The 57,671-nt window shown below is 73.9% G+C and carries 48 protein-coding genes and 1 riboswitch (1 of these 49 running past the window's edge); of the genes, 20 read left to right on the top strand and 28 right to left on the bottom strand.

Annotation, left to right across the window (positions count from 1 at the left end; genetic code table 11):
- From ABT122_RS09840 to cobN, 4 genes are all read right to left on the bottom strand, one after another.
- Positions 1-453: the 5' portion of a DEAD/DEAH box helicase family protein gene (locus tag ABT122_RS09840; protein ID WP_351548041.1), read on the bottom strand. Its footprint begins 3,141 nt before the window's first position; 453 of the gene's 3,594 nt are visible here — the first part of the coding sequence; it begins with the start codon at positions 451-453; the stop codon falls past the left edge of the window.
- 37 nt (positions 454-490) lie between these two features.
- On the bottom strand, positions 491-1,693 hold the full coding sequence (locus ABT122_RS09835) for a restriction endonuclease subunit S (RefSeq protein WP_351548039.1): 1,203 nt from the start codon (positions 1,691-1,693) through the stop codon (positions 491-493).
- On the bottom strand, positions 1,690-3,204 hold the full coding sequence (locus tag ABT122_RS09830; RefSeq protein ID WP_351548036.1) for a type I restriction-modification system subunit M: 1,515 nt from the start codon (positions 3,202-3,204) through the stop codon (positions 1,690-1,692). The genes ABT122_RS09835 and ABT122_RS09830 overlap by 4 nt, the downstream gene beginning before the upstream one ends.
- A gap of 145 nt (positions 3,205-3,349) precedes the next feature.
- Positions 3,350-7,006 (bottom strand): cobaltochelatase subunit CobN, encoded by a 3,657-nt coding sequence (gene cobN, locus ABT122_RS09825; protein WP_351548033.1) that lies wholly within the window; start codon positions 7,004-7,006, stop codon positions 3,350-3,352.
- A 54-nt stretch (positions 7,007-7,060) separates the two neighbouring features.
- Positions 7,061-7,157, bottom strand: a riboswitch (cobalamin riboswitch).
- 93 nt (positions 7,158-7,250) lie between these two features.
- Between cobN and cobG the strand changes: the two genes are divergently transcribed.
- The 3 genes from cobG to ABT122_RS09810 all read left to right on the top strand — a co-directional run bounded on the left by cobG (position 7,251) and on the right by ABT122_RS09810 (position 11,628).
- The gene (cobG, locus tag ABT122_RS09820) at positions 7,251-8,567 is read left to right on the top strand and encodes a precorrin-3B synthase (protein WP_351548030.1); all 1,317 of its coding nucleotides are present in this window, start codon (positions 7,251-7,253) and stop codon (positions 8,565-8,567) included.
- A 932-nt stretch (positions 8,568-9,499) separates the two neighbouring features.
- Positions 9,500-10,126, top strand: a complete 627-nt coding sequence (locus ABT122_RS09815) for a precorrin-8X methylmutase (RefSeq protein WP_351548171.1) — start codon at positions 9,500-9,502, stop codon at positions 10,124-10,126.
- Positions 10,123-11,628: a precorrin-2 C(20)-methyltransferase gene (locus ABT122_RS09810; RefSeq protein WP_351548027.1), complete on the top strand. Its 1,506-nt coding sequence runs from the start codon at positions 10,123-10,125 to the stop codon at positions 11,626-11,628. Before ABT122_RS09815 ends, ABT122_RS09810 begins: the two co-directional genes overlap by 4 nt.
- A gap of 14 nt (positions 11,629-11,642) precedes the next feature.
- On the opposite strand, the gene ABT122_RS09805 is transcribed toward ABT122_RS09810, so the two are convergent.
- Positions 11,643-12,431, bottom strand: coding sequence for a cobalt-precorrin-6A reductase (locus ABT122_RS09805; protein WP_351548024.1), 789 nt, complete (start codon positions 12,429-12,431; stop codon positions 11,643-11,645).
- 17 nt (positions 12,432-12,448) lie between these two features.
- On the opposite strand from ABT122_RS09805, the gene ABT122_RS09800 reads away from it, so the two are divergent.
- A complete protein-coding gene (locus ABT122_RS09800; RefSeq protein ID WP_351548023.1) occupies positions 12,449-13,603 on the top strand; it encodes a cobalt-precorrin-5B (C(1))-methyltransferase in 1,155 nt (384 codons plus the stop codon).
- A 317-nt stretch (positions 13,604-13,920) separates the two neighbouring features.
- On the opposite strand, the gene cobM is transcribed toward ABT122_RS09800, so the two are convergent.
- Both cobM and cbiE read right to left on the bottom strand, forming a co-directional pair.
- Positions 13,921-14,670, bottom strand: coding sequence for a precorrin-4 C(11)-methyltransferase (gene cobM / locus ABT122_RS09795; RefSeq protein WP_351548020.1), 750 nt, complete (start codon positions 14,668-14,670; stop codon positions 13,921-13,923).
- Positions 14,667-15,932, bottom strand: a complete 1,266-nt coding sequence (gene cbiE / locus ABT122_RS09790; protein WP_351548017.1) for a precorrin-6y C5,15-methyltransferase (decarboxylating) subunit CbiE — start codon at positions 15,930-15,932, stop codon at positions 14,667-14,669. The genes cobM and cbiE overlap by 4 nt, the downstream gene beginning before the upstream one ends.
- A gap of 349 nt (positions 15,933-16,281) precedes the next feature.
- Between cbiE and ABT122_RS09785 the strand changes: the two genes are divergently transcribed.
- The 3 genes from ABT122_RS09785 to ABT122_RS09775 all read left to right on the top strand — a co-directional run bounded on the left by ABT122_RS09785 (position 16,282) and on the right by ABT122_RS09775 (position 18,203).
- Positions 16,282-16,857 (top strand): TerD family protein, encoded by a 576-nt coding sequence (locus ABT122_RS09785; RefSeq protein WP_351548014.1) that lies wholly within the window; start codon positions 16,282-16,284, stop codon positions 16,855-16,857.
- 199 nt (positions 16,858-17,056) lie between these two features.
- Positions 17,057-17,830 (top strand): 4'-phosphopantetheinyl transferase family protein, encoded by a 774-nt coding sequence (locus tag ABT122_RS09780; protein WP_351548011.1) that lies wholly within the window; start codon positions 17,057-17,059, stop codon positions 17,828-17,830.
- Positions 17,831-17,900: 70 nt separating this feature from the next.
- Positions 17,901-18,203: a DUF6191 domain-containing protein gene (locus ABT122_RS09775; protein WP_351548008.1), complete on the top strand. Its 303-nt coding sequence runs from the start codon at positions 17,901-17,903 to the stop codon at positions 18,201-18,203.
- 16 nt (positions 18,204-18,219) lie between these two features.
- Here the strand turns inward: ABT122_RS09775 and ABT122_RS09770 are convergent, their stop codons facing one another.
- The gene (locus ABT122_RS09770) at positions 18,220-19,044 is read right to left on the bottom strand and encodes a class I SAM-dependent methyltransferase (RefSeq protein ID WP_351548006.1); all 825 of its coding nucleotides are present in this window, start codon (positions 19,042-19,044) and stop codon (positions 18,220-18,222) included.
- 70 nt (positions 19,045-19,114) lie between these two features.
- Between ABT122_RS09770 and ABT122_RS09765 the strand changes: the two genes are divergently transcribed.
- Positions 19,115-20,950: a S9 family peptidase gene (locus ABT122_RS09765; RefSeq protein WP_351548003.1), complete on the top strand. Its 1,836-nt coding sequence runs from the start codon at positions 19,115-19,117 to the stop codon at positions 20,948-20,950.
- Between the two features lie 27 nt (positions 20,951-20,977).
- Positions 20,978-21,733 carry an SURF1 family protein gene (locus ABT122_RS09760; RefSeq protein WP_351548000.1) on the top strand — a complete coding sequence of 252 codons (756 nt, stop codon included), beginning with the start codon at positions 20,978-20,980 and terminating at the stop codon, positions 21,731-21,733.
- Between the two features lie 205 nt (positions 21,734-21,938).
- Here the strand turns inward: ABT122_RS09760 and ABT122_RS09755 are convergent, their stop codons facing one another.
- The 7 genes from ABT122_RS09755 to ABT122_RS09725 form a co-directional block, all read right to left on the bottom strand.
- Complete coding sequence (locus ABT122_RS09755; RefSeq protein ID WP_351547997.1) at positions 21,939-23,282, bottom strand: hypothetical protein; 1,344 nt, start codon at positions 23,280-23,282, stop codon at positions 21,939-21,941.
- Positions 23,283-23,353: 71 nt separating this feature from the next.
- Entirely contained in the window at positions 23,354-23,929 is a 576-nt protein-coding gene (locus ABT122_RS09750) for a SigE family RNA polymerase sigma factor (protein ID WP_351547994.1), read from the bottom strand.
- Between the two features lie 638 nt (positions 23,930-24,567).
- Positions 24,568-25,626: an aspartate-semialdehyde dehydrogenase gene (locus ABT122_RS09745; RefSeq protein ID WP_351547992.1), complete on the bottom strand. Its 1,059-nt coding sequence runs from the start codon at positions 25,624-25,626 to the stop codon at positions 24,568-24,570.
- On the bottom strand, positions 25,623-26,894 hold the full coding sequence (locus tag ABT122_RS09740; RefSeq protein WP_351547991.1) for an aspartate kinase: 1,272 nt from the start codon (positions 26,892-26,894) through the stop codon (positions 25,623-25,625). The genes ABT122_RS09745 and ABT122_RS09740 overlap by 4 nt, the downstream gene beginning before the upstream one ends.
- Positions 26,895-27,204: 310 nt before the next feature.
- The gene (locus tag ABT122_RS09735; protein ID WP_351547989.1) at positions 27,205-27,861 is read right to left on the bottom strand and encodes a DUF5063 domain-containing protein; all 657 of its coding nucleotides are present in this window, start codon (positions 27,859-27,861) and stop codon (positions 27,205-27,207) included.
- Positions 27,854-28,453, bottom strand: a complete 600-nt coding sequence (recR, locus tag ABT122_RS09730; protein WP_351547987.1) for a recombination mediator RecR — start codon at positions 28,451-28,453, stop codon at positions 27,854-27,856. Before recR ends, ABT122_RS09735 begins: the two co-directional genes overlap by 8 nt.
- An 82-nt stretch (positions 28,454-28,535) precedes the next feature.
- Positions 28,536-28,871, bottom strand: coding sequence for a YbaB/EbfC family nucleoid-associated protein (locus ABT122_RS09725; RefSeq protein ID WP_351548168.1), 336 nt, complete (start codon positions 28,869-28,871; stop codon positions 28,536-28,538).
- Positions 28,872-29,171: 300 nt separating this feature from the next.
- Here ABT122_RS09725 and ABT122_RS09720 point away from each other — a divergent pair, with 300 nt between their 5' ends.
- The 5 genes from ABT122_RS09720 (at position 29,172) to ABT122_RS09700 (ending at position 32,317) form a co-directional block, all read left to right on the top strand.
- Entirely contained in the window at positions 29,172-29,915 is a 744-nt protein-coding gene (locus ABT122_RS09720) for an SLATT domain-containing protein (protein WP_351547985.1), read from the top strand.
- Positions 29,916-30,022: 107 nt separating this feature from the next.
- Positions 30,023-30,673 carry a HEAT repeat domain-containing protein gene (locus ABT122_RS09715; protein WP_351547982.1) on the top strand — a complete coding sequence of 217 codons (651 nt, stop codon included), beginning with the start codon at positions 30,023-30,025 and terminating at the stop codon, positions 30,671-30,673.
- Between the two features lie 6 nt (positions 30,674-30,679).
- Positions 30,680-31,684, top strand: a complete 1,005-nt coding sequence (locus tag ABT122_RS09710) for a HEAT repeat domain-containing protein (RefSeq protein WP_351547979.1) — start codon at positions 30,680-30,682, stop codon at positions 31,682-31,684.
- Positions 31,685-31,806: 122 nt separating this feature from the next.
- A complete protein-coding gene (locus ABT122_RS09705; protein ID WP_351547976.1) occupies positions 31,807-32,031 on the top strand; it encodes a hypothetical protein in 225 nt (74 codons plus the stop codon).
- On the top strand, positions 32,024-32,317 hold the full coding sequence (locus tag ABT122_RS09700; RefSeq protein WP_451067959.1) for a hypothetical protein: 294 nt from the start codon (positions 32,024-32,026) through the stop codon (positions 32,315-32,317). The genes ABT122_RS09705 and ABT122_RS09700 overlap by 8 nt, the downstream gene beginning before the upstream one ends.
- 115 nt (positions 32,318-32,432) lie before the next feature.
- Here ABT122_RS09700 and ABT122_RS09695 read toward each other — a convergent pair whose 3' ends face one another.
- From ABT122_RS09695 to ABT122_RS09685, 3 genes are all read right to left on the bottom strand, one after another.
- Positions 32,433-33,083 carry a putative DNA-mimic protein gene (locus tag ABT122_RS09695; RefSeq protein ID WP_351547970.1) on the bottom strand — a complete coding sequence of 217 codons (651 nt, stop codon included), beginning with the start codon at positions 33,081-33,083 and terminating at the stop codon, positions 32,433-32,435.
- Between the two features lie 214 nt (positions 33,084-33,297).
- Positions 33,298-35,769 (bottom strand): dolichyl-phosphate beta-glucosyltransferase, encoded by a 2,472-nt coding sequence (locus tag ABT122_RS09690; protein WP_351547967.1) that lies wholly within the window; start codon positions 35,767-35,769, stop codon positions 33,298-33,300.
- Positions 35,770-35,771: 2 nt separating this feature from the next.
- Positions 35,772-36,467: a GntR family transcriptional regulator gene (locus ABT122_RS09685; RefSeq protein ID WP_351547964.1), complete on the bottom strand. Its 696-nt coding sequence runs from the start codon at positions 36,465-36,467 to the stop codon at positions 35,772-35,774.
- 78 nt (positions 36,468-36,545) lie between these two features.
- On the opposite strand from ABT122_RS09685, the gene ABT122_RS09680 reads away from it, so the two are divergent.
- Complete coding sequence (locus ABT122_RS09680) at positions 36,546-36,971, top strand: hypothetical protein (protein WP_351547961.1); 426 nt, start codon at positions 36,546-36,548, stop codon at positions 36,969-36,971.
- 247 nt (positions 36,972-37,218) lie between these two features.
- Here ABT122_RS09680 and ABT122_RS09675 read toward each other — a convergent pair whose 3' ends face one another.
- Complete coding sequence (locus tag ABT122_RS09675) at positions 37,219-38,661, bottom strand: glycosyltransferase family 39 protein (protein ID WP_351547958.1); 1,443 nt, start codon at positions 38,659-38,661, stop codon at positions 37,219-37,221.
- 95 nt (positions 38,662-38,756) lie between these two features.
- Positions 38,757-40,151: an aspartate aminotransferase family protein gene (locus ABT122_RS09670; protein ID WP_351547955.1), complete on the bottom strand. Its 1,395-nt coding sequence runs from the start codon at positions 40,149-40,151 to the stop codon at positions 38,757-38,759.
- Between the two features lie 165 nt (positions 40,152-40,316).
- Here ABT122_RS09670 and ABT122_RS09665 point away from each other — a divergent pair, with 165 nt between their 5' ends.
- From ABT122_RS09665 to dapF, 4 genes are all read left to right on the top strand, one after another.
- Entirely contained in the window at positions 40,317-40,916 is a 600-nt protein-coding gene (locus ABT122_RS09665; RefSeq protein ID WP_351547952.1) for a DJ-1/PfpI family protein, read from the top strand.
- Positions 40,913-41,545: a MarR family winged helix-turn-helix transcriptional regulator gene (locus ABT122_RS09660; protein ID WP_502976124.1), complete on the top strand. Its 633-nt coding sequence runs from the start codon at positions 40,913-40,915 to the stop codon at positions 41,543-41,545. Before ABT122_RS09665 ends, ABT122_RS09660 begins: the two co-directional genes overlap by 4 nt.
- 59 nt (positions 41,546-41,604) lie before the next feature.
- On the top strand, positions 41,605-43,266 hold the full coding sequence (locus ABT122_RS09655; RefSeq protein ID WP_351547949.1) for a serine/threonine protein kinase: 1,662 nt from the start codon (positions 41,605-41,607) through the stop codon (positions 43,264-43,266).
- A 157-nt stretch (positions 43,267-43,423) separates the two neighbouring features.
- A complete protein-coding gene (gene dapF / locus ABT122_RS09650) occupies positions 43,424-44,458 on the top strand; it encodes a diaminopimelate epimerase (protein WP_351547946.1) in 1,035 nt (344 codons plus the stop codon).
- 76 nt (positions 44,459-44,534) lie between these two features.
- Here the strand turns inward: dapF and ABT122_RS09645 are convergent, their stop codons facing one another.
- The 4 genes from ABT122_RS09645 to ABT122_RS09630 form a co-directional block, all read right to left on the bottom strand.
- Complete coding sequence (locus tag ABT122_RS09645) at positions 44,535-46,826, bottom strand: DUF11 domain-containing protein (protein WP_351547944.1); 2,292 nt, start codon at positions 46,824-46,826, stop codon at positions 44,535-44,537.
- Positions 46,827-46,906: 80 nt separating this feature from the next.
- Positions 46,907-49,039 carry a hypothetical protein gene (locus ABT122_RS09640; protein WP_351547942.1) on the bottom strand — a complete coding sequence of 711 codons (2,133 nt, stop codon included), beginning with the start codon at positions 49,037-49,039 and terminating at the stop codon, positions 46,907-46,909.
- A gap of 14 nt (positions 49,040-49,053) precedes the next feature.
- Complete coding sequence (locus ABT122_RS09635) at positions 49,054-50,472, bottom strand: DUF11 domain-containing protein (RefSeq protein ID WP_351547940.1); 1,419 nt, start codon at positions 50,470-50,472, stop codon at positions 49,054-49,056.
- A 196-nt stretch (positions 50,473-50,668) separates the two neighbouring features.
- On the bottom strand, positions 50,669-51,952 hold the full coding sequence (locus ABT122_RS09630; protein WP_351547937.1) for an adenylosuccinate synthase: 1,284 nt from the start codon (positions 51,950-51,952) through the stop codon (positions 50,669-50,671).
- Between the two features lie 153 nt (positions 51,953-52,105).
- On the opposite strand from ABT122_RS09630, the gene ABT122_RS09625 reads away from it, so the two are divergent.
- Positions 52,106-52,903: a diacylglycerol kinase gene (locus ABT122_RS09625; RefSeq protein ID WP_351547934.1), complete on the top strand. Its 798-nt coding sequence runs from the start codon at positions 52,106-52,108 to the stop codon at positions 52,901-52,903.
- A 165-nt stretch (positions 52,904-53,068) separates the two neighbouring features.
- Here ABT122_RS09625 and ABT122_RS09620 read toward each other — a convergent pair whose 3' ends face one another.
- The 4 genes from ABT122_RS09620 to ABT122_RS09605 form a co-directional block, all read right to left on the bottom strand.
- Positions 53,069-54,274, bottom strand: coding sequence for a cytochrome P450 (locus ABT122_RS09620; protein WP_351547931.1), 1,206 nt, complete (start codon positions 54,272-54,274; stop codon positions 53,069-53,071).
- 90 nt (positions 54,275-54,364) lie between these two features.
- On the bottom strand, positions 54,365-55,024 hold the full coding sequence (locus tag ABT122_RS09615; protein ID WP_351547928.1) for a response regulator: 660 nt from the start codon (positions 55,022-55,024) through the stop codon (positions 54,365-54,367).
- Complete coding sequence (locus ABT122_RS09610; protein WP_351547925.1) at positions 55,021-56,364, bottom strand: sensor histidine kinase; 1,344 nt, start codon at positions 56,362-56,364, stop codon at positions 55,021-55,023. Before ABT122_RS09610 ends, ABT122_RS09615 begins: the two co-directional genes overlap by 4 nt.
- A 92-nt stretch (positions 56,365-56,456) precedes the next feature.
- The gene (locus ABT122_RS09605; protein ID WP_351547922.1) at positions 56,457-57,293 is read right to left on the bottom strand and encodes an NAD(P)H-binding protein; all 837 of its coding nucleotides are present in this window, start codon (positions 57,291-57,293) and stop codon (positions 56,457-56,459) included.
- Between the last annotated feature and the right edge of the window lie 378 nt (positions 57,294-57,671).

Genomic DNA, 57,671 nt, shown 5'->3' with positions numbered 1-57,671 from the left:
CACCGCGTCCCGGGCGGGGACGGGTGCCGCCCGGTGCACGGCGTTGTTGCCCTGGCGGCGGACGAGGTCCATCTTCGCGGTGACCGCGGGGCCGGCGAGGGCGCGCAGCCCCGGGTCGTGGAGGAGCGCGCCGAGGTCGCTCCGGTGCGGGGGTGTGAGGGCCGCGTCGTGCTCGTACATCCAGTGGACGGCCAGTTCGAGGGCGCGGCGGGCGTAGAAGCAGGAGGCGCGCGGGTCGGCGTGGGCGAGGCGCTCGGCGCGCAGGGCCTCGCCGTGGAGGGCGGGCCAGGGGGCGAGGAGGAAGGCGAAGTTGCTCGCGGGGGGCTGTGGGCGGGGCGGGCGGGGTGCGGCGGGCGCGGGCGCGCCCGGGGCGGCGCCGGGGCCGCCGGGGAGACCGGTGGGGCCGCCGGGGAGACCGGCGGGCAAGCCCGGAGCGCCTGCTGCTGCTGACATTTCCGCTGACATGTCGGTGGTTCCCCCCGTGGTCGTGCTAGGCAGTCGGCTCCAGGAGGGCGCCGGCGAAGGCACGGTGCTGGAGCGAGATGAAGAGGTCATCGAGCGCGGTGAGCTGCTCCTCGTGGATCTTCCGTTCGGCCTCGATCCCGGCGACCCTGCGGGCGAACTCCCGCTGGAGCCCCGGTGGCGGCAGCAGCACCTTGAGCCGGGCGAGCCCGTCCCCGTCGAGCCGGGTGGTGCCGTGCGCGGCCTGGGAGACCTGGCTCAGGGCGTGGGCCTTCTGCGCGCGCAGGCAGTGGGCGAGGAACTGCGGGTCGAGACCGGCTCCGGCGCCCTTGGGGATGAGTGCCTTGAGGTCCTGGTTGACCGTGGCGGGGACCCTGAGCACACAGACGGGGAAGGAGTGCGCCAGGATCATGCCGCGCACCACGATCGCGACGGTGTCCGCCGGCAGCAGCCGCAGCGCGGTCAGCTCGGGGACCTCGGGGCTGATGGTGTCGCGGGAGGTGAAGAGATCGGGCCTCTTCATGTCCTTGGCGCTGAACCACGGGAGGTCCCCCTCCCAGTGGGAGGGGACGGACTTGGAGGGCGTACCCCCGCTGTGGCTGTGGCAGACCTCCGTCAGCGCGTGCTGCGGGAACCCCTTCGGGTTTCCCACCGGGTCGCCGAAGAGGTCGAGGAAGACGGAGCCGGGCAGCTCGCCGAGGAGCGCGATGGCCTCCCGGCGCGCGGCCCGCAGCGCCTCCGCCTCGTCCAGCAGGGCGGCGATGTACCGCTGCTCGGCGAGGGGCGGCAGCGGCACCTCGAAGGCGGCGAGCTTCTTCTTGTTGAGGTTCTTGCCCATGGCGGCGTCGTCCGCCTCCCGCAGCAGGTCGGCGCAGCGCAGGGCCCAGTAGAGGAAGTCGCCGTGGACCCGGGAGGCGTCCTTGACCGGGAGTGCGGCGATGGCCTCGTTGGTGTACATCGGGACGCGGGCGAACCCCACCTTGCCGACGCTGAGCTTGAAGCTCAGCAGCAGGGTGCCGGGGGCGACCAGCCGGCCCGCCGGGCCCTCGGCTGCCAGGGCGGTGACCCCCTCCTTGGTGCGGGAGAGGTCGCGGCCGTCGTTCATGTCGGCAATGGAGAGCCAGGGCAGATCGCCGCCCCAGTAGCGCCGCTCGGCCCGGGGGGGCGTACGCCCGATGGAGATGTCGCAGAGCTCGCCGAGGGGCACACCGGGCCAGCCGCCCGCGCTCACGACAGCATCTCCTTGAGCCTCGCGGTGCCCGCCTCGATCTCCTTGTTGAGCCGCTCCAGGCCGGTCAGCAGCTCCAGCGGGGGCCTGGTCACGACCTCCGCGTGGACCACTTCGCGGTAGCGGTTGAGGGAGAGGTCGTACCCCTGGGCGACGATGTCGGCGCGGGGGACGCAGAAGCTCTGCTCGGTGCGGGCGCGGGCCCGCTCGTCGCCCTCGCGGCGGCGCCAGCGGGCGAGGACGTCCGGGAGGTTGTTCCGGCGGTGCCCGTCGGCGCCGAGATCCGTGGCGCGGACGCCGAGCCGGTCGTCGGCGAGGAGCGGGGTCCGCTTGTCGTCGAGGCTGTAGCCGTCGGCCTGGACGTCGTAGAACCAGACGTCGTCGGTGCCGCCGGAGTCGGTCTTGGTGAAGAGGAGGATCGCGGTGGAGACGCCCGCGTACGGCTTGAAGACGCCGGAGGGGAGTTTGACGACCGCGTCGAGCTTCTGCTCCTCGACCAGGGTGCGGCGCAGCTCCCGGTGGGCGTTGGTGGAGCCGAAGAGGACTCCGTCGGGGACGATCACCGCGGCCCGGCCGCCCGGCTTGAGCAGCTTGAGGAAGAGCGCGAGGAAGAGCAGCTCGGTCTTCTTGGTCTTGACGGCCTTGCGCAGGTCGGATGCGGTGGTCTCGTAGTCCAGGCTGCCCGCGAAGGGCGGGTTGGCGAGGATCAGGGAGTACCGGTCGGTCTCCTCGCCCGCGCTCTGGGAGAGGGAGTCGCGGTAGCGGATGTCCGGGCTCTCGACATCGTGCATCAGCATGTTCATGGAGCCGATGCGCAGCATGGTCGAGTCGAAGTCGAAGCCGTGGAACATGTCGTGGTTGAAGTGGTGCAGCAGCCGCGCGTCGAGCAGGGCGTCCTCGTGCTGGTGCTTGACGTACTCAGCGGCGCCGACGAGATAGCCGGCCGTGCCGCAGGCCGGGTCGCAGATGGTGTCCCGGAGGTTGGGCTCGGTCATCTCGACCATCAGCTGGATGATGTGCCGGGGGGTGCGGAACTGGCCGTTCTGCCCCGCTGTGGCGATCTTGCCGAGCATGTACTCGTAGAGATCGCCGTTGGTGTCCTTGTCGTGCATGGGGATGTCCCCCAGCAGCAGGACCACCCGGGCGAGCAGATTGGGCGTGGGGATGGTGAAGCGGGCGTCCTTCATGTGGTGCGAGTAGGTGGAGCCCTCGCCGCCCAGGGTGCGCAGGTAGGGGAAGACGCCATCGGCGACCGTGGCGAACATCTCCGCCGGGTCGATGTCCTTGAAGTTCTTCCAGCGGTACGCCTGCTGCCCGGTGTCGAAGAACGGGCTGCTGTCGGGCTCGATGCCGCGCCGGGCGAGGCTGTCCTTCGTGGTCTGGAGCTCGTCGAGGCGGCGGATGAACAGCAGGTAGGTGATCTGCTCCATGACCTCGACGGGGTTGGAGATACCACCCGACCAGAACGCGTCCCAGACGCGGTCCACCTTGCTCTTCAGCTCACCGGTAATCACAGCAGGAATCGTACTGCCCGGCACTGACAGGACCCGGCGCCGCGGCAGGACCCGGCGCCCCGACAGAGCCCGGTACGGCCGAGGACCGCGCGGCGCCGCGACAGGACCCCGTACCGAATCCGGGGTCCTGCCGCGGCGGGGCCGGTCAGTCGTCGGCGCCGGCCTCCAGATCGCCCTCGGTCTCCAGATAGACCTGCCGCAGCGCTTCGAGCACCGCCGGGTCGGGCTTGGCCCACATCCCCCGCGACTCCGCCTCCAGGAGCCGTTCGGCGATGCCGTGCAGGGCCCAGGGATTCGCCTCCTGGAGGAAGGCCCGGTTCTCCGGGTCCAGGACGTAGGTCTGGGTGAGCTTGTCGTACATCCAGTCCGCGATCACGCCGGTCGTGGCGTCGTAGCCGAAGAGGTAGTCCACGGTCGCGGCCAGCTCGAAGGCGCCCTTGTAGCCGTGGCGGCGCATCGCCTCGATCCACTTGGGGTTGACCACCCGGGCCCGGAAGACCCGGGAGGTCTCCTCCACCAGGGTGCGGGTGCGGACCGTCTCCGGGCGGGTGGAGTCGCCGATGTACGCCTCCGGGGCGGTGCCCCGCAGCGCGCGCACCGTGGCGACCATGCCCCCGTGGTACTGGAAGTAGTCGTCCGAGTCCGCGATGTCGTGCTCGCGGGTGTCCGTGTTCTTGGCGGCCACCGCGATGCGCTTGTACGCGGTCTCCATCTCGCTCCGCGCGGGCCTGCCGTCCAGCTCACGGCCGTACGCGTAGCCGCCCCACACCGTGTACACCTCCGCCAGATCGGCGTCGGTGCGCCAGTCGCGGGAGTCGATGAGCTGGAGCAGCCCCGCGCCGTAGGTGCCGGGGCGGGAGCCGAAGATACGGGTGGTGGCGCGCCGCTCGTCGCCGTGCTCGGCCAGGTCGGCCCGGGTGTGGGCGCGGACGTAGTTGGACTCGGCGGGCTCCTCCAGACGGGCGGCCAGCCGTACGGCGTCGTCCAGCAGCCCGATGGTGTGCGGGAAGGCGTCCCGGAAGAAGCCGGAGATCCGCAGGGTGACATCGACCCGGGGGCGGCCCAGCTCGGCGAGCGGGACGGCCTCCAGACCGGTGACCCGGCGGGAGGCGTCGTCCCAGACCGGGCGGACGCCCAGCAGGGCGAGCGCCTCGGCGACGTCGTCGCCGGCCGTGCGCATCGCGCTCGTGCCCCACAGGGAGAGGCCGACGGAGGTGGGCCACTCCCCGTTGTCGGTGCGGTAGCGCTCCAGGAGGGAGTCCGCCAGCGCCTGGCCGGTCTCCCAGGCGAGCCGGGAGGGGACGGCCTTGGGGTCGACGGAGTAGAAGTTGCGGCCGGTCGGCAGGACGTTGACCAGACCGCGCAACGGGGAGCCGGAGGGGCCGGCCGGGACGAAGCCCCCGTTGAGGGCGTGGACGGTGTGGTCCAGCTCGGCGGTGGTGGCGGCGAGGCGCGGCACGACCTCGCGGGCCGCGAAGAGGAGGATGTCGCGGATCTCCCCGCTCTGGTCCGCCGGGACGGCGGCGGGGTCCCAGCCCGCGTCGTCCATCGCCTGGACCAGGGCGCGGGCCCGCTCCTCCGCCTCGTCGGCGGTGGTGCGGGTGGCGGCCGACTCGTCGAGGCCCAGCGCCTCGCGCAGGCCCCGCAGCGCCGTCGTGCCGCCCCAGATCTGGCGGGCGCGCAGGATCGCGAGCACGAGGTTGACCCGGTCGGCGCCGGCGGGCGCCGCGCCCAGGACGTGCAGGCCGTCGCGGATCTGGGCGTCCTTGATCTCGCAGAGCCAGCCGTCGACGTGGAGCAGGAAGTCGTCGAAGCCGTCGTCCTCGGGCCGGTCCTCCAGACCCAGGTCGTGGTCGAGCTTCGCGGCCTGGATCAGGGTCCAGATCTGGGCGCGGATAGCGGGGAGCTTCGCCGGGTCCATGGCGGAGATCTGGGCGTACTCGTCCAGCAACTGTTCCAGCCGGGCGATGTCGCCGTAGGAGTCCGCCCGCGCCATCGGCGGCACCAGGTGGTCGATGAGGGTGGCGTGGACCCGGCGCTTGGCCTGGGTGCCCTCGCCGGGGTCGTTGACGAGGAAGGGGTAGACCAGCGGGAGGTCGCCGAGCGCGGCGTCGGGGCCGCAGGCGGCGGAGAGGCCGGCGTTCTTGCCGGGCAGCCACTCCAGGTTGCCGTGCTTGCCGAGGTGGATCATCGCGTCGGCGCCGAAGCCGCCGTCCGCGCGGCCGGCGGCTATCCAGCGGTAGGCGGCGAGGTAGTGGTGCGAGGGCGGCAGATCGGGGTCGTGGTAGATCGCGATCGGGTTCTCGCCGAAGCCGCGCGGCGGCTGGATGAGGATGAGCAGATTGCCCCGGCGCAGGGCCGCGAGGACGATGTCGCCCTCGGGGTTGGCGCCGCGGTCGACGAACATCTCGCCGGGCGGCGGGCCCCAGTGCTCCTCGACCTGTTCGCGCAGGGCGGCCGGCAGGCCCGCGTACCAGCGCCGGTAGTCGGCGGCGGGGATGCGGACGGGGTTGCGGGCGAGCTGCTCGTCGGTGAGCCACTCCCGGTCGTGGCCGCCCGCCTCGATCAGGGCCCGGATCAGCTCGTCGCCGTCGCCGGAGACCAGTCCCGGAATCTCCTCCTCCGGCCCGAAGTCGTACCCCTCGGCGCGCAGCCGGCGCAGCAGGGCGACGGCGCTGGCGGGGGTGTCGAGACCGACGGCGTTGCCGATGCGGGAGTGCTTGGTCGGGTACGCGGAGAGCACCAGCGCGATCCGCTTCTCCCCGGCGGGGATGTGGCGCAGCCGGGCGTGGCGCACGGCGATGCCCGCGACGCGGGCGGCGCGCTCGGGGTCGGCGACATAGGCGGGCAGCCCGTCCTCGTCGATCTCCTTGAAGGAGAACGGGACGGTGATCAGCCGGCCGTCGAACTCGGGGACGGCGATCTGGCTGGCGGCGTCCAGCGGGGAGACGCCCTCGTCGTTCTCCTCCCAGGCGGTGCGCGAGCCGGTCAGGCAGAGCGCCTGGAGGATGGGGACGTCGAGGCCGGTGAGGGCGCCCGCGTCCCAGGACTCGTCGTCGCCGCCCGCCGACGCCTCGGCCGGGCGGGTGCCGCCGGCCGCGAGCACGGTGGTGACGATCGCGTCGACCGGGCGCAGGGCCTCGATCAGCTCGGGCTCGGGGGCCCGCAGGGAGGCGACGTACAGCGGCAGGGCGCGCGCGCCCGCGTCCTCGACGGCCGAGCAGAGGGCGTCGATGAAGGCGGTGTTCCCGCTCATGTGGTGGGCGCGGTAGTAGAGGACGGCGACCGTGGGGGCGCCGTCCCCGCCCTGCCGGGCGGTGCGCTCCAGGGGGCCCCAGGTGGGGGCGGGGGCGGGGGGTTCGAAGCCGTGGCCGGTGAGGAGCACGGTGTCGGAGAGGAAGCGGGCGAGCTGTTCCAGGTTGGCCGGGCCGCCGTGGGCGAGATAGGCGTGGGCCTCGGCGGCGAGGCCGACGGGGACCGTGGACGCCTCCATCAACTGGGCGTCGGGGGCCTGCTCACCGGTGAGGACGACCACCGGGAGGCCGCTGGCGAGGAGCTGGTCGAGCCCGTCCTGCCAGGCGCGTATCCCGCCGAGCAGGCGCACGACGACGAGGCCCGCGCCGTCGAGCAGCGCGGGGAGGTCCTCCAGGGGGAGCCGGGAGGGGTTGGCGAAACGGTACGGCACCGGGCCGGCGGCGGCCCGGGCGCTGAGCAGATCGGTGTCGGACGTCGACAGGAGGAGGATCTCGGGGGCGTACGGGGCGGGGGTGGGCTCCCCGGTCCCCCCGGCGGACTGATGCATGCGGCGTCTGGCCTTCCTCGGGGTTTCCGCGCCCCGGGCGGTGTCGGACGGCGGGAGTTCCTGACTCGCCCGACCTGGTGGGCCGGGCTCACAGTGGCGGGACCGCGCCGGAATCGCACCGGGCTTCCTCCCCTGTCGCCGTCGCCGGCGATGACGGACCGGGTGATCCGCTCCTCCGTATCGTAAGGGTCACGCATTCCGTGTGGGACATACGATTTGCGTGATTATCGGTATGCTCGCGGCCATGTCGACGGCCCCCGCCCCCCAACGGGGCCCCCTGGAACGCACCGCCCGGGAGGGCGACGACGCCTGCCCGGGCGCCCTGCGGCTGCACCCGGCGGACGACGGGGCGCTCGCCCGTGTCCGAGTGCCCGGGGGCGTACTGACGGACCGGCAGGCGGACGCGCTGGGCGAGGCGGCCTCCCGGCTCGGCGACGGAGTGCTGCATCTCACGTCCCGGGGGAATGTGCAGCTGCGCGGAGTCGGAGAGGGGTGCGGGCGCGAACTCGCCGCGCTGCTCGACGCCGCCGGGCTGCTGCCCTCGTTCGCGCACGAGCGGGTGCGCAATGTCGTCGCCTCCCCGTTGTCGGGGCTGGACGGGCGGGGCGCGGCCGATGTGCGGCCCTGGCTGACGGAGCTGGACGCGCTGCTGTGCGCGAGCGGCGCGGCGCGCGGGCTGTCGGGGCGGTTCCTGTTCGCGCTGGACGACGGGCGCGGGGATGTGGCGGCGCTCGGCGCCGATGTGACGCTCACGGCGGTGGCCGGGGGCGGGGCGCTGCTGCGCCTGGGGGCGGGGGGCCTCGCGGACGGGGTGCTGCGGCTGCCGGGCGGCGCGGCGGCCCGGGGCGCGCTGCTGGCGGCGGAGTCCTTCCTCGACGCGGCGCGGGGCGCGGCGTGGCGGATGAGCGACCTCCCTGGGCCGGTGGGGGAGCTGGCGGCCGAGGTGGGGAGGCGGCTGGCGGCGGAGGGCGTGGAGGCGGTACGGGAACGGGGCGCGGCTCCCGGGGGCGGCGGGGGGCCCGCGCCCGGGGTGGTCCCGGGCGCGGTGGACGGGCGGGCAGCGCTGTCGGTGCTCGCCCCGTTGGGCCGGATCAGTGCCGCGCAGTGGGAGCTGCTGGCCGGGTGCGCCCGCGCGGACGGCTCCGGGGAGCTGCGGCTGACGCCGTGGCGCGGGGTGGTCGTCCCCGGGGTCGCCGGGGGCCGGGCGCCCGGGCGCCTCGCGGACCTGGCGGCGTCCGGCCTGGTCACCGACCCCGCCTCGCCCTGGGTGGGGGTGGGGGCCTGCATCGGGCGGCCCGGGTGCGCGAAGTCGCTGGCGGATGTGCGGGGGGACGCGGGGGAGGCGGTGGCGGCGGTGGAGGCGGTGCGGGGGCCGGCCGGGGGCGGGCTGCCCGTGTACTGGTCGGGCTGCGAGCGGCGCTGTGGGCGGCCAGCCGCGGATCACGTGGATGTGGTGGCGGGGGTGGGGGGTTATCGGGTGGGGGTCAGGGGGGTGGCGGCCGCGGTGGGGCGGCGCGATCTCCCCACGGCCGTGGAAAGGGCCCGCGCCACGGCCCCCTGATCCCCACCGGCCGCCCGTACCGCCCGGCCCCTCGGGGGCTCGCACCGTGCGGGGTCCTGGTGGCATGGGGGTCTGGCCCGCGGCTGCGGCCCGCAGGATGCGGGTCTCCCGTGGCGCGGGGTCCGTCCTCAAACGCCGGACGGGCTGGGATTGCGCGGGTCTCCCGTCGCACAGGGTCCGTCCTCAAACGCCGGACGGGCTGACATTGCTCGGGCAGCCCGTGGCGCGCGGTCCGCCCTCAAGCTCCCCCGGAGCTGCCCCCGGGAGCTGCCCCCGGACAGGCTGGGATGGCGCGGATCTCCCGTCGCACAGGGTCCGTCCTCAAACGCCGGACGGGCTGACAATGCTCAGGCAGCCCGTGGCGCGCGGTCCGCCCTCAAGCTCCCCCGGAGCTGCCCCCGGGAGCTGCCCCGGGAGCTGCCCCCGGACAGGCTGGGATGGCGCGGATCTCCCGTCGCACAGGGTCCGTCCTCAAACGCCGGACGGGCTGACAATGCTCGGGCAGCCCGTGGCGCGCGGTCCGCCCTCAAGCTCCCCCGGAGCTGCCCCCGGACGGGCTGGAAAACACTGGCCCGGGGCAGGCACCACACCCAGCCCCGCCGGCGACCTGAGCAACCCCCAGCCCCGCCGGCGATTGAGGCGCGGGGGCTCGGGGGCAGGCCCCCGACCGCGGCCCGCAGCATGCGGGGCTCCCCTGGCGCGGGGGCCGTTCTCACGCGACGGGCGGGCCGGGATGCACCGGCCCGGGCCAAGCACCACACCCAGCCCCGCCGGCGACCTGAGCAACCCCAGCCCCGCCGGCGATTGAGGCGCGGGGGCCCGGGGTGGTCCCCGGGCGTGAGGGGCACCCCCCTCGCGTGGCGCGCGGAAGGGACCGCCACCATGGCGGTGGCAGAAACACCCGACCCATGAGCGAGAGCGGCGAGAGCGAAGTGTTCGACTACGAGAAGGACGGCGCGTCCATCTACCGCCAGTCCTTTGCCACCATCCGCGCGGAAGCCGACCTCTCCGCCCTCCCCGCCGACATCAGCCAGGTCGCCGTCCGGATGATCCACGCCTGCGGGATGGTCGACCTCGTGCGCGATCTCTCCTACAGCCCGCTGGTGGTGGCCCGGGCCCGGGCCGCGCTGCGGGCCGGGGCGCCCATCCTCTGCGATGTGGCGATGGTCGCCAGCGGGGTGACCCGCAAGCGCCTGCCCGCCGGCAACGACGTGGTCTGCACCCTCTCCGACCCCTCCGTCCCCGCCCTCGCCGCCGAGTTGGGCACGACCCGCAGCGCCGCCGCCCTGGAGCTGTGGCGCGACCGCCTCGACGGCGCGGTCGTCGCCGTCGGCAACGCCCCCACCGCCCTCTTCCGCCTCCTGGAGATGATCGCCGAAGGCGCCCCTCGCCCGGCCGCCGTCATCGGCGTCCCCGTAGGCTTCATCGGCGCCGCCGAGTCCAAGGACGCCCTCGCCGGGCACCCGCTCGGCCTCGACCACCTGGTCGTCCGGGGGCGGCGCGGTGGCAGCGCCATGGCGGCCGCCGCCCTGAACGCGATCGCGAGCGAGGAAGAATGAGCGGCACCACCCCCGGCCGGCTGTACGGAGTCGGACTCGGCCCCGGCGACCCGTCGCTGATGACCCTGCGCGCCGTGGAGATCATCGCCGCGGCCGATGTGATCGCGTACCACAGCGCCCGGCACGGGCGCTCCATCGCCCGCTCCATCGCCGAGCGCCACATCCGCGCCGACCACATCGAGGAGGCACTGGTCTACCCGGTCACCACCGAGACCACCGACCACCCGGGCGGCTACCGGGGCGCGATGGAGGAGTTCTACACCGAGGCCGCGGCCCGGCTCGCCGTCCATCTCGACGCGGGCCGCACGGTCGCGGTGCTCGCGGAGGGCGACCCGCTCTTCTACGGCTCGTACATGCATATGCACAAGCGGCTCGCGGGCCGCTACGACACCGAGGTCGTCCCGGGTGTCACCTCGGTGAGCGCGGCGGCGGCCCGGCTCGGGGCCCCGCTCGCGGAGGCCGGGGAGGTGCTGACGATCCTCCCGGGCACGCTGCCCGAGGAGGAGCTGACGGCCCGGCTGGCCGCCACCGACTCGGCGGTCGTGATGAAGCTGGGGCGCACGTTCCCGAAGGTGCGCCGGGCGCTGGAGCGCGCGGGCCGGCTCGACGACGCCCGTTACGTGGAGCGCGCGACCATGGCCGGGGAGCGCACCGCCGAGCTGGCCGGGGTGGACCCGGACTCGGTCCCGTACTTCTCGGTGGCCGTGCTGCCGAGCCGGGTGGACGCCGCGCCTCCGGTACGGGAGCGGGGCGAGGTCGTCGTCGTCGGCACCGGTCCCGCCGGGCCGCTGTGGCTGACCCCGCAGTCGCGGGGCGCGCTCGCCGGGGCCGACGACCTGGTGGGCTACACGACCTATCTGGACCGGGTGCCGGAGCGGAGCGGCCAGCGGCGGCACGGCTCGGACAACAAGGTCGAGGCGGAGCGCGCCGAGTTCGCGCTCGATCTGGCGCGGCGCGGCCGGCGGGTGGCGGTGGTGTCCGGCGGGGACCCGGGGGTCTTCGCGATGGCGACGGCGGTGCTGGAGGCCGCGGCCCGGCCGGAGTACGCCGAGGTGCCGGTGCGGGTGCTGCCCGGGGTGACCGCGGCGAACGCCGCCGCCGCCGCAGCGGGCGCCCCTCTCGGCCACGACTACGCCACGATCTCGCTCTCCGACCGGCTCAAGCCGTGGGAGGTCATCGCCGGACGGCTGCGCGCCGCCGCGGCGGCGGACCTGGTCCTGGCCCTGTACAACCCGGGCTCGCGCAGCCGGAACTGGCAGGTGGGCAAGGCCCGCGAGCTGCTGCTGGAGTTCCGGTCACCGGACACCCCGGTGGTGGTCGGGCGCGATGTCGGCGGCCCGGAGGAGAGCGTGCGGACGGTGCCGCTGGGCGAGCTGGACCCGGCCGAGGTGGATATGCGGACCATCCTGCTGATCGGGTCGTCGCAGACCCGGACCGCGCGGCGCGGCGACGGCGACGGCGAGCGGATCGTCTGGACGCCCAGGCGGTACCCGGAGAAGTGACCGGGGTCCGCCGTTCACCCGGCCAGGTGCGCCAGGACCCAGCGGGCCGCCCCCTCGGGGTCCGGCACCACGGGGACCCCGGCCGGGACGGGCGGGCGGCGGACGACGACCACCGGCATCCCCGCCTCCCGGGCGGCGGTGAGCTTGGGCGCGGTGGCCGCTCCCCCGCTGTCCTTGGTCACCAGCACGTCCGGGCGGTGCCGGGCGAGCAGCTCGCGCTCCCCCTCCAGGGTGAACGGACCCCGGTCGAGCAGCACCTCCATCCGCGCCGGACGCGGCCCTTCCGGAGGGTCGACGGAGCGTACGAGGAACCAGAGGCCGTCGCAGCCCGCGAAGGCCCCGAGCCCCATGCGCCCGGTGGTCAGAAAGACCCGCCGCCCGAGGGCGGGAAGCAGGCCGGCGGCCTCCTCCAGGGAGTCCGCGAGATGCCAGAGCCCGCCGGATGAGGCCCCCGCCGTCCCGCCGTCCGCGCTCCCACCGGCGGTTTCGTCGGGGACCCAGCCGGGCCGCCGCAGCGCGAGCAGGGGAACATGGGCGATGGCGGCGGCCTCGGCCGCGTGGAAACCGATGGTGCGGGCGAAGGGATGGGTGGCGTCGATGAGGAGCTGTACGCCGTGCTCCCGCAGCCATTCCGCGAGCCCTCCCGCTCCCCCGAAACCGCCGATCCGGACCTCGCCCACCGGCAGCCGGGGGGTGGCCACGCGGCCCGCCAGCGAGCTGGTGACGCGGAGCCCCGGGGTGCCGTGGAGCAGCCCGGCCAGCCGGCGGGCCTCGGTGGTCCCGCCGAGTATCAGTACGTGCACGGAGTACGGACCCCTTCATGAGTGAGGCGCGGGACGGCGGGACGGACGGCGCCGGGGCGGCGGAGGGCGGACGGAGTGCTCAACTCAAGCACACCGGGCTGCGGCCCGGGTGGACGACCGGCGCCTGCGCGACGGCGGCGGCCACGGCCGCGTACACCGCGCTGCTGACCGGGAGCTTCCCCGACCCGGTGACGATCACCCTGCCCAAGGGGCAGACCCCGGCCTTCGCGCTGGCGGTGGAGGAGCTGACGCCCGGCGGACGGGCCATGGCGGGGGTCGTCAAGGACGCGGGGGACGATCCGGACGTCACCCACGGCGCGCTGGTGCGCGCGACGGTACGGGCGCTGCCGCCGGGCTCCGGGGTGGTGTTCCGGGCCGGCGCGGGGGTGGGGACGGTCACCAAACCGGGGCTGCCGCTGGAGGTCGGGGAACCCGCGATCAACCCGGTGCCCCGGCAGCTGATGCGGGAGCACATCGCCCGGGTCGCGGAGCGGCACCGCGCGGGCGGCGATGTGGAGATCACGGTCTCCGTCGACCACGGCGAGGAGATCGCCCGCTCGACCTGGAACCCCCGGCTGGGCATCCTGGGCGGGCTGTCGATCCTGGGGACGACCGGGGTGGTCGTGCCGTACTCCTGCTCGGCGTGGATCGACTCGATCCGGCGCGGCGTCGATGTGGCGCTGGCGGCCGGACACACCCATGTGGCGGCGTGCACCGGTTCGACCTCGGAGAGGACGGTGGTGGGCGAGTACGGGCTGCCGGAGGACGCCCTGCTGGACATGGGGGACTTCGCGGGCGCGGTGCTCAAGTACGTACGCCGTCATCCGGTGCCCCGGCTCACGGTCTGCGGGGGCTTCGCCAAGCTGTCGAAGCTGGCCGCCGGACACCTGGATCTGCACTCCGCCCGCTCCCAGGTCGACAAGGGGTTTCTGGCGGCCCTGGCCCGGCGCGGCGGGGCGGGCCCCGGGCTGGCGGCGGAGATCGCCGCCGCGAACACCGGGCTAGCGGCGCTCCGGCTCTGCGCGGACGCGGGGGTTCCGCTCGGTGATCTGGTGGCGCTGGCGGCGCGGGACGAGGCGCTGGGGGTGTTGCGCGGGGCGCCGGTGGTGGTGGATGTGATCTGTGTGGACCGGGCGGGGGTGGTGGTGGGGCGCAGCGCCCCCAAGGGGTGAGCCTCCCCCTTGCCCGGGGCCCGTCGCCCCGGGCACTTGAGGACGACCCCCGCCCCCGCGCCACGGGCAACCCGCGCAAACCCAGCCCGTCCGGGGGCACCTCCCCGAGGCAGCTCCGGGGCAGCTTGAGGACGGCCCCCACGCCACGGGGTAGCCCGAGCAAACCCAGCCCGTCCGGCGATTGAGGACGGACCCCGCGCCACAGGAGACCCGCACCCCGCGGGCCACGGTCGGGGGCCAGCCCCCGAACCCCCGCTCCTCAACGCCGGAGAGGCTGGAGTGGTGCGGCACCGGCGCCCGAGGAGCCGGGGGTGGCGTCAGCAGGTGTGGCGGGGGCGTTCCGGGGAGTACAGGTGGCTGTCGCGGAACCCCTCGGCCCCCAGCGTGCGGCCGACAATGATGACCGCGGTCCTGATGACCCCCGCCTCCCTCACCTGCCCGGCGATGTCGTCGAGCGTCCCGCGCAGAATCAGTTCGTCGGGGCGGCTGGCGAAGGCGACCACGGCGGCCGGGCAGTCCGCGCCGTAGTGGGGCAGCAGCTCGTCCACGACCCGGTCGGCGTAACGCGCGGCCAGGTGGAGCACGATCAGGGCGCCGCTGCGGCCCAGGGTGGCGAGATCCTCGCCGTCGGGCATCGCCGTGGCGCGGTGGGCGATCCGGGTGAGGATGACCGTCTGGCCGACGGTGGGCACGGTCAGCTCCCGCTTGAGGGCAGCGGCGGCGGCGGCGAAGGCGGGCACGCCGGGCACCACCTCGTACGGCACCCCGGCCGCGTCGAGCCGGCGCATCTGCTCGGCGACGGCGCTGAAGACGGACGGGTCGCCGGAGTGCAGCCGGGCCACGTCGAGGCCGGCCTCGTGGGCGCGGACCAGTTCGGCGGTGATCTCGTCGAGGGTGAGGTGGGCGGTGTCCACGAGACGGGCGTCCGGCGGGCACTCGTCGAGCAGTTCGCGCGGGACCAGGCTGCCGGCGTACAGACAGACCCGGCAGGCGGCGAGCGTCCGGGCGCCCCGGACGGTGATCAGGTCGGCGGCGCCGGGGCCCGCCCCGATGAAGTACACGGTCATCTGTCGTCTCCTGCGTCCGTTGGTGCGTGCCCGGGGGCCTTCACGACCGCCCACTGGGTGACCGGCATCGCCTGCCGCCAGCCGGTGAAACCGCCGACGGGCACCGCGTGCGCCACCGCGAGCCGCACCAGTTCGCCCCCGTACCGGCGGTAGCGGTCCGCGAGCAGCGCCTCGGACTCCAGCGTCACGGTGTTGGCGACCAGGCGTCCCCCGGGCGGCAGCGCCTCCCAGCAGGTGTCGAGGAGCCCGGGGGCGGTGAGGCCGCCGCCGATGAAGACCGCGTCGGGGACGGGCAGCCCGGCCGTCGCGGCGGGGGCCGCGCCGGTGACGACGCGCAGGCCGGGGACGCCGAGCCGGTCGGCGTTGGCGGTGATGCGGGCGGCGCGCGCCGGGTCGCGCTCGACCGAGACGGCCCGGCAGGAGGGGTGCGTACGCATCCACTCGACCGCGATGGACCCCGAGCCGCCGCCGATGTCCCACAGCAGTTCGCCGGGGGCGGGCGCGAGCGCGCCGAGGGTCGCGGCGCGGACATGGCGCTTGGTGAGCTGGCCGTCGTGGGCGAAGGCCGCGTCGGGCAGCCCCGGCACGGCACCCAGCCGCAGGGCGTCCGGGGCCCGGCGGCACTCCACGGCGACGAGGTTGAGCGGGTCCCCCGGCGGGTGCGGCCACTCCTCGGCGGTGCCCTCGCTGATACGTTCCGCCGGGCCGCCGAGCTGCTCCAGCACCCGCATCCGGCTGGGCCCGAAGCCGTCCGACACCAGCCGGGCCGCGACCAGCGCCGGGGTGTCGGCGCCCGCGCTGAGCACCAGCAGCCGGCGGCCGTCGTGCAGGGCCGCCGCCAGCCGGGCGGCGGGGCGGCCGACGAGCGAGACGGTGGTGGTCTCCTCCAGCGGCCAGCCCAGCCGGGCGGCGGCCAGCGAGACGGACGAGGGATGCGGCAGCACGCGCAGGGCCCCGGGGCCGAGGATCTCGCTCAGCGCGCGGCCGATGCCGTGGTGCATGGGGTCGCCACTGGCCAGGACGGCGATCCCGCGGCCGGCGTGCGCGGCGAGCAGCGCGGGCACGGCGGGGCGCAGGGGCGAGGGCCAGGGGACCCGTTCGCCCGCGCAGCCGGCGGGGAGCAGGGCGAGCTGGCGCGCGCCCCCGATCAGCACCTGCGCCCCGGTGAGCGCCGCGCGGGAGGCGTCGGGGAGGCCGGCCCATCCGTCGGCTCCGATGCCGACCACAGTGACGGCCGGTGCGGCGGGAGGTGCGGGGGTCACGGCCTGGTACCTCGGTGGTTGTGCTCGGGGCGCGGAGAGGGGACGGAGGCGCACTTTACTTGGCCGCGCGCCCCCCGGCGCCCGGCAGGTCCGCCCCCGGCGCCCGGCAGGCCCGCCCCCGGCGCCCGGCAGGCCCGCTCCCCCGCGCCCCGCCGGGTCCGTCCGTCCCGGCCCGCCGGAACCGGCCGTCCGCGACCCCCGCGACCCCGCGCGGCGGAGGGAAACTCGTCCGATGGAGAGTTCCGTCGCCGGAGACGGGAACTGGGACGGGGGTCCGCTCGTTGGCTCGGTTGGGCACAGCAAACGTCAAGAAAGGCGCGGCCCGCGCCGGATTGCGCAGGGGATTTCCATGGGTGTCAGCCTGTCCAAGGGCGGCAATGTCTCGCTCAGCAAGGAGGCCCCGGGCCTGTCTGCGGTTGTCGTGGGCCTGGGCTGGGATGTACGCAGCACCACCGGCACCGACTTCGACCTGGACGCCAGCGCCCTGCTGGTGGACGGCAGCGGCAAGGTGCTCTCCGACCAGCACTTCATCTTCTTCAACAACCTGAAGAGCCCCGACGGCTCCGTCGAGCACACCGGTGACAACCTCACCGGTGAGGGCGAGGGCGACGACGAGCAGATCAAGGTCAACCTCGCGGGCGTGCCCGCCGAGGCGCAGAAGATCGTCTTCCCCGTCTCGATCCACGAGGGCGAGAGCCGCGGCCAGTCCTTCGGCCAGGTCCGCAACGCGTTCATCCGCGTGGTCAACCAGGCCGACAACAACGAGCTGGCCCGCTACGACCTGAGCGAGGACGCCTCGACCGAGACCGCCATGGTCTTCGGCGAGCTGTACCGCAACGGCGCGGAGTGGAAGTTCCGCGCCGTCGGCCAGGGGTACGCCTCGGGCCTGCGCGGCATCGCGCAGGACTTCGGCGTCAACATCTGAGCCGGCACGATCGAGCGATGACGCCGCCCGGTGCCCGGCGCGCAGGCCCTTGCGCTCCGGGCACCGGCGGCTGTTCCGTGGGTACGGCGGGGCCTGAAGGCCCCGCCGTACCCACAGGCGTACACGGAGCCGAGCGGGACCGGAGCAGGGGCACCCGTGGGACCGGAGCGGTCCGGGGAGCCCGGGGAGAAGGCTGACCATGGCGACGACCGAACCCTTCGCGGACGCGGCCGACGCGGCCAGCGCGTCCGCCGCGCCGGGCGCCCCCGCCCCCGGCACCCCGGCGGCCGGCACCTCCGGCCCCCCGGCCGTCGACACCCCGGCGCACGCGCTGCCGCCCGGTGTGGAGCGGCTCTGGTCCGGCCGGGTCCCCGGCCTCGCGGCCGCCGCCCTCGCCGACCGCCGGCTGCTCGACGCGGAGGAGTCGGCGCGGCTCGACGCCTTCCGCCGCCCCGTCGACCGGGACGCCTACGCGGTCGCCCATGTGACCCTCCGGCGGCTGCTCGGCGAGCGGCTCGGGCGCTCCCCCGAGTCGGTCGAGCTGGCCCGGCGGCCGTGCAGCCAGTGCGGCGGTCCGCACGGCAGGCCCGTGGTCCCCGGTGACCCGGTGCACTTCTCGCTCTCCCACACCGAGGGCATGGTGGTGATCGCGCTGGCCCCGGCCCCGGTCGGTGTGGACACGGAGACCCTGCCCGCCCCCGGCACGGTCGCCGAGATCATGGACCAGCTCCACCCGAGGGAGCACTCGGAGCTGGCCGCGCTCCCCGCCGCCGAGCGGCCGCTGGCCTTCGCCCGCTGCTGGACCCGGAAGGAGGCCGTGCTGAAGGCCTCGGGGGTCGGGCTGAACGAACGGCTGTCGCGGACCTATGTCGGCGCGGGACCCCGTCCGGCCACCGACACCGGCTGGCTGCTCACCGACGTACCGACCGACCCCGGCTGGGCGGCGGCCGTCGCCGTGCGCGCGCCCGGCTGACACCCCGTACCGCCGCCACTGCTCCCGTGTCCCGGGTATCCCCGGGGCCGCCGAACTGGAGAGCGACACCATGGAGTTCGTTGTCTTCGCGACCCTTCCGGGACTGGTGATCCTGCTGCTGGTCATCGCCTTCACCGACCAGGTGATGCGGGCCACCGGCCGGGGCAGACGGCGGGGCCAGGTCTCCGCGACCGGGTTCGAGCAGCTGCACGCCACCTTCTCGGCGGGGAAGCAGAACGAGCTGCGCGAGCGGCAGAGCGCCCTGCTGCTGAAGGACGACGAGGAGGACGGCGCCCCGCCGCACCGCTCCACCGTCGACCTCGACGGCGGGCGTGCGGTGGTCCGGCTGCCGAGGGCCCCGGGAACTCCCTGACCCGGAGCCGCTCCGGTCAGGCGGGGCGGGTCGCCTTCAGCGAGTACATCTGCGGCACCCGGGGCAGCCCCTGGGGGCGGCGGTAGTAGCCGTCGGCGTCCCTGACGAAGTTCTCGAAGCGCGGGAAGAGCGAGACCTCGCGCTCGTGCAGGAACTCCAGGCGCAGTCCGGCGGCGCAGAGCGCGGAGACCACCTCGCCGAGCGGATGCTGCCACTCGACGGTCCGGGCACTGACCAGTTCGTCACCGGTCCCGGTGTAGGTCCCGGGGGTCTCCTCCACCCACGCGTCGCGGGAGAAGTAGTCGTGGACGATCCGCGAGCCGGTCTCGTCGTCGAGGGTGTCGGTGATCGGATGGAACTCGGCGAGATACAGGAACCCGCCGGGCGCGACGAGCGCGGCGGCGGTCTCGGCCCAGCGGCGGATGTCGGGAAGCCAGCAGAGGGCACCGCTGCCGGTGTAGACGATGTCGTACGCGTCGTCGGGTACGGCCGCCACCGCGTCGTACACATCGGCGGCGACGAACGCCGCGCGGTCCGGCCCCATCCCGAGGTCGGCGGCCAGCCCGCGCGCCGCCTCGACGGCGGGCTCCGAGAAGTCGAGACCGACGACCCGAGCCGCCCCGCGCCGGGCCCAGGAGAGGGTGTCCTGGCCGAAGTGGCACTGGAGGTGGAGCAGCGTCCGCCCGGTGACGTCGCCGACCTCCGCTATCTCGAAGTCGCGGAGCGCCTCCTTGCCCGCGCGGAAGGCGTCCAGTTCGTAGAAGTCGCTGGCCAGGTGGATGGGGACGCGCTCGTTCCAGTTGGCACGGTTGGCCTCTCGCCAGTCGGTGGGGATCTTCATACGGCCGACGTTATCCACAGGCCGGGGACGGTGCGAGCGAATTGTCCGGGGCGCGGCGCAGAATGGGGTCATGACTGAGATCACCGACTCGATGCCCGACTGGGAGAAGCGCTTCCGGGCGCCCCGTGTCTCCCTGCCCGACTGGGCGGTGGATGCCCCCGACCGCTCGCTCTTCGTGTCCAATGCCACCGGCACCCACGAGCTGTACGCGTGGGACCGGACGACCGGCGCGCAGCGCCAGGTCACGGACCGGGCGAACGGGACGACGGACGGGCTGCTGTCGCCGGACGGCGCCTCGGTGTGGTGGTTCTCCGACAGCGACGGCGACGAGTTCGGCATATGGCTCCGGCAGCCCTTCGGCGGCGGTGAGGATGTGCCGGCCGCGCCCGGTCTGGCCCCGTCGTACTCGGCTGGGCTGGCCATCGGGCGCCACGGGGCCTCGGTGATCGGGCGGTCCACGGATGAGGACGGCACCACGGTCCATGTGGTGCGGGAGGGAGCCGAGCCGGTCGAGATCTACCGGCACCGGGAGTCCGCCGGGGTCGGCGATCTCTCGCACGACGGGACACTGATCGCCCTGGAGCACACCGAGCACGGGGACGCGATGCACGCCGCGCTCCGGGTGGTGCGGCTCGACGGCAGCCCGGTGGCGGAGCTGGACGACACCAGGGGCGGCACGCGGGAGCTGGGGCTTGAGGTCCTCGGCTTCGCCCCGGTGGAGGGGGACACCCGGCTCCTGGTCGGGCACCAGCGGCGGGGCCGCTGGGAGCCGATGATCTGGGATGTGGCGACGGGCGAGGAGACCGCCCTCGCCATCGATCTGCCGGGCGATATGAACGCCGAATGGTATCCGGACGGGTCGGGGCTGCTGATCGCGCACAGCTTCGAGGCGCGCGGCGAGCTGTGGCGCCACGACCTCGCGACGGGCGGGCTGGAGCGGATCGACACCCCGGCCGGCTCGGTCTCCGGCGCGACCGCCCGGCCCGGTGGCGCGGTGGAGTATCTGTGGTCGTCGGCCGCGCTGCCGCCGCAGGTGCGCTCGACCTCGGGCGAGCCGGTGCTCGATCCGCCCGGGATGAGGGCCCCGGCGTCGGTTCCGGTGGAGGATGTGTGGGTGGAGGGCCCCGGCGGCCGGGTCCACGCCCTGGTGCAGCGCCCGGCGGGCGCCCCGGGACCACTGCCCACGGTCTTCGACATCCACGGCGGCCCGACCTGGCACGACAGCGACTCCTTCGCGGCGGGCCCGGCGGCCTGGGTCGATCACGGCTATGCGGTGGTGCGGGTCAACTACCGGGGCTCGACGGGGTACGGCCGGGAGTGGACGGACGCCCTGAAGCACCGGGTCGGCCTGATCGAGCTGGAGGACATCGCGGCGGTCCGGGAGTGGGCGGTGACCTCCGGTCTCGCGGACCCGGAGCGGCTGATCCTGACCGGCGGCTCCTGGGGCGGCTATCTCACCCTGCTCGGGCTCGGCACCCAGCCGGAGGCCTGGGCGCTGGGCATCGCCGCCGTGCCGGTCGCCGACTACGTCACCGCCTACCACGACGAGATGGAGGCCCTCAAGGCCATGGACCGCACGCTGCTGGGCGGCACCCCGGAGCAGGTCCCCGAGCGGTTCGCGGCCTCGTCGCCGCTGACGTATGTGGACGCGGTGCGGGCGCCGGTGTACATCTCGGCGGGCGTCAACGACCCGCGCTGCCCGATCCGGCAGGTGGAGAACTATGTGGACCGGCTGGCGGCGCGCGGCGCGCCCCACGAGGTCTACCGGTACGACGCGGGACACGGCTCGCTGGTGGTGGAGGAGCGGATCAAGCAGCTCGGTATGGAGATCGCCTTCGCCTCGGCCCGGCTGGGCGGGTCAACGGGGCCGGGGCGGGCCCCGGGAGAGGGGGGCGGGACACGGTAGCCCGAGCGCGTTCCGTACCGTGGAGGGGTGTACCGCTTCCTGCTGACGCCCCGGTGGTGGGGCATCAATGTCTTCGTCGTGCTGGCGATCCCCTTCTGCATCTTCATGGGGACCTGGCAGCTCGGGAAGTTCGAGGACCGGGTCGACACCCATCAGGACGCCCAGCGGGAGCCCGAGCCCGGTGAGCGGCGGCCGGCGCCGCTGGAGAAGCTGCTGCCGGTCGACACGGAGACCTCGGGCCGGCCGGCCACGGCCAGCGGCGTCTACGGCACCCAGTTCCTGGTGCCCGACCGCGATGTGGACGGGGAGCGCGGCGACTATGTGCTGACGCTGCTGAGGACCGACGGCGGCAGGACCCTTCCCGTGGTCCGGGGCTGGGTCGCCAAGGGCGGCCCGGTCCCCGCCGCGCCCACCGGCCGGGTCACCGTGACCGGCGCCCTCCAGGCATCGGAGAACGCGGGCACGGACGGGGCGCACACGGCGGGCGGGCTGCCCGCCGGCCAGCTGGGGATGATCAGTGCCGCCTCGCTGGTGAATCTGGTCCCGGACGATGTGTACGACGCCTGGATCACGCTGACGGAGGCGGACAGCGGGATGGTCGCCGTGCCGGCGGCCGTCGCGGAGGGCAGCGGGCTGGACATGAAGGCGTTCCAGAACCTGGGGTACACCGGCGAGTGGTTCGTCTTCGCGGCGTTCGTGCTGTTCATGTGGTTCCGCCTGGCCCGCCGTGAGGCGGAGGCGGCCCGGGACCGCTCACTGGGCCTGGAGCCCGAGCAGGTCTGAGCCGGTCCGGCACCCCGCCCCGGCCGTGGCCGTCCCCGCCGTCCCGACCCGGCGGACCGGGTCGGGACGGCGCGGGGAGAGCGCGAGGACGACAGGGACAGCGGGGCGGCGGAGGCCGGTGTCCGGGTCGTCTCCTTCGGAGCCTGCCGGGCTCGTGAGCCCTGGCACGCGCCTCGCCGATCCGGCCCGATCCGAGAGAGACGACCTAGCCCGCGTTCAGCAGGCCCGTCTGGTAGAGCGTGCCCGCGCAGGCGTTGGGGATCACGGCCTGGGCCGTGGGTGCTCCCGGCTCCGCGACATGGCTCACGGCGACACTGCCGTCCTGGAGCCCGCCGTCCTCGGTGATCAGCTGCGGCACGGTCTCCTCGGGCACGGTGCCTCCCCCGCCACCGGTCTCCCCGTCGGTGCCGTCCTCCGAGGGGCTGGGAGCGGGGGACTCGCCCTCGCCGCCCTCGGTGGGACAGGTCTCGCTCGGCACCCAGGCGAACCGCACCTCGTAGGCGGCACCGGAGGCGAGGGTGAGCGACTCGACCTCCAGCGACGGATCGGGCAGACCGCTCGCGGGGCCTCCCGCCGTGTGCCGGGCCAGGACCACCTTCGCGGGGTCGGCCGCGCCCAGCGTCTCCAGACCGAGCTGACCGCCGCCGACGACGCACGAGCCGTCGGAGACATTGGCGATCCGGAACACTCCGTACACCTTGCCCTCGGTGTCGGGGGCGCCCGCCTCCTGCACGGAGACGCTGAGCCGCTCGGCGTCGCAGACGGACGAGGCGGAGGCGACCCGGCCCGGCGGCTGGTCCGGCTCGTCGCCGCCGCCACCGGTGGTGGCGGCGCCGGAGCTGTACTCGTCGGGCCGGTCGTCCGGGCCCTTGCTGGCCTCGCCCTTCTCCCGGTCCTTCGGCCTGCCCGAAGCCCCGCTGGTGGGGCCGCCGGTCGAACCGGTCTTCTGCCGGTCCTTCGCGGTCTCGCTGCCGGGGTCGCCGAGGGGGTCGGGGTTGTGCCCGATGCTGACGGAGCCGGTCCGGTCGCCGTTGCCGGAGCCCGCGACATGGACGAAGGCGGGGATCGCGGTGCCGATCAGCAGCGCGGCGGCGGCCATGCCGACCATGCCCTGCCGCTTGCGGGCCCGCCGCGCGGGCACGGCCCTGCGCAGGTGGTCGAGGGCGCCGTCCGAGGGTTCGAGGTCGCCGACCGCGCCCTGGAGGAGCCGGCGCAGCTCCGCCTCGCCCCCCGGTCCGGCCGTCCTGCCGAGGCCCGCGGCCCCCGGGATCTCCGCCGCTCCGGGGGTGACCCCGGTGTCCCGGGTCCCGCCGGTATCCCGGGCCTCCGCCGTGTCCGACGTGTCAGCGGTCTCTCCGGTATCACCGGTCTCCCCGGTCCCCGCCGCCGCGGCGGGTGCGGTCCCGGAGGTGCCGGAGGTGCCGGAGGTGCCGGAGGTGCCGGAGGCGTCGGAGGTGGCCCCCGAGGGGCCGGAGGCGTCGGAGGCACCGGGAGTCCCCGTGCTGTGATCGCGTCGATCGTCGCGACCGCTGTCCGGCCCGTTGTTCACAATTCCGTTCCCAGTCCGGTCGTCGAACGGTCCGTCCGGTCCTTGCTGATCAGGGTTCTGGCGGTCCCCGCTCATGTGGCCGCCTCCATGACGACCCGCAGCGCCGCTATGCCCCGGGAGCCGTACGCCTTCACCGAGCCGAGCGATATGCCGAGCGTCTCGGCGACCTGGGCCTCGGTCATATCGGCGAAGTACCGCAGCACGAGCACCTCGCGCTGCCGCCGCTGGAGTCCGCGCATCGCCTTGATCAGGGCGTCCCGCTCCAACTGGTCGTAGGCGCCCTCCTCGGCGCTCGCCATGTCGGGCATGGGCTTGGAGAGCAGCTTGAGGCCGAGGATGCGGCGGCGCAGCGCGGACCGGGAGAGGTTGACGACGGTCTGCCGCAGATAGGCGAGGGTCTTCTCCGGGTCGCGGACCCGCTTGCGCGCGGAGTGGACGCGGATGAACGCCTCCTGCACCACGTCCTCGCAGGAGGCGGTGTCGTCGAGGAGGAGTGCCGCGAGGCCGAGCAGCGAGCGGTAGTGGGCGCGGTAGGTCTCGGTGAGGTGGTCGACGGTGGTGCCCGCGGTCATCGTCGTGTCAGCGCCCTCGCGCTGGGCGGGCAGCCGGGTGGCGCCGGGCGTGGGCATGGGGGCGATCACCGGCATGCCGCCCGTCGAGCGGGGTCTGCGCCCGGGGCGCACCAGAGCGCCGGGCGCTCCCGCCGCCGGTCCGCCGCCGTCCGCCGTCGCGGTGTCCCCGCGGGCCGGGGCCGCCGCACCGCCGCGCGCCGGACCTCCGCGTACGGGAACGACTGAACCGCTCCGGAGCAGGCGCAACGGCGCGCTGCGGACCGGGGCCACTCCTGCGATATCGAGAACCTCTGCCACGCCTGTTGGACACGTTTCCCCCCGTCAGGGTTGTACGCGTACGCCACCGTCTTTGACGGTGTTTTATTTGCCCTCATGCGTACTCGCTCTTCCCCAATGCCCCATTTTTCGCGGCACCGTATAGAGGTGAACGCGAAGACGCCTCCGGCCCGGCCGCCGGTTGCGGTACCGAGGGAGCGAATTCTCGGCCGTCCCTCCACCTCGGGCCAAATGGTACAGACCTTCATCCCCGTCACACTCTGCCCATGGGACGTTCACAGATCCTACAAACCGGAACCGGTCCCTTGTCCAGACTTAACGGGGAATCACCCTGGTCAGAGGCGATCTGACCAGAGGTCAGCACCCGTAAATGAGGGACAAGACATCAGACAGCGGACATCAAGGGCAGCGAAAGCGGACCCGAGGGCACCGGGAGATCACCGCGCGAATTCGGCGCCGACCGCCTCGGCGATCTGCGCGCAATTCAGCGCGGACCCCTTGCGGAGATTGTCGCCGCAGACGAACAGCTCCAGCGCGCACTCGTCGTCCGGCGCCCGCCGGACCCGTCCCACCCAGGTGGGATCGGTGCCGACGACATCGGCGGGCGTGGGGAAACCGCCCGAGGCCGGATCGTCGTAGAGCACCACCCCGGGGGAGGTCGCGAGGATCTCGTGCGCCCGCGCCACCGTGACCTCGCGCTCGAAGCGGGCGTGGACCGCGAGGGAGTGGGCGGTGAGCACCGGCACCCGTACACAGGTCGCCGCGACCTTCAGCGCCGGCAGATCCAGGACCTTGCGGGTCTCCTCGCGCAGCCCGCGCTCCTCGGACGACCAGCCGCCGTCCTCCAGCGTGCCCGCCCAGGGCATCACATTGAGCGCGAGCGGGGCGGCGAAGGGCCCGAGCCCGGTGTCCCCGACGGCCCGCCGCACATCGCCGGGTGTCTCGCCCAGCTCCGTACCCGCGACCAGGGCGAGCTGGGAGCGCAGCGCGGCCACCGCGTCGCGGCCCTCGCCGCTGACGGCCTGGTAGGAGGCGACGACCAGCTCGCGCAGCCCGAACTCGGCGTGCAGCGCGCCCACCGCCGGAATCATGGCGAGAGTGGTGTCGTGGGGGCTCGCGACGATGCCGCGCGGACGCATCCGCACGGCATGGGGGTTGACCTCCGGCACGACCAGCGGCACATCCGGATCGAGCCGGAAGGCGGCGGAGGTGTCCACGACCACCGCGCCCCCGGCGGCGGCGACCGGCGCCCACCGCGCCGAGACCTCGGCGGGGACCAGGAAGAGCGCCACCTCGACCCCGTCGAGCGCCTCTTCGGTCAGCGGGAGCACTTCGCACTCCTGCCCGCGCACGGCCAGCTTGCGGCCGGCCGAGCGCGGGGAGGCGATCAGGCGTATCTCGCCCCAGATGTCCTCGTGCTGGGAGAGGATCTGGAGCATCACCGCACCGACGGCTCCGGTCGCTCCGACGACCGCGAGCGCCGGCTTGCGGTTCATCGTCCGGTGCCCCCGTAGACGACCGCCTCGTCGGAGTCGCTGTCCAGGCCGAAGGCGGAGTGCACGGCGCGCACGGCCTCGTTCACATCGTCGGCGCGGGTGACCACCGAGATACGGATCTCGGATGTCGAGATCAGCTCGATGTTCACCCCCGCGTCCGAGAGCGCCTCGAAGAAGGAGGCGGTGACGCCGGGGTTGGTCTTCATCCCCGCGCCGACCAGGGAGATCTTGCCGATCTGGTCGTCGTAGCGGAGCGAGTCGAAGCCGATGGACGCCCGCGCCTTCTCCAGCGCGTCGATCGCCTTGGCACCGTCCGTCTTCGGGAGGGTGAAGGAGATATCGGTGAGGGCGGTGGTGGCCGCCGACACGTTCTGGACGACCATGTCGATGTTGATCTCGGCATTGGCGATGGTACGGAAGATCGCCGCGGCCTCGCCCGGCTTGTCGGGGACGCCGACGACCGTGACCTTGGCCTCGGAGACGTCGTGGGCGACTCCGGAGATGATGGCGTGCTCCACCTGCTGGTCTCCCTGCGGCTCGTTGCTGACCCAGGTGCCGCGCAGTCCGGAGAAGGACGAGCGGACATGGATCGGAATGTTGTATCGGCGGGCGTACTCGACGCAGCGGTGCAGCAGCACCTTGGACCCGGACGAGGCCAGCTCCAGCATGTCCTCGAAGGAGATCCAGTCCATCTTCCGGGCCTTGGGGACCACCCGGGGGTCGGCGGTGAAGACGCCGTCCACATCGGTGTAGATCTCACAGACCTCGGCGTCCAGCGCGGCGGCGAGGGCGACGGCGGTGGTGTCGGAGCCGCCCCGGCCGAGGGTGGTGATGTCCTTCTTGTCCTGGGACACACCCTGGAAGCCGGCGACGATGGCGATATTGCCCTCGTCCAGCGCGGTGCGAATCCGCCCCGGCGTCACATCGATGATGCGCGCCTTGTTGTGGACCGAGTCGGTGATGACGCCCGCCTGGCTGCCCGTGAAGGACTGGGCCTCGTGGCCCAGGTTTTTGATCGCCATGGCCAGCAGCGCCATGGAGATGCGCTCCCCCGCGGTCAGCAGCATGTCGAACTCGCGCCCGGCAGGGATGGGTGACACCTGCCCGGCGAGATCGATCAGCTCGTCCGTCGTGTCGCCCATCGCGGATACCACGACGACCACCTGGTGGCCGTTCTTCTTGGCATCGACGATCCTCTTGGCGACGCGCTTGATGCCCTCGGCATCGGCAACGGAGGAACCCCCGTACTTCTGCACGACAAGGCCCACGTGCGCTCCTCGCTCGGTCTCTCCACCACAGCCATGTACTGCGGTCGGCTCAGTCTAACGAGCGCCCCGCCGGGCTCCAGGGGCAGTCACATCGTGAGATGCGCTGCTCAGGGAGTGATCCGGTGGGCGCTCCGAGCGACTTCTGCCCGGGGAGCGGCGGTGTACGCGGAGTGTGGGGCGGTTCACACGGGGTCCCGCCACCCGGCCGGACCAGGGCCGCCGGGGAGCGCGCGGCCGGCCCCGCCACCCGGCCGGGCCGGCCGTCACCTCCGGGCCGTTCCGCCGGTCTCCGCCGGTCTCTCCGCCCGTCTCAGCCGGTACGCAGTCCCAGCGGGGCCGCGATCTCCTCGGCCATCACCTTGCCGGCCTCCTCGGCCAGCGCGTCGTCGGCGAGGTCCTCGTCCGTGTCCAGACCGTCCAGCTCCTGGAGCGGCTGGTCGAGGCGGACATGGGAGACCAGCGACTGAAGGGCCCGCAGGGTGGCGGAGGCCGTGGGCCCCCAGTTGGAGAAGTACGAGAACTGCCACCACCACAGCGCCTCCGTCGTCCGGCCCGCCCGGTAGTGGGCGAGACCATGACGGAGATCGGTCACGATATCGGCGAGGTTGTCCGAGATCCGGTACGCGACCGGCGCCTTGCGCGGCTCGTACGGGTCGAAGACCTCGGAGAACACATCCACCGGGTCGAGCAGCACGGCGAACCGCTCGCGCAGATCGTCGAGATCCGGCTCCGGGCCGGTGTCCGGCTCGTACCGCTCGTCCGGGAGGATGTCCTCGTGCGCGCCGAGCCGGCCGCCGGTGAGCAGCAGCTGGGAGACCTCCAGCAGCAGGAAGGGCACCGCGCTGTCGGGCTCGTCGCCCTTCGCGACCTCGGTGGTCGCGACAATGAAGGACTCGATCGAATCCGCGATCTGGACCGCGAAATCGGCGGGGTCCTGATGCGTCGCATGCAGCATGACGTCAGACATCGAGAAGTCGTCTCCCCTCGAAGGCACGCCCCAGCGTGACCTCGTCGGCGTATTCCAAGTCTCCCCCCACGGGCAGACCGCTGGCCAGCCGAGTGACCCGCAGGCCCATCGGCTTGATCATGCGCGCCAGATACGTGGCGGTGGCCTCGCCCTCCAGATTGGGGTCCGTGGCGAGGATCAACTCGGTGACCGTGCCGTCGGCGAGGCGGGCCAGCAGCTCACGAATCCGCAGATCGTCGGGCCCGACGCCCTCGATGGGGCTGATCGCCCCGCCGAGTACGTGGTAGCGGCCCCGGAACTCCCGGGTCCGCTCGATGGCGACCACGTCCTTGGACTCCTCCACCACGCAGATGACGGAGAGGTCCCGGCGCGGGTCGCGGCAGATGTTGCACAGCTCCTGCTGGGCGACATTGCCGCAGACCGCACAGAAGCGGACCTTGTCCTTCACCTCCAGCAGGGCGTGGGCGAGGCGCCGGACATCGGTCGGCTCGGCCTGAAGGATGTGGAAGGCGATCCGCTGCGCGCTCTTGGGACCGACGCCGGGCAGCCTGCCCAGTTCGTCGATGAGGTCCTGAACCACGCCTTCGTACAACGGATTGCCTCTCCTTCGCTTCCTTCGCGCCCTGCGTCCGCACAGCCCCTACGGCTCGTACGGTAGTTGGTCCGCCGCCGCCTTAGAAGGGCAGACCCGGCATCCCGCCCAGTCCCTGGGCCAGCGGGCCGAGCTTCTGCTGCTGGAGCTGCTGCGCGTTCTCGTTGGCGGCCTGGACGGCGGCGACGACGAGATCCGCGAGGGTCTCGGTGTCCTCCGGGTCGACCGCCCTGGGGTCGATGACCAGGCCGCGCAGTTCACCGGAGCCGTTCACGGTCGCGGTCACCAGACCACCGCCCGCCTGCCCCTCGACCTCGGTCCGCGCCAGCTCCTCCTGGGCCGCGGCGAGGTCCTGCTGCATCTTCTGGGCCTGCTGGAGGAGCTGCTGCATATTGGGCTGGCCACCACCGGGGATCACGGTCACTCCTGGCACTTTCGACGACAGATGTTCGGTATGCCGAGCCTACGTGGTACCCGGGCAGCTCGCCGAACCCCGCGACGGGGACTCTTTCGAGTGAGTATCGTGCGGGTCCTCTACCTGATCACCGCCCGAGTGTGGTCGGACAAACCCGGATTTCCCGCACGAGGACCACCATTCGGCGGTAGGAAGGGCTCACGCGTCAGCATGCGTGCGCGAGCCAAGCACACCGTTCGGAACGCAGCGTCACACCGCCGTTACCCGTTACGCAGGACACACGTTACGCAGAGGAGTGCCCCGGTGAGCCAGCCGGAGATGCAGCCCGGGGGGCCGGCCCGGGAGGAGCGCGGTGAGGTGCCGCGCGGGGATCTGACCGGCAGGCCCTTTCCGCTCGGCGACTGGGGGGAGCCCGCGGAGCGGCTGGACGAGCTGTTCCGGTGGGTGGAGGCGGGAGCGCTGCGGACCACCGAGTGGTATCTGAGGGACCGCGTCTGGAAGCGCCGCACCGGGCGGGTGCTGCGCTCCGCCGCCGCCCTCGGCTTCGTGGCCGGCGCCGCGCTCCCCCTCCTGGATCTCACCGGCGCCCTGCCGACCGCCGCGGGCTGGGGCTATCTCGCCCTGCTGCTGGGGGCCGCGTGCCTCGCCTGCGACCGGTACTTCGGGGTGACCTCCGGCTGGATGCGGAATGTCGCGACCGCGCAGGCGGTGCAGCGCAGGCTCCAGGTGCTCCAGTTCGACTGGGCGTCGGAGAGCGTACGGGAGGTGCTGGGCCCGGCGGAGGGGACGGCGGGCGAGGCGGCGGAGCGGTGCCTCGGGGTGCTGCGGCGGTTCTCGGAGGATGTGACCGAGCTGGTCCGCGCGGAGACCGCCGACTGGATGCGCGAGTTCGCCGGCGCGCCGGCGCCCCTGCTCCTCCAGTCCACCCCGCTCCCTCTGTCCTCGGCCCTCCGCCCCCCGGACCCGCCGGCTCCGGCCCGCGCCCCGCTCCCTCCGGGGACCCGTCCGAACATGCCCCGGCAGCGCCCGCCGGAGTCGCCGCGCTGAGAACCGCGTACCGGACCCGCGTACCGGCCGCGTACCGGACCCGCGTGCCGCACGGGTTGACCTTGCCACGGTGACAAGCTCTTCACTGTGCCGAGGAGGTGGTCCCGATGACCGATGCGCAGCAGGTTCTCCACGCGCTGGAGGACAACCGTCCGTCCGTGCGGCTGCGGGCCGCGCTGGCGGCCGGCACCAACCCCGACACCCGGTTGGTCGGCGGGCTCGTCGAACGGTGCGCGGTGGAGCCCGACTTCTCCGTACGGGAGATGCTGACCTGGGCGCTCACCCGCCATCCGGCGGCGTCGACCGTCCCGGAGCTGCTGGACGAGGTCCGCTCGGAGCGGACCCAGGCGCGGAGCCAGGCACTGCACACCCTCTCCAAGATCGGGGACCGGCGGGCCTGGCCGGCGATCACCCCGGAGCTGCTCTCCGACGCCGACGACGAGGTGGCGCGGAGCGCTTGGCGGGCGGCGGTGGCACTCGTGCCCGAGGGCGCGGAGCCCGGGCTGGCCGCGCGGCTGTCGACCCAGCTCGGGCGCGGTGGACGCGAGACGCGGCTGAGCCTCAGCCGGGCGCTGATCGCGCTCGGCGAGGTGATCCTGCCGGTGCTGCGCGCCGCTGCGCAGGCCCCCGACCCCGAGGCGCGCGCCCACGCGGCGGCCACGGAGCGGCTGCTGCGCGACCCGGACGCGGGGTTCGAGTTCGCGATCGAGGAGGCGAAGCGTGTGGTGGCGCTCGGTGGAGCGGGCCAGGAGGGGTGAGGCGCCGTGCTGATCGGTGAGGTGGCACGGCGGTCCGGGGTCAGCGCCCGCATGCTCAGGCACTACGAATCGCTCGGCCTGGTGCGGGCCTCGGGCCGTACCGGCGGGGGCTACCGGGAGTACTCCACCGAGGACATCCGGCGGATCTTCCACATCGAGAGCCTGCGGTCGCTGGGGCTGTCGCTGAGCGACATCGGGCGGGCGCTGGACGAACCGGACTTCGCACCCTCGGAGCTGGTCGACGACCTCATCCGCCGGACGCGGGAGCGCATCGCGAACGATACGGAGCTGCTCACCCGGCTCCGTCGGATCGGCGCCAACGAACCCGCCGACTGGGAGGAGGTCCTCGGAACCGTCTCGCTCCTGCGGGCGCTGGGGTCGGCGAACCCGGGGAGGCGCCAGCGCGCGGCGCTGTCCTCGGCCGAGGAGGTCCCGGTGCCGGTTCAGGCCCTGGTGGAGGCGGCTCTGAGCGAGCCGGACCCGTATGTCGCCGGGGCCCTGCGCTGGGCGCTGGCGCAATCGGGCCCGGGTGGAGCGGCGCTGCTGGCGGAGGGCCTCGGCTCCCCCTCGGCCGAGGTGCGCGAACGCGCCGTCCGGTCCCTCGCCGAGATCCCCGGCGACGAGTCCACCGCGCTGCTGCGGTCCGCCCTCGCCGGCCCCGATTCCGCGCTCCGCGGACACGCGGCTCTGGAGCTGGGGGCGCGCGGGGTGGCCGAGGCGGTCCCGCAGCTTGTCGGCATGGTCGCCGAGGGAACGAACGACGTCGCCTCGGCGGACGCGCTGAGCGCCCTGGCGAGCGACCCCGGGCGGGCGGACCGGATCGCCGCCGCCCTCGTCGGCCGCCTCGCCCACGGCGCCACCGGTCCCCCCGCCCGCCGCCGGCTGACCCAGGCCCTCGCCGAGATCCCGGGGGACGGGGCCTCACGCGCGCTCACGGAGCTGTCCCGGGACGGGGACCGGGTGGTGGCGCTCACGGCGGCGTACGTTCTGGGGTTGAGGGAGGAGCGGTAGGGGGTGTCGCAGGCGGCGGGGCGGCGGGGGTCGCGGCCCGGCTCCTCCCCGGTGGGACTCGTCCGGGTGAGGCACCCGTCGATACCGGCCCTGGGGCAGTGCGGGGGCGGTAGTCCTCTGCCATGGGAATCGGGGACCGGCACCAGAAGAAGGATGTCGAGGCGGCGCTGAGAAGGGCCGAGGCATGTGGTCTCAAGGTGACGCACGACAAGAACCGGCACCGCTGGGGATACGTCATCTGCTGCCCGTGCGACGACAGCGTGCGGGTGTACTGCACCCCCAGAAACGCGGGAGAAGAGGCGAAGAAGATCAATGGCTTCATCAGAAACCACCAGAACTGTGCGTAGCTGGCACTTCAACCTGTGCCTGCGGGACGCCCTCACCCCGGAGCAGTCGGACACGCTGGACGGGCTCGACCGCTTCAACGACGGACGCATCGGACTGGCCGAGGCACCCGGCTACTCCCGGTTCATCTGCTGCTTCGAGGCCGGGACCCTGACGGAGGCCATCGCGGAGGCGCTCTCCTTCTTCGACGACTTCCCCGGTGTCCTCATCCGCGGTGTCGAACTCGACCCCCTGGCACTTGAGTACAACGAGATGGCCACCGCGGCCGTCGTGCGTCTGCCGGAGTGACCGGACCCCGGAGCGCCCCGGAGCACCGGTCCGCCGCGCCGGAGGGCGGGGCGGGCCGGGGCTCCGGCCGGCCGGGGCGGGCTCGGGGGCTGCGGGCGCCGGGCGCGCGGGGCGGTCAGCTGAAGACGATCATCGAGCCCTGGCCCAGGCTCCGGGTCGCCGCCGCGTGCAGGCCCAGCCAGACGTGGCGCTCCCGGGCGAAGGGGCTCTCGTCGGGGGCGATCGGGGTCGCCGGTTCCTCCAGGGTGGTGGGCCGGTCCGGGGGACGAGGGGGTGAAGGCGGGTTGGCCGGGTCGATGCCGATCGCGGGGGCCACGAACTCCAGCTCCCGCAGCAGGCCCTGGGTGGAGCCCAGCGGGCCGCCGCCCGCGAGGAGTTCGTCGTTGGAGAGCGGCGCCGGGAAGTCGACGGGGACGTACGCGCCGGCGTGGTCGTAGTGCCAGACCAGGTGGGACTGCTGGGCCGTCGGCTCGAACATCTCCAGGAGCTGTTCGTAGTCCCCGCCCAGCTCGTCGACCGGGGTCACCGCCAGCCCGCACAGCTGGAGCAGATACGCCCGCCGCAGAAAGTGCAGCGCGTCGTAGTCGAACCCGGCGACCGGGGCCACGTCCCCGGAGAGTCCCGGCATGTACGCGAAGACCGGGACCGTCGGCAGTCCCGTCTCGGTCAGCGCCTTGTCATAGGCGGCCAGTTCTTCGGCGAAGGGGTTGTCGGGGCTGTGACACAGCACGTCGACAAGGGGGACCAGCCACAGGTCACAGGCCAAGGGAGGGCTCGCTCTCAGGCGGGATCGGGCACTGTCGTAGAACGGTCGGGACAGAGTACGGGGAAGGAGGCCCGGTCGGCGATGCCGTCGCGGGACCCCCGCCCCGCACACCGGAACCACCGTCGCACACCCGGACCCGCCCGCCGCCCGCCGGTCCGGACCCGCTCGCCCCGGCCGGCGGAAGCAGCCCACCGCCCGCCGGTCCGGACCCCGTTCAGCTCCCGGCGGTCCGGCCCACGTCCCACACCCACACACCGCCGACCTTCTCCCCGGCCCGGCCGAGCAGCTTCTCCACCGTCGTGTACAGCGCCTCCTCGTGGTGCTGTGCCGGCAGCACCACGACACCGGCCCGCCAGGCGGCCAGATCCTCGCGGGCCTGCCGCTGCCAGTCGGGGCCGATCTCGGGGACCTTGCCCGAACCCCGGACCTCGCCGAGGAGGTTGGAGGTGTGGCGCGGTGTGGAGCCGTAGATGCCCACCCGGTCCGGGCCCCACGGTCCGTTGAAGTAGCCGCCGGCCACGGGGAAGCCCATCCCGGTGGAGGACTGCCAGTACAGGGCGTCCGCGTTGGACGGGTCCGGCAGCGGCACCGTGACCACCGATTCCCCCTCGGCGAGATACGGGCGGTACATGCCCTCGGTGATGAACTCCGGCACCGGCGTCCGCTCCCGCACCGGATACGGCGTCGGCAGTACGGGCAGCAGCGCGGCGGCCACCGTCACCACGCCGGCCGCCCGCAGCGACCGGTCCCCGGCGACGGCGATCCGGTCCACCGCGAGCGCCAGCAGCATCCCGAAGACCGGGGCGCAGATCATCGCGACCCGGGACTCGATCACCGACTCCAGCAGCGGCAGCTCCGCCAGCAGCGACCACGGGCCGGGCAGCACGACGTCCGTCCCCGGAAGGCGGAAGTTCACCCCCAGCGACAGGAAGGCCGCCACCAGCGCCGTGAACGCGAGCGCCTTGACCAGCGCGAGCCGCCACAGCCAGACGGTGATCGCCGCGACCAGCGCCAGCACCGGCCAGCCGAAGAAGGCGTTCTGCTCGGTGCGGTTCATCGCCAGCGGATCGGCCTGCGCGTCCGAGCCCATCAGCGAGCGGCCCGCGAACTCCACGAACGCCAGCGGACTGTTGTGGGTGTTCGCGCCGTGCATCACATGCGTATAGCTCTGCGGGCCGAAGAACTGCCAGCCCAGCGGGAACGCCACCAGCGGCAGACAGACCGCGAGACCGATCAGCACGCCCCGGGCCAGCGGGCGCCGGACCGCCCGCGCCACATCCCTGCGCACCACCGCGTACCCGAGGGCGAAGAACACCATCCCCATGGCGGCGAGCAGCAGCGGCTCCTCGCCGAGGAAGATCTGGTACGTCGCGAAGAGGCCGAGCAGCACTCCGTCCCGTACGACATGGCGGCCCTCGCAGAGCCGCAGCGCCCGGTCCACGATCACCGGGATCATGAACAGCACCAGGAAGTTGGGGTGGGCGTTGCCGTGCGAGATCATCGGGGGCGCGAAGGCGGCGAAGGCCGCGCCGGTGGCCGCCGCCCAGCGGCTGGTCACCAGATGGCGCCCGATCAGCCGGAACCAGCAGATCGCGGTCGCGGCGAGTCCGAGGGTCAGCACCAGCGCCCAGGTGACGGTGGGGCCGAAGAGCAGGGTCACCGGGGTCAGCGGCACGGAGAGCCCGAGCATCACCGTGTTCGCCATCAGATTGACGCCCTCGGGATAGCCCTGGAACGTCGTGAACAGCGGGTTGCGGAGATGGGTCACATTCTCGGCGGTGACCCGGAAGAACCACTCCCACTGGTTCTGGTCCTGGCCCGCGTCGCCGAGATAGCCCCGGTCGAGATCCGCCCACAGATCCTTGTAGAGGAGGAAGGAGGCGAGGACGAAGAGGAACGCGATCAGCAGATCGGTGCGGCGGGCCGTCCGGGCCCGCAGCCGCAGCAGCTCCAGCAGCACCCGGCCGTAGTCCAGCGGTCTGACCTTGGAGCCCTCCTGGTGCGACCAGCGCACCGGGACCTCGGTCACCGGCCAGTCCGCGCGCCGGAAGTGCCGCAGTATCTCGACATCGATGCCCCATCCGTCCAGCCGGGAGTCGGCGAACGCCGTGCGGGCCCGCTCCCCGTCGAAGAGCTTGAACCCGCACTGGGTGTCGTGGATGCCGGGGACCGCGACCGCGCGTATCAGCCCGTTGCCCATCCGGCCGAGCCACTCGCGCACCCGCCACTGGTGGACCGCGATCTCGGAGTCGGGGTGGGCTCGCGAGCCGATCGCCGCCGCCGTCTCCCCGTCCGCGAGCCGCCGGTCCAGCCGGTCCAGATCCTCTATCGGGGTCGCGAGATCGGCGTCCGTGACCAGGACCCGGTGGCCGTACGAGGCGAGGACTCCGCGCCGGAGCGCGTCCCCCTTGCCCCGGTTCGCCCCGCCCTCGGCCGCGATCACGTGGATACGCGGCTCCTCGGCCGCCGCCTCCCGGGCGACCTTCGCGGTGGCGTCGGTGGAGCCGTCGTCCACCACGATCAGTTCCCACTCGCCCCAGCGCTCCGGGTCCGCGCGCAGATACGCGCGGATCGCGTCCAGGGTGGGGCGCAGCCGGCTCTCCTCGTTGTACGCGGGGATGACCACGCTCAGATCGGTGCCGCCGCTCCGGCTGCCGGCCGTCAGTGGTCCGGAGACCCGTTCCATCTTCAACGCTCCAGCCGATCCGCCCAGGCGAGCGCCCGGTCATTGCAGAGAGAGACGACGGACCGCGCCGCGTCGAGGTCGCCGAGTGACACCGCGTCGACCAGCTCCTCGTGGCCGCTCCACAGCCACCGGCGCCGGTCGGCGTCGGCGCGCAGGTGGGGGACGGAGAAGACCCAGCTCTGCACCCTCAACTGGTGCAGGAAGCTGGAGATGTAGGTGTTGGCGACGATGGAGCCGAGCTCGTGCCAGAACCGGAGGTCGTACGCGATGTGAATGTCCAGGTCCCCGCCGCGGGCCGCGCGGGCGGCCTCCTCCGCCCGGCGGCGCACCGGCACCACGGCCTTGATCTGCACCCGGGTGCGGCCGATGCGCTCGGCGTGCCGGAGCACACCGTCGATGACCAGGGAGCGGGACTCGATCATGGCGCGGTAGTCGTCGACGGAGAACTGGTGGACCCTGAAGCCCCGGTGCTGGTCGGAGTCGAGCAGTCCTTGGGCGGACAGGTCCACCAGGGCCTCGCGGACCGGGGTCGCGGAGACCCCGTACTGCTCGGCGATCTGCTTGACCGTGAATTCCTGTCCGGGCAGCAGTCGCCCGGCCAGTACCTCGTCACGCAGCGCGTCCGCGATCTGCTGCCGCAGGGTACTGCGGGTGACAGCGGTACTCGCTGCGCGCGGGCCTGGGCCGGGGCCGGGCATCGATGGCTTCTCCTTCGCCGGGGGTCCCGGACACGATAGGCCAGACGGTACGGAACGGGTGAGGTGCAGGTGCGGGACATGGATGCGGACGGGACGTTCGAGGCGGCGACGGGGGACGGCCCGGCGGGGGCGGCCGGGGGCGAGGAGCGGGCGGCGGAGGTGCGGGCGGCGTGGGCGGGGCTGCTCCAGATCCGCGCGCTCACGGGGACCGGGGGGATGCCCGCGGCGTGGGAGCGGGGGCGGATGGTGTGGGCGGTGGGGCTGGCGCTGGAGGCCGGTGGGGTGGCGCCTGCGGCGGGCGGGGTGGGGTATCGGGTGCGGGGGGAGGGGGAGGGGGGGCTTGTGGTGGTGGAGTGGGTGGGGGTGGAGGAGGAGGAGGTGGGGTTGCGGGAGTGTGTGCGGGTGCTGCGGGAGGCGGGCTGGGAGGCCCTCCTCTACCGCGGCCCGCGCCGCAAGCGCTTCCTCGAGGTCGAACCGCCCACCCCGCCCCCGCCCGGCGCCTGAGGACGGCCCCTGTGCCACAGGACCCCGCATCCCGCGGGCCACGGTCGGGGGCCAGCCCCCGAACCCCCGCGCCTCAATCGCCGGCGGGGCTGGGTGGTGCTGCTCAATCGCCGGCGGGGCTGGGTGGTGCTGCTCAAGCGCCGGAGGGGCTGGGGGGTGCTGCTCAAGCGCCGGAGGGGCTTGGGGTGCTCAGGTCACCAGCGGGACTGGGGTGGTGCCGCTCAGTCTCCGGCGGGGCTGGGGCTGATCAGCCCGTCCGGCGGTTGAGGACCGGTCCCCGGGCGCAGGAGCCCGGGGTGTAGAGGCCCACGCGGGCGCGGCTCACCACGCGTTCCTCGCAGAGGGTGAAGCGGGACCGCAGCACCTCCCGCTTGACCTCCTCCCCGCGCACCGCGTCCAGCGGCTCCCCCTCCAGGTCCTGGACCACCACCACCCTCCCCTCGTGCCGCGCCAGCCGCTCGCGGATCACCCCGGGGGGCGCGTCGGTGCCGTACAGCGTGTGGGAGGCGCGCGGAGGGCTCCCCAGCGACAGGTCCGTCAGGCCGCGGAAGGCCCCCGGGTGGACCAGGGTCCAGGCGCGGCGGCGCATCGGGGTGAAGAGCAGCCCGTCCCCCGGCCGGGCCATCTCCGCCACCGCCCCCGCCACCGCCCCCACATCGTTCTTGCGGCTCTGCGGCGACCGCAGATACGGCCCGAACACCACCAGCGTCACCACCGCCGCCCCGGCGGTCGCCAGCGCGGCGGCCGGGGACCAGTGGCGGTCCAGTACCGCGCCCAGAAGCAGGGCGAGACCGATGACATGGAACAGCACATAGCGGTCCACGAAGAGCGGATGGACGCAGGAGACCGCGAGCAGCAGCCCCATCGGCAGCGCCAGCAGCGGCAGGGCCACCGCCCGCACCGCCGCGCCGCCCGGGGTGCGGGCGCAGCCCCACCCCACCAGCACCAGCGCGGCGTACGCCGCCACCTCGGCCGGGCCCGGCGGGCCGATCCAGTCGACCTGGGCGGCCTGGGTCGTGCTGAACAGCGCCAGCGGCGCCAGCACCACCACCACGGCCAGCGCGGCCGTCACCCAGCCGCGCGGCGGCCTGTGCCGCACCGTCACCGCGTGCGCCGGCAGCGCCAGCACCGCGAACTCGTGCAGCAGACAGGCCGCGAGCATCAGCGCCGCGTACGCCCCCCAGCGCCGCTCCAGCAGCCGCAGCGTCGCGAACGTCACCAGCGCGCACACCATCGCGTACGAGCGCCCCTCCTGCGCGTACCGCTGGACGACCGGCAGCAGCGGCAGGACGAGGCCGGCGAGCAGCCCCGCGCGCGGGCCCGCGAGGCGCCGGCCGAGCAGGGCGACCCCGGCGGCCGTCGCGCACATCGCCAGCACGGACGGCAGCCGCAGCGGCACGAGCCCGGGGTCCCGGACGGCGAAGACGGCGCGCATCAGGAGGTAGTACAGACCGTGCACGGCGTCCGCCGACCCGAGCGTCCGCCAGATGCCCGGCACGGTCCGCCGGGCCATCTCGTAGGTGACCGCCTCGTCCCCCCACAGGGTCCCCTCGCGCCCGATCCCCCAGACCCCGAGCACCAGCATCAGCGCGGCCGGGGCGAGGGCGACCGTACGGGCGGAGAGGCGCGGCGCCCGGAGCGGGGCACGGACACCGGGGGCGGGGGAGGGCCGGGGCGCGGTATCGATCACCAGGCGAGTCCATCGGCCGCCGGGCCGACGGGCGGGCCCCCACGCCGTGCCCGTCGATTCCTTTGCGGCCGATCACCCGGTGATCCGAACGCCTCTCAGACGGTGAAGCCGTCCGCCACCGTGAGGGCCGCGTCCAGGACCGCCAGTCCCTCCTCCGCCTCCGCCTCGCTGACGTTGCACGGCGGCACGGCGTGCGTACGGTTCATGTTGACGAAGGGCCAGAGCCCCCGCGCCCTGCACTCGGCGGCGAAGGCGGCCATCGGCGCGTTCGCCTCGCCCGTGGCGTTGTACGGGACCAGGGGCTCCCTGGTCTCCCGGTCGCGGACCAGGTCGAGCGCCCAGAAGACGCCCAGGCCGCGCACCTCGCCCACGCTCGGGTGCCGCTCGGCCAGTTCGCGCAGGCCCGGCCCGAGCACGGTCTCGCCGATGCGGGCGGCCTGCTCCACCACCCGCTCCTCGGCCATCACCCGGATCGTGGCCACGGCCGCGGCGCACGCCAGCGGGTGGCCGGAGTAGGTGAGCCCGCCGGGGTAGGGCCGGGTCTCGAAGGTCGCCGCGATCTCCGCCGAGATGGCGACCCCGCCGAGCGGCACATAGCCGGAGTTGACGCCCTTGGCGAAGGTGAGCAGATCGGGTACGACGCCGAAGTGCTCGGCCGCGAACCACTTCCCGGTGCGGCCGAAGCCGGCCATGACCTCGTCCAGCACGAAGACGATCCCGTACCGGTCGCACAGCTCCCGCACCCCGGCGAGGTATCCGGGCGGCGGGACCATGATCCCCGCCGTCCCCGGGATCGTCTCCAGCACGATCGCGGCGATGGTTCCCGGCCCCTCGAAGACGATGGTGTCCTCCAGGTGCTTCAGGGCGCGCTGCGCCTCCTCCGCCCCGGTTGTGGCGTGGAAGGGCGAGCGGTAGAGGAAGGGCGCCCAGAAGTGGACGACCCCGGAGGTGCCGTTGTCGGAGGGCCAGCGCCGGGGGTCGCCGGTGACATTGATCGCGGTGGCGGTTCCGCCGTGGTACGAGCGGTAGGCGGAGAGCACCTTGGGGCGGCCGGTGTGCAGCCGGGCCATCCGCACGGCGTTCTCGACGGCCTCGGCCCCGCCGTTGGTGAAGAAGATCTTGTCCAGGTCGCCGGGGGTGCGTTCGGCGATCAGCCGGGCCGCCTCGGAGCGGGCCTCCACGGCGAAGGCGGGCGCGAAGGTGGTGAGCCGCGCGGCCTGTTCCTGGACGGCGGCGACGACCTTCGGGTGCTGGTAGCCGATGTTGGTGAAGACGAGCCCGCTGGTGAAGTCGAGATAGCGGTTGCCCTCGTAGTCCCAGAAGTACGAGCCGTCGGCGCCCGCGACGGCGAGCGGGTCGATCAGCCCCTGGGCGGACCAGGAGTGGAAGACATGGGCGCGGTCCATGGCCTTCACGGCGGCACCGGCGGCCGGATCGGCGGTGGCGGCGGCGAGCGGGGTGGCGGCGGGCGGCTGCGCTGATGAGGTCATGCGGCCCAGCGTAGGGAGGCGCGGCGGGGGCCCGGCATCACCACCCTGTCTGCCGTACCCGGTCCCGCTGCGGCGTTCTGTCGCGCCGTCCGGGAATCGAACATTGACAGCCTACTGTCGTCATGACAGGCTGCTGTCATATTGGCGCCGGCGGAGGAGTACCCCATGAGCACCCCGAGGACCGTTCATCTCGCCGTCTACGACACCCTCGCCGACTGGGAGACCGGTTACGCCACCGCGCACCTCGCCCGGCACGGCTGGACCGTGCGCGCCGTGGGCCTCACCACCGACCCCGTCACCACCATGGGCGGGCTGCGCGTCCAGCCCGATGCCGCGCTCGACGGGCTGCGGCCCGAGGAGAGCGCGCTGCTGATCCTCCCCGGCGCGAGCGCCTGGGACACGGGCGACACCCTCGCCCCCTTCGCCGCCGCGGCCGGCGCCTTCCTCGGCGCGGGCACGCCCGTCGCCGCGATCTGCGGGGCCACCGCCGGACTGGCGCGCGCGGGGCTGCTCGACCGGCGCGACCACACCGGCGCCGTCTCCTCCTACCTCGCCGCCACCGGCTACGCGGGCGGCGACCGCTACCGCGAGGCCGACGCGGTCACCGACGGCGGGCTGATCACCGCGGGCCCCACCGAGCCCGTCGCCTTCGCCCGCGAGATCCTCGCCGCGCTGGGGGTGTACGAGGGCGAGAAGCTGGACGCCTGGTACCGCCTGTTCCACGACTCCGACGCCTCCGCGTTCGCGGTCCTCGAAGAAGCGTGAGCGGGCCCCTCATGGACAGCGCCGGACCTCCCGTGGACCGCGCCGGGCCCTCCGCGCACGGCGACGGACCTCCCGTGGACGGCGACGGACCGCCCCTGGACCGCGCCGGACCCTCCGCGCACGGCGACGGACCGCCCCTGGACCGCACCGGGCCCTCCGCGCACGGCGACGGACCGCCCCTGGACCGGCGGCGGCAGCAGGATCTCCTCACCCGCGCCGCCCTCGGCGTCTTCCGGCTGAACGGCCACTTCATCGCGGTCTCCGACCGGCTGGCGAAGGAGGCCGGGCTGACGGCGGCCTGGTGGCAGGTGCTCGGCGCGGTCAACCGCGCTCCCCAGCCGGTCGCCGCGATCGCCCGGACCATGGGCATCACCCGGCAGAGCGTCCAGCGGATCGCCGATCTGCTGGTCGAGCGGGGTCTCGCGGCCTACGAGCCCAACCCGGCGCACCGGCGCGCCAAACTCCTCCGCGCCACCGAGGAGGGAAGCGCCGCCATCCAGCGCCTCGACCCCGGCCACGCGGAGCTGGCCGCCCGGCTCGCCGGAGTGCTCGGCCCCGAGCGGTTCGCCGAGACCGTCCGCTTGCTGGAACAGCTCTCCCGGGCCCTGGCCACCGTCCAGGAGGAGTGAGAAGCGCACTATCCTCGACTCCCGTCCGCAGTGCTCGCGATCGGGGGAGGTACGCGGCGATGGATCAGCTCACATCCGGCGATCCACAGCGCATCGGCGGCTACCACCTGCTGGCCCGGCTCGGCGCCGGCGGGATGGGCCAGGTCTATCTGGCCCGCAGCGACCGGGGGCGCACGGTCGCGGTGAAGCTGATCCGGCGGGAGCTGGCCGGACAGGAGGAGTTCCGGGAGCGCTTCCGCCGGGAGGTGCGGGCGGCCCGGCGGGTGGGCGGCCGGTGGACCGCGCCGGTCCTGGACGCCGACACCGAGGCGCCCGTGCCCTGGGTCGCCACCGGCTATGTCGCCGGCCCCGCGCTGAACACCGTGGTCGCCCGGGGCCCGCTCCCCGAGCACTCGGTGCGCGTCCTCGGCTCGGGTCTGGCCCACGCGCTGGGCGAGATCCACGCCGCCGGACTCGTCCACCGCGATCTGAAGCCCTCCAATGTGCTGATCACCATCGACGGGCCGCGCGTCATCGACTTCGGCATCGCCCGCGCCCTGGACACCGACACCACCGGGGGACCCACCCGCGCGGGGTCGGTGATCGGCTCCCCCGGCTTCATGGCCCCGGAACAGGTGCTCGGCGATCCGGTCACGGCGGCCTGCGACATCTTCTGTCTGGGCGCGGTCCTGGTGTACGCGGCGACCGGACGGCACCCGTTCGGCCCGGGGGACAGCGGCCGGCACGCGGTGATGTACCGGATCGTGGAGCGGGAACCGGATCTGTCGGGGGTGCCCGAGGGGCTGACGGCGCTGGTACGGGAGTGTCTGCGCAAGGACCCGGGCCGGCGGCCGGCCCCGGCGGAGGTGCTGGAGCGCACCGGCGCCGGGGCCGCGGCCTCCGGGAGGTTCGACGAGCCGTGGCTGCCCGGTCCCCTCCTCGCCCAGCTGGGCCGGCACGCGGTGCGCCTGCTGGACACCGAGCAGCCCCCGCCGGAGGGCCGGGACGCCCGCACGGGCCCGCCGGAGGGCCGGAACGCGGACACGGCCCCGCCGGAGGGCTGGTACGCGCTCCCGGCCGAGCCGCCAGACCCCGCCCCGACCCGGCCCTATGCCCCGGGCCCCCCGATGCCGCCCCCGCCGGTACCGGCCGGCGAGCCCGGCTTCTGGGAGAACGGGCCCGGGTACGGCGGCACCCCGCCCTTCCCCGGCTCCGTCCCGGCCGCCCCGCGGCCCACCCGGCGCCGGGCCGCCGTGCTCGGCGCGTCCGCGCTGCTGACCGCCCTGGCCGTGAGCGCGGCCGTCTGGTACACCGCGCCCGGGGACCCGCCCCCGGCCTCCCCCGGGCCGGACCCCACCGCGTCCGCGTCCTCCGCCCCGCCCCGCGAGTCGCCGAAGCCGCCCAGCGCCGTACCGGAGGCGTATCTCGGCACCTGGCGGGCGACCTTCGACAACGCCGAGGGCACCCACACCCGCACCATGACCCTCGTCCAGGGCGCCCGGGGCAGCCGGGTCATGACGCTGACCGGCACCGGACCCTCGTACGAGTGCGGCTGGACCGCCACGCTCCGGGCGCCGGGGCCACCGCTGGAGCTGGGGCCGACCCGGGTGACATCGGGCGACGCCGCCACCTGCTCCCCCGGGCAGTGGAGCCGGCTGACGATGCCGGACGACAGCACGGTCGTCCGCGAGCTGGTGGGCTCGGCCGGCGACCCGCTCACCTACACCAGAACCGACTACTGAGCGGTGGGGCGGCCGCGGACCGGCTCGGTGTCCGGCCCGCCGGCGAGGGGTGCCCGGGGCGCTCGGCACGGGCGGCACCGCCGCCCGGAACCGTCCTAGACTGGCCGGACGGGCCGGCGCCGGACGGGAGAGCCGGCCGGAGAGCGGACGGAGCACCATGGCGCTGAGGATCACCAAGACACACGGCAGTCTGAACGACATCTTCGTCATCGACGGAGCCCCGTCCGACCACTTCGCGGAGGCGGACGTCGCCCGCGCCGTGCGACTGCTCTGCGACCGCCGGCTGGGCCTGGGCGGCGACGGTGTGTACTTCATCGCCGACAACGGCGACGGCAGCGCCGAGGCGTACTTCTTCAACCCCGACGGCTCCGCCTCCCTGCTCTGCGGCAATGGCATGCGCGGCGCCGGGCGGCTGCTGCTCGACCGGTACCAGGCCGAGACGGTGGAGCTGCGCACCGGGCCGCACACCTTCACCGTGCGCGCGGCCGAGACGACCCCGCACGGCGTGCGGCAGGTCTCCGTCGAGCTGCCCCCGGTGGACTTCGCCCCCGAGGAGCCGATCGTGGCGGGGTCCGCCGGAGCGCCGTTCGTGGACCGGTCGCTGCCCGCGTACCACCCGTCCCGGCGGTTCTCGGCGGTCGCCGTGCCCAACTCGCATCTGATCACGGTGCTCGGCGACGGCGGCGACGACGGCAGGGGCGGGGGCGGTGACGGCGACCGGTACGACGAGTCGGAGCTGATCGCCACCGGCAGCCGGGTCGCGGAGACCCCGGCCGCCTTCCCGATCGGGGCGAATGTCTCCTTCGTCCGGCCGCTGGGCGGCGGTGAGGTCTTCGTCCGCACCTTCGAGCGGGGCGCCGGGCTGACCCCGTCCTGCGGTTCGGGTGTCGCGGCCTCGCGCGCGGTGCTCTCCCGGCTGGGCCTGGTGGACCCCGGTGAGCCGGTCGTGGTGCGCAACCCGGGCGGGATCGCCCGCAGCTGGCTGCGGACCGACGGCCCGCGCTGGCAGCCGGTGCTGGAGGGCAACGGCACCATCGTCCACACCACCGAACTGGACCCGGCGGCGCTGCTCGGCGAGGGGCCCGTGGTGTACGAGACGCGGCTCGCGCCCGGTGAGGCGGCGGCCTTCGACGCGCTGAGCGGCGACAACCTCAAGGTGCTCCGGGAGGCCGGCGTCGAGACGGCGCTCTGACCCGGCGACCGCTCGCGGGAACCCGAGGGGCGGGCCGTCCTCCTGCGACGGCCCGCCCCTGGTTCCCCCGCCCCGGTCAGGGGGTCTTCTTGGTCACCTCCAGATCGGCGGTCGGCTCCTCGACCGTGCCGCCGGGAGTGCCGGTGGTGGACTCGTTGTTGGCGTCGACCGGGTCGCGGGTGGCGGAGTCGACGACGGCGGTGTTGCGGATGTCGGAGCCGTCCCCGGTGTAGTCCGGGTCGAGCTTCACCCGGAACACCCAGGTCACCGAGGCACCCGGCGCCAGAGTGGCCTGCGGGCCGCATTCGACCTGGTCGCCCGAGACGCACTCGTCGTCGGACGCGACAAAGGTCAGCGCGGACGGCAGGGTGTCGGTCACCCTGACCTCCTCGGCCTGCGAGGGGCCCCGGTTGGTGACGGTCACCCGGTAGTCGAAGGTCTCACCGGGGGCGACCGGAACGCTGGTCACCGGCCGCTTGACGACCGCCAGGTCGGCGGAGGGCGCGGCGACCTGGCCGCCGGGGACCGTCGCCGTGTCGGTGTCGTTCCCGCCGGCCGGGTCGATGTTGTCGGCGGTGACGCGGGCGGTGTTCAGCAGATCGCTGCCGTCGCCCTTGTACGCCGGGTCGATCCGGACCGTGAGGGTGTACTCGATGGTCTCGCCGACCCCGAGCGGGGCGGCCCGCCGGCAGGTGATCGCGAGGCCCGAGACCGTGCATCCGGCGGGTGACGAGGAGACATACGTCAGTCCGGGCGGCAGTTCGTCGGAGAGCCGCACATTGAGCGCGTCCGCCGACGGGCCGTTGTTGGTGACGCGGATGCGGTAGTCGAAGCTCTGGCCGGGGACCGGCGGGGTGGTGCCCACGGCCTCCTTGGTGACCGCGAGGTCCGCGTACGGCTGGTTGACCGCGCTGCCGGGCAGCCCGGCGGGCGGGCTGGTGTTGTTGCCGGGCACGGGGTCGGTGGTGTCCGATGCCGCGGTGGCCGTGTTGGCGATGTCGGAGCCGTCACCCCGGTAGTTCGGGTCGAGCCGGACCGTGAACCGCCAGGTCCTGGTGGCTCCGGGGGCGAGCACCGCCTGCGGCCCGCAGGAGACGTTCTGGCCGGTCGCCGTGCACCCGTCGGGCGAGGCGACAAAGGCCAGCGGGGTGGGCAGCGTGTCGGTGAGCCGGACCGCGAGGGCCTGCGAGGGGCCGTCGTTGGTGACGGTGACGGTGTACTCGAAGGTCTGGCCGGGGGAGATCGGTGTGGTGGTCGTCGGCCGCTTGATGGTCCAGATGTCGGCCTGCGGCCGGGTCACACCGCCGGGCGGCAGCACGGGCGGCGAGGTGTTGTCGGTGGGGTCGGGGTCCTCGGAGTCCGATGTGGAGGTCGCGGTGTTGCGGAGATCGGTGCCGTCGCCGCTGTAGGTCTCGCTGAGCCTCACCTTGAACGTCCAGGAGACCCGGGCGTCCGGCGGGAGCACCCCGAGCGGGCCGCAGGTGACCCGCTGGCCCGAGGCCACACAGGGGTCGGCGGAGGAGACGAAGGTGATCCCGGGCGGCAGATTGTCCGTCACCGAGACGTTCCGGGCGTCGGACGGTCCGGTGTTCCGGGTGGTGATCCGGTACTCGAACTCCTCGCCGGGCACGATGGGTCCGCTGCCGAGCGCGGCCTTCACGGTGTTCAGATCGGAGACCGGGTCGAAGGGCCCGTCCGGCGGCACCGGGTCGGTCTTGTTGTTGTCCGGGTCCGGGTCGACGGCCTCCGACGTGCCGGTGGCGGTGTTCCCGAGGTCGGTGCCGTCACCCCGGTAGGAGGGGGAGAGCTGGACCACGAAGGTCCAGGTCTTGACCTCGCCCACGCTGAGCTGCGGCTCGGGGCCGCAGGTCACGGTCCGCCCGGCGGCGGTGCAGCCGTCCACCGACGACACGAACTCCATGCCCTCCGGCAGGGTGTCCGTCGCGGTGACATCGCGCGCCACCGAGGGGCCGTTGTTCCGGGCGGTCAGGGTGTAGGTGACCAGACCGCCGGGCGGGACGGCGGCCCCGGAGCCCGGGGCGCGGGCGAGCCGGGTCACCACCCCGGCGGCGGAGGCGGAGGCGGCGGATGCCCAGGAGCCCGCGGAGGCGGAGAGCGGCACCGCGGCGGCCGGTCCGGCGTGTCCGGCGGCCTGCCGGGCGTGCCCGGCGGCCTGTCCCGCGTGCCCGGCGGCCTGTCCCGCGAGCCCGGCGGCCTGCCGGGCCTGTACGGCAGCCGGCCCCGCGAGCCCGGCGGACGGTCCGGCGTGTCCGGCGGCCCGTACCGTGCCGGAGCACAGCGACACCGCGCAGACCAGGGCGGCGACCACCGCCCCGGCCCCCGGGAGCCGGCGTCTTCTCGATCTCATCTCGCATCGATTCCGTTCGTGAATCCGGAGCCGTCCATCCGCTGTGCGGCTCACGAGCCCTTCGGATGGACGGCCGTGGGTCAGCCGGTCCGCTTGGTGAGGACCAGATCGGCGGTGGGTGCGGTCACCCGCCCGCCGGGCGGCCCCGACGTACCGCTGTTGTTCGCCTCGTTGGGGTCGTCGGTGTCCGAGGCGGCCACGGCGGTGTTGCGGAGCGTGGTGCCGTCCCCGGAGTACGCCGGGTCGAGCCGCACCCGGAAGGTCCAGGTGGCCGAGGAGCGGACGGCCAGGGCCGCGACGGGGCCGCAGCTCACGGTCCGGCCGGAGGCCGTGCAGCCGTCCGGCGACGAGACCAGGGCCAGCGCGGTCGGCAGCACATCGGTGATCCTGACCCCGCGGGCCGTGGACGGGCCGTCGTTGGTCACGGTGACCCGGTAGTCGAAGGTCTGGCCGGGTGCCACGGGGGTGGCGGTCACGGTCTGTTTGGCGGTGCGCACATCCGCCACCGGCCGGGTCACCCCGCCGGGTGGCGGGGCGGCGGCGCTGGTGTTGTTGGCGGGCACGGGGTCGGTGACGTCGTGGGTGACGGTGGCGACATTGCGCAGATCGCCGCCGTCGCCGGTGTAGCCCGGGTCGAGCCGGACCCGGAAGGTCCAGGAGAGGGACTGGTTCGCGGCGAGGGTGCGGGCCGCCGGACAGCTCACGGCCGCGCCGCTCGCCGTGCAGCCGTCGGCCGATGAGACAAAGGTGAGACCGGCCGGGAGGGTGTCGGTCATCCGCACATTGGCGGTGTCCGACGGCCCGTTGTTCCGCGCCGTGATCCGGTAGTCGAAGGTCTGCCCCGGGCTGACCGGGCCGCTGCCGACACCGCTCTTGAGCGCGGCCACATCCGCCCGCGCGGTCACCGTGGTGGTGGCGCTCGCGGTGTTGTTGGTGGTGTCGGTGTCGGAGCGGTCGGCGGGCGCGGTGACGGTCGCGGTGTTGGTGAGGGTGGCGGGCTGGGCGGGCGCGGTGCCGGTGATGGTGTAGGTCGCGGAGCCGCTCCGCAGCAGATCGACCGTGGTGATGAGGGTGTTGCCGCTGCCCGACGGCTGTCCGCAGGCGCTGCCCGCGGTGGCCGTGCAGGTCCAGGTCACCCCCGTGAGCCCGGGGACGGTGTCCTGCACATACGCGCCCATGACGTCGTTGTCGTCGCTGTTGGAGACCCTGACGGTGTACGTCACCCGGCCGCCGGCCGCCGGGACGGTGGCGGGGCTGCCGGTCTTGGTGACCGAGAGATCGGCCGGGACATTGATCTTCAGATCGCCGATCTCGTGGATATTGGTGGCGCCTCCGGTGCCGCCGGAGAAACCGACCTTGAGGGTGGCGGGCAGGGCCGGCTGACCGGCGATGGTGGTCACGTCGTAGTCGGTGACGATCTCGTTCAGCGCGGTGCCGGGCCCGGTGTCCGACCAGATCGACACCAGCAGCCGGCCGCCGCGGGGCACCACGGTGACCCGTACGGTGCGGTAGTCGCCGCGCCCCCGGGTCTCCACGGTGCCGCCGGGGCCGTCGACGGAGGTGCCGAAGCGGTAGCCGGTGGTGCCGCTGCCGCCGCCGCGCAGCACGATCTTGTTGGCCTGGGTGCCGGGCCCGCCGTTGCCGACGGCGGTGGAGGAGAAGTTGCCGAACTCGTCGATCCCGATGCCCAGGAAGGCGCCGGGCACCCCGGACCGGTTGCAGGGCGGGCCGCCGCCGCAGGCGTAGCCGAGGCTGCCGCCGGGGGCGCCGGTGCCGTTCGGCGCGGCGCCGTTGGCCAGGAAGAAGGCGAGGCCGTCACCGCGCTTGCCGTCGAAGGGGGTGCCGCCGTAGGTGGCGTAGGTGAACTCGGCGACGATGCCGAGCCCGGTGGAGAAGGAGTCGTTCATCTCCCAGCCGCCGGCCTGGCCGCCCGCCGCGCTGGTCAGCCGCAGCCAGCCGCCGCTCTGGTAGCTCGCGGTGCCGGTGAGCGTGCCCAGATTCCCGGCCGGCCCGTCGAAGGGCTCGTGCACGGGGAAGCTGAGCGCGCGGGGGGCCTGCTGCCGCTGTACGGGGGTGGTGCGGGCGCGGTCGTCGCCGCGTGCCCCGTCCCGCGCGGTGGCGTGCTGGGGCACCGGACCGAGCAGTGTCGCGCACAGGGCGGCCAGGACGGCCAGGGCGGTGCGGCGGAGGGCCGTGCGCCGGAGGATTCTCATGTCGGCGGGGCCTCTCAGCGCTCGATGCGGCGGCCGAGCACCACGAGGGCGCAGCCGGCGGCCAGGGTCAGCCCGGCGGACCACGGCAGCCAGCCGGGCACCTCACGGCCGGTGTCGGGGAGCTGCGGGCCGCCCGGGTGCGGCTCGCCCGGGTGCGGCTTTCCGGGGTGCGGCTTTCCGGGGTCGGTGGGGCGGGGCGGGTGGGTCGGCGGATGCGTCGGCCGGTGCGGGTGGACGACGAACAGCGGGCCGCCGTCGGGGCCGGTGGTGCCGGAGGGGTTGCTGTTGTTGCCCGGCACCGGGTCCCGGGTCACGGAGGTGACGGACGCGATGTTGTCGATCTCCCGAACGCGCCCCCCGCCGTGCCCGCCGCCGCCATGGCCACCGCCGCCATGGCCACCGCTGTCCCCGCCGCCGTACCGGGGTGCGCTCTCGCGCACCTGGACGACGATCCGGTGGGTCACGGACTGCCCGGCCGGCAACGGGCCGGGGACCGGGCAGACCACCCGCTGCGCCGAGCCGGCGGCGAGCCGGCAGTCGGGCGATGAGACGAAGCGCAGCAGCTCCGGCAGCGGGTCGGTGACCTGGACGCCCCGGGCGGCGGAGGGCCCGAGGTTGTGGACGGTGATCCGGTACGTGAAGGTCTGGCCGGGGGTGACCCGGCGGCTGCCCGGCGGCAGCTCGGCGGTCTTGCGGAGGGAGAGATCGGCGCTGCCCGCCCCGGGCGGCACGGGGAGCCCGGTGAGGGTGTCCGTGTTGTTGCCGGGGTCGGGGTCGGCGGTCTGGGAGGTGACGGCGACCACATTGGTGATGTCGGTGCCGTCACCGGTGTAGTCGGGCGCCAGGGCGACATGGATCAGCCAGCTGTGAGAGCGGCCCACCGCGAGGGTGGCCAGCGGTCCGCAGGTGATCGTCCGCCCCTGTGCCGTACAGCCGTCCGGCGAGGAGACGAAGACCAGCGCCCGGGGCAGTTCGTCGGTCACGACGACGTCCACGGCCCGGGAGGGGCCGTGGTTGACGGCGGTGACCCGGTAGACGTAGGTCCCGTCGGCGGGGGCCGGGGCCGGGGCGCCGGCGGTGAGCCGCTCAGCGGTGGGGACGGCCGGAGGGGTGGACGGGGGAGCGGTGGACGGGGCCCGGGCGGTGAACTCCGTACGGAGGGCCAGATCGGCTCCCGGGCCCGCCGCGCCGCCGGCCGACGGGGACCCGGAGGAGACGGGGGCGGGGGCCGCCGGGCCGCCGGACCCGGCGCCGGGCGAGGCCGCCGGGGTGAGCGGCGCCGGGGTGAGCGGCGCACCGCCCGGCCCCTCCACCGCGTGCGCTCCGCCGGCCGGCCCCGCCGCCAGGACGCCGGCTCCCAGCACACAGCAGACCGCGATGGACCCGCTGACGCGGCGGAGTGCCCGCGCGGGCAGGCCGTGGATGCTTCTCATGCGGGATGCCCTCCGTGCTCGCCGGTCGATGATTCGCCGACACCACCCCTCCCCGAAGCCCTGTGAATTATCTGATAACCACTCAGAATTCGCCGTAATGCAGTAACCGTGAGTAATCGTCCCGGTGCGCGAAAAGGCCCGGCCCGGGGGTCGCCCGGGCCGGGCCTCTCCGCTCGCGGCCGTCAGCCGGCGGGACCTACAGGAACGAGTTGATCTCGATCGTCTCGGTACGGCCGGGGCCGACCCCGATCGCCGAGATCGGCGCTCCCGACATCTCCTCCAGCGCCTTCACGTACGCCTGCGCGTTCTTCGGCAGATCGTCGAAGGTCTTGGCCTTGGTGATGTCCTCGGACCAGCCCGGCAGCATCTCGTAGACCGGCTTGGCGTGGTGGAAGTCGGTCTGCGAGTAGGGCAGCTCCTCCACCCGCCGGCCGTCGATCTCGTACGCCACGCAGACCGGGATCTGCTCCCAGCCGGTGAGCACGTCGAGCTTGGTGAGGAAGAAGTCCGTCAGACCGTTGACCCGGGTCGCGTAGCGGGCGATCACCGCGTCGAACCAGCCGCAGCGCCGGTCGCGGCCGGTGGTCACACCGCGCTCGCCGCCGATGCGGCGCAGCGCCTCGCCGTCCTCGTCGAACAGCTCCGTCGGGAACGGACCGGCACCGACGCGGGTGGTGTAGGCCTTGAGGATGCCGATGACCCGGCTGATCTTCGTCGGCCCCACGCCCGCACCCGTGCACGCCCCGCCCGCGGTCGGGTTGGAGGAGGTGACGAAGGGGTACGTGCCGTGGTCCACGTCCAGCAGCGTGCCCTGGCCGCCCTCGAAGAGGACGACCTTGCCGGCGTCGATGGCGTCGTTGAGGATCAGTGTGGTGTCGGCGACATAGGGCCGCAGCTGCTCCGCGTACTGGAGCATCTCCTCCACGATCCGGCCGGACTCGATGGCGCGGCGGTTGAAGACCTTGGCGAGGAGCTGGTTCTTGGACTCCAGCGCCGCGTCGACCTTCTGCACGAGGATCGACTCGTCGTAGAGGTCCTGGACGCGGATGCCCACGCGGTTGATCTTGTCCGCGTACGTCGGGCCGATGCCGCGGCCCGTCGTACCGATCTTGCGCGTTCCGAGGAACCGTTCCGTCACCTTGTCGAGCGTGACGTTGTACGGGGTGATGAGATGGGCGTTTCCGCTGATCAGCAGCTTGGACGTGTCCACGCCGCGGTCATTGAGCCCGCTCAGCTCGGAGAGCAGGACGGCCGGGTCGACCACGACTCCATTGCCGATCACCGGGGTGCACCCCGGCGAGAGAATTCCGGAAGGGAGCAGATGCAGCGCGTACTTCTGGTCGCCCACGACGACCGTGTGGCCGGCATTGTTGCCGCCCTGGTAACGCACCACATAGTCCACTGAACCACCGAGCAGGTCGGTGGCCTTTCCCTTGCCCTCGTCACCCCACTGAGCACCGAGCAGCACAAGTGCGGGCACAGGCGTACACCCCTTCCGGGCGGGGCATGTCCAAGGTCAGGGGGCGTGAGCCGTGCCTGAGTCCGCGGACCGGTTGCCCCGGAATAGACGAAGCCCCTGGCGCAATAGCGCAAGGGGCTCTTGCACAAAGATGCTACCCGAGGAAGGACCGAGGTGTCGGCTCACGACCAGCTGCTGGTGGTCATCGACCCGGTCGCCCGCCGAAGTGACGGCGAGTCCGTTCGGATCGCGAAGGATGTGCTGTGCGGCGGCTCGGAGGCGAAAATCTGCCTTCCGGAGGGTCCCGAGGAGTTCGCGCGGGCCCTGGCCCGCAGGGGTTCCAGACGGCCGGTGGTGGTGGGCGACGACCGGGCGCTGCTGCGGGCGGTGGCGCTGCTGCACCGGGACCGCTGGCTCGGGGACGGCGCGCTCGCCCTGGTCCCGGTGGGCCCCGTGGTGGAGCTGGCGCACTCCCTGGGGGTGCCCCGGGGGGCGGTCGCGGCGGCCAGGGCGGTGCTGGACGGGGCGGTGCGGCGGCTGGATCTGCTGGTGGACGAGAGCGACGGGGTGGTGGTGGGGGATCTCACGATCCCCCACGCGCCCGTGTCCGGGGGCGCGGCGGGGGTCTGGGGGGCCTGCCGGCTGCTGGTGCGGTCCCTGGCGCGCCCGGCGCCCGCGGTGCTGCCCGCGGCCCGCTCGCACCGGCACCGGCTGCGGGTGGAGGCGGACGGGGTGCTGCTGGCGGATCTGGACCGGGAGGTGGAAGGGGTGACGGTGCGGGCGGTGGGGGGCCGGGCGGAGGTGGTGGTGCGGCCGGGGGGTGCGGAGCGCCTGACGGCGAAGGCGCTGTCGGTGACCGTGTCGGGCCCGGATTTCCGCTACCGCGCGGACACCCTGATCACGGGCCCGGTCCGCACCCGCACCTGGACCCTCCGAGCCGGAGCCTGGGGCCTGACCCTCCCACCCCCCTGACCCACCCACCTGAAGGCGCCCCCCGCCCCTCCGGCGGGCCGAGGCACGAAAACCAGCCCCTCCGGGGGCACCCGTGGCGCGGGGGCCGTCCTCACACTCCCCGAGCTGCCTCTGGGAGGTACCCCCGGACGGGCCGGGCGGTACGGGTGAGCGGGGCCCTCGGGGCTACAGCTCCACCAGGAGCTGGTCCACACCGCGGATCACATACCCGGGGCTCCACCCCGGCTCCCCCACCAACCTCATCCCCGGCGCCTCCCGCAACAGCTCCCCGAAGGACGCCGCCAGCTCGATCCGCGCCAGCGGCGCCCCCAGGCAGAAGTGGATGCCCGCGCCGAAGGTGATGTGCGGGTTGTCGCGGCGGGCCAGGTCCAGCACGTCCGGGTCGTCGAACCGGGCGGGGTCGCGGTTGGCCGAGCCGAAGAGGAGCGCCAGCTCCGACCCGCGCGGGATCACCGTCCCGCCGATCTCGATGTCGTCCAGCACCCAGCGCTCGAACATCTGGAGCGGGGTGTCGTACCGCATCAGCTCCTCCACCGCCGTGGGCAGCAGCGAGTGGTCCGCCCGCAGCTCCGCCAGCCGCTCCGGGTGGCGGAAGAGCGTCCACCACCCGTTGGCGGTGGTGTTGACGGTCGCCTCGTGACCCGCGTTCAGCAGCAGCACACAGGTGGAGACCATCTCCTGCTCGCTGAGCCGGTCGCCCTCGTCGTGCGCGGCGATCAGCGCCGAGATCAGATCCCCGCCCGGCTCGCTCCGGCGCTCGGCGATCAGCCCCCGCAGATACCCGGAGAACTCCCGCGACGCCCGCACCGCCCGGCGCGCCGTCTCCTCCGACGGGTTCAGCTCGAACATCCCGCAGATATCGGCCGACCAGGGCCGGAGCAGCCCCCGGTCCCCCGGCGGAATCCCCAGCATCTCCGCGATCACCGCCACCGGCAGCGGCTCGGCGACATCCGCGAGCAGATCGCCGCCGCCCGCCTTCCGCACCCCGGCCACCAGCTCCGCCGCCAGCCGGCGCACGGTCGGCTCCAGCGCTGCCACCGTCCTCGGGGTGAAGGCCCTGGTCACCAGCCGGCGAATCCGGGTGTGGTCCGGGGCCTCCAGATCGAGGATGCCGTGGTCGTTGAGCGTGTGGAACGGCTCGTGCTCGGCGGGCGGGGGCGTGCGCCCGAACTCCTCGTGGGTGAACCGGTGCAGATAGGTCCGCCCGAGCCTGCGGTCCCGCAGCAGCGCGGAGACGTCCTCGTAGTGCGGAATGAGCCACTGCCGGGTGGGCTCGAACCAGTGCGCCCGGCCGGTCGCCCGCAGCCGCTCGTACGCGGGGTACGGATCGGCGACGAAAGCGGGCGACCACGGCTCGAAAAGTGCGTCCATAAACGGACGTTAACCCCATCCCACAGCCGGTGACCAGAGCTGTGGACAAAGCTCAACCGGCCCGTGACCAGCACGGAAGGCAGCCGGACGCTATCCGGGGGTGACCAGCCCCGCCTCGTACGCGAAGACCGCGGCCTGGGTGCGGTCCCGCAGCCCCAGCTTCACCAGGACCCGGCTCACATGGGTCTTGATGGTGGACTCCGCGACCACCAGATGCGCGGCGATCTCCGCGTTCGACAGGCCCTGCGCGATCAGCGCCAGCACCTCGGTCTCGCGCTCGGTCAGCTCCCCTATCCGGGAGAGCGACGACACCCGCGGATTCTGGGACAGCTTGGAGAACTCCGTGATCAGCCGGCGGGTCACGGTCGGCGCGAGCAGCGCCTCGCCCGCCGCCACCACCCGTACCCCCTCGGCCAGCTGCCGCGCCGACGCGTCCTTGAGCAGAAACCCCGAGGCCCCGGCCCGCAGCGCCTGGTAGACGTACTCGTCCAGATCGAAGGTGGTCAGCACCAGCACCCTGGACGCGGCGTGGGCGGCGACGATCTCCCGGGTGGCCTCGATGCCGTTCAGCTCCGGCATCCGGATGTCCATCAGGACCACGTCCGGCGCCAGCTCGGCGACCCTGGCCACCGCCTCCCGCCCGTTCACCGCCTCGCCGACGACCTCGATGTCCGGCATCGCGTTCAGCAGCACGGAGAAGCCCTCGCGGACCATCATCTGATCGTCCACGATCAGCACCCTGATGGTCATACCGGCTCCTCGGCGACGGGGGCGTCCAGGGCGACGGGCAGGAACGCGGCCACTTCCCAGCCACCGTCCTCCATGGCCCCCGCGGTCATCTCCCCGCCCAGCATCGACACCCGCTCCCGCATCCCGGTGATTCCGTGCCCCGCCCCCGGCGATGGCTTGACCAGGCCCTTCGGCGCGGTGTTCACGATCCGCAGGCCGAGCCCACCGAGAACGTAACCGATCTCGACCCTGGCCGACGAGCCCGGGGCGTGCCGCAGCGCGTTGCTCAGCGCCTCCTGGATGATCCTGTACGCGGAGAGCTCCACCCCCTGCGGAAGCGGGCGCACCGCCCCGGTGACCGCCTTCTCCACCTCCAGGCCGGCCTCCCGCACATTGCCCAGGAGCCGGTCCAGGTCGCCGAGCACCGGCTGCGGGGCGTCGGGGGCCTCGTAGTCCTCCGCCCGGACGACCCCGAGGATGCGGCGGAGTTCGGTGAGCGCGGCGACGGCGTTCTCCCGGATGGTGACGAACGCCTTCTCCAGCTCGGGCGGCGGGTTCTCCACCCGGTAGGGGGCGGCCTCCGCCTGGATGGCGACCACCGACATGTGGTGGGCGACCACGTCGTGCAGTTCGCGGGCGATGGTGGTGCGCTCCTCCAGCAGGGTCCGGCGGTCGCGTTCGACGGCGGTCACCGACTGCTGCGCCGCGACCTCCTGCCGGGCCTCCCTGCGCACGTACACCACGGTCGTCACCAGCAGGGCCAGCAGGGAGACGAAGAGCATGTGCGGGCTGTTGCCGCCGCTCTCGTCCCCGGCGAACTCGGCCAGCATCGCGTAGACGGCGGTCGCCGTCCACATCCAGACGGAGGTGCGCGGCCGGGTCCGCAGGGCCACCACCGTCAGCACCACCAGATGCGCGAACAGGCCGGCCCCGGTCCAGGGCCACAGGCCCGCGTCCGGGAGGAGCACACTGATGACGGGGGTGGAGGCCAGCGACGCCCAGAACGCCCCGACCGGCCGGACGAGCGTCATCGCCACGGTGGCGGCGGAGATCACGCCGGCCACGAGCGCGACACTGCCGCCGAAGTTGAACGCGAGCGACGCCATCAGCACGGCGAAGGAGATGCCGGCCACCACGGCATGGGGGAGCCAGCCGGCGTACGACCGTATCCGGGCCGGGAGCCGGCGGGTCACCGGTCCGTCGGTGCTCATCCGGGGGAGCGGGCGGTAGGCGAAGGCGTCATGGAAGAGTTCCTGGCGGAGGCCGGCGAGGGCGCCGATCGCCAGGCGGTACTCGGGGCTGCGGGTCTTCTCGGTCACGTACAGAACGGTAGGCGGCCGGACGGACGCGGTCGTCAGCATCTCTGCCGATCCCGCCGCGTCCGTCCTGAGGACTACCGGGGGGCGGTACGGGGTCCACGGGAGGACCCCGCACAGCCAGGGCGTACGAGGGATCAGCCGGCGCCGGCGGCCCGGAACGCGTCCGCGTGCTCCCGGGCCCAGTCGGCGAAGGTCCGCGCCGGGCGGCCGGTGACCTCGGCGACGGTGTCGACGGGGGTACGGCCGACGGGCGGGGTGTCCCGGTAGACCGAGAGCAGGAACCCGATGACGTCGTCGGTGTGCCCGGCCTCCCGCCAGCGGGCGACGGCCTCCTCCTCGGTCAGCTCCACCAGCCGGATCTCCCGGCCGCGCGCGGACGCCAGGGTCTCCGTCTTGTCACCGATCGTCAGCGCCCGCGGACCGGTGATGACGTACTCCCGGCCGCCGTGGCCGTCCTCGGAGAGGGCCACGGCGGCGACCGCGCCGATGTCGCCCTCGTGGACCATGGCGCTGAGCCGGTCCGTGAACGGCTCGCGGACCTCGTCGGCGGTGCGGACGGAGTCGGCCCACTCCAGGGCGTTCGCCATGAACTCCACCGGCATGAGCACGGTCCACGGCAGCGGCCCGGACCGGACCGCGTCCTCCAGCGGGGTGGGCCCGCCGCCGTGCAGCACGGTGACCCGCCGCACCCCGGCGGCCCGGGCCGCCTCCAGGATGCGGGGGCCGGTCTCCAGCGGGGTGAAGAAGCCGTCCCCGAAGGTGATCAGATGGAGCCCGGTGACACCCTCCAGCGCCCCGGCCAGGCTCCCGGGGCCGGTGAGATCCCCGCGGACCACCTCCACATCGGCGGGGAAGTCCACGGTGGCGGGGTCACGGGTGGTGAGGGCGCGGACGGGGAGGCCGCGGTCGAGCAGCTCCCGGACGATCTGGCGGCCGACGGTGCCGGTGGCTCCGGTGACGAGATGAGTCATGGGGCAACCGTAGGGACCATTGCGGACAGTTTCGGTCCGCGATACCGCCCCGGTGCGCCCGCGCTCTTCTGCGGAGCTGCTCCCTGGGGGTGGCCCAGGACGGGCTGGGGGTGCTCACCCCGTCCGGAGAGCCGGGGCACGCATTCCAGCCCTCCGTCGGTTGAGCCGCACCACCCCAGCCCCTCCGGCGACCTCAGCAACCCCGGCCTCCGTCGGTTGAGCCGCACCACCCCAGCCCCCGCTGGGGACCTGGGTAACCCCAGCCCCTCCGGCGACCTGAGCGCCCCAAGCCCCTCCGGCGATTGAGGAGCGGGGGTTCGGGGGGCGGGCCCCCCCCGGGGCCCCCGCGTTGGGGGGTGCTGTGGGACAGGGTCCGTC

The sequence above is a fragment of the Streptomyces sp. NPDC001985 genome, from assembly GCF_040296845.1.
GTDB lineage: Bacteria > Actinomycetota > Actinomycetes > Streptomycetales > Streptomycetaceae > Streptomyces.
The sequence above is the reverse complement of the archived record's forward strand: the minus strand, read 5'-3'. Positions and strand labels throughout refer to the sequence as shown.

Coding starts and splice junctions, on each gene's coding strand:
- cobN (WP_351548033.1), bottom strand. CDS start 7,006: ATGCATCAGTCCGCCGGGGGGACCGGGGAGCCCACCCCCGCCCCGTAC.
- cobG (WP_351548030.1), top strand. CDS start 7,251: ATGTCGACGGCCCCCGCCCCCCAACGGGGCCCCCTGGAACGCACCGCC.
- ABT122_RS09810 (WP_351548027.1), top strand. CDS start 10,123: ATGAGCGGCACCACCCCCGGCCGGCTGTACGGAGTCGGACTCGGCCCC.
- ABT122_RS09800 (WP_351548023.1), top strand. CDS start 12,449: ATGAGTGAGGCGCGGGACGGCGGGACGGACGGCGCCGGGGCGGCGGAG.
- cobM (WP_351548020.1), bottom strand. CDS start 14,670: ATGACCGTGTACTTCATCGGGGCGGGCCCCGGCGCCGCCGACCTGATC.
- ABT122_RS09785 (WP_351548014.1), top strand. CDS start 16,282: ATGGGTGTCAGCCTGTCCAAGGGCGGCAATGTCTCGCTCAGCAAGGAG.
- ABT122_RS09780 (WP_351548011.1), top strand. CDS start 17,057: ATGGCGACGACCGAACCCTTCGCGGACGCGGCCGACGCGGCCAGCGCG.
- ABT122_RS09775 (WP_351548008.1), top strand. CDS start 17,901: ATGGAGTTCGTTGTCTTCGCGACCCTTCCGGGACTGGTGATCCTGCTG.
- ABT122_RS09770 (WP_351548006.1), bottom strand. CDS start 19,044: ATGAAGATCCCCACCGACTGGCGAGAGGCCAACCGTGCCAACTGGAAC.
- ABT122_RS09765 (WP_351548003.1), top strand. CDS start 19,115: ATGACTGAGATCACCGACTCGATGCCCGACTGGGAGAAGCGCTTCCGG.
- ABT122_RS09750 (WP_351547994.1), bottom strand. CDS start 23,929: ATGCCGGTGATCGCCCCCATGCCCACGCCCGGCGCCACCCGGCTGCCC.
- ABT122_RS09745 (WP_351547992.1), bottom strand. CDS start 25,626: ATGAACCGCAAGCCGGCGCTCGCGGTCGTCGGAGCGACCGGAGCCGTC.
- ABT122_RS09735 (WP_351547989.1), bottom strand. CDS start 27,861: ATGTCTGACGTCATGCTGCATGCGACGCATCAGGACCCCGCCGATTTC.
- ABT122_RS09715 (WP_351547982.1), top strand. CDS start 30,023: ATGACCGATGCGCAGCAGGTTCTCCACGCGCTGGAGGACAACCGTCCG.
- ABT122_RS09705 (WP_351547976.1), top strand. CDS start 31,807: ATGGGAATCGGGGACCGGCACCAGAAGAAGGATGTCGAGGCGGCGCTG.
- ABT122_RS09690 (WP_351547967.1), bottom strand. CDS start 35,769: ATGGAACGGGTCTCCGGACCACTGACGGCCGGCAGCCGGAGCGGCGGC.
- ABT122_RS09685 (WP_351547964.1), bottom strand. CDS start 36,467: ATGCCCGGCCCCGGCCCAGGCCCGCGCGCAGCGAGTACCGCTGTCACC.
- ABT122_RS09680 (WP_351547961.1), top strand. CDS start 36,546: ATGGATGCGGACGGGACGTTCGAGGCGGCGACGGGGGACGGCCCGGCG.
- ABT122_RS09670 (WP_351547955.1), bottom strand. CDS start 40,151: ATGACCTCATCAGCGCAGCCGCCCGCCGCCACCCCGCTCGCCGCCGCC.
- ABT122_RS09665 (WP_351547952.1), top strand. CDS start 40,317: ATGAGCACCCCGAGGACCGTTCATCTCGCCGTCTACGACACCCTCGCC.
- ABT122_RS09655 (WP_351547949.1), top strand. CDS start 41,605: ATGGATCAGCTCACATCCGGCGATCCACAGCGCATCGGCGGCTACCAC.
- dapF (WP_351547946.1), top strand. CDS start 43,424: ATGGCGCTGAGGATCACCAAGACACACGGCAGTCTGAACGACATCTTC.
- ABT122_RS09645 (WP_351547944.1), bottom strand. CDS start 46,826: ATGAGATCGAGAAGACGCCGGCTCCCGGGGGCCGGGGCGGTGGTCGCC.
- ABT122_RS09640 (WP_351547942.1), bottom strand. CDS start 49,039: ATGAGAATCCTCCGGCGCACGGCCCTCCGCCGCACCGCCCTGGCCGTC.
- ABT122_RS09635 (WP_351547940.1), bottom strand. CDS start 50,472: ATGAGAAGCATCCACGGCCTGCCCGCGCGGGCACTCCGCCGCGTCAGC.
- ABT122_RS09620 (WP_351547931.1), bottom strand. CDS start 54,274: ATGGACGCACTTTTCGAGCCGTGGTCGCCCGCTTTCGTCGCCGATCCG.
- ABT122_RS09615 (WP_351547928.1), bottom strand. CDS start 55,024: ATGACCATCAGGGTGCTGATCGTGGACGATCAGATGATGGTCCGCGAG.
- ABT122_RS09610 (WP_351547925.1), bottom strand. CDS start 56,364: ATGCTGACGACCGCGTCCGTCCGGCCGCCTACCGTTCTGTACGTGACC.
- ABT122_RS09605 (WP_351547922.1), bottom strand. CDS start 57,293: ATGACTCATCTCGTCACCGGAGCCACCGGCACCGTCGGCCGCCAGATC.